Consider the following 56118-nt stretch of genomic DNA (forward strand, 5'->3'; position numbering starts at 1 on the left):
GTGGTGAAACAGCCAGTCGTAGAACGCCGCCTGCGGTTCTTCGAGCAGCCGCAGCGCGTGAAGACCCGCCATGCGCGCCGCTTCGACCGTGAGGGCGCGCGCGCCTTCATCGAAGGACGCGGGAACGGTAAGCACGATGTCCTGTGCTTCGAGCGGCGCGTCGGGGAACTGCTGGTTCCACGCGGCGCGCACGTGGGCGAGATAGCTCGCGCTCGCGGCGACGGGCGACACTTTCGCGACGTCGTCGCCCGCGCCCCACGGCAGGATGGGCGCGACGCGATCCACCGATGCGTGCGAAAGCCAGCTCTTCGCGCTCGACACGAGCCGCCCGGGCACCTGCGCGCCGAGATGGCGAGCGAGGCGGCCGACGACCGCTGGCGGCTCGGTCCCGGAAGCCGGCGACCACGGCAACTGCACGTCGCCGGGTGCAAGCTCGCCCGGCGCCGGGTGATACCGCAGCGACGGCAGAAGCGGCTGCGCGGCCACTTCGCCGGGACCGACGAGTTGCTCGACCGCAAACACGCGAATGTCGTTCGAACCGGCCTCGGCATAGGCGACGACGGTATTGCTCGTCCCCAGATCGATGCCGACGCGATACCGCGCGCCCGACGGTGCCGACGGCTTTTTCTTGCGCGCGGACACTTACAGGCCCGCGCCGTGGTCCGCGTTCGCGCTGCCGCGCACGTCGAACTCGACTTTCCAGCGTTCCGCCGAGCCGCGCGGGACCGCTTCGAGTTCGAGCGTGCCCGCTTCCGTCACGCGCGCGTGCAGCTTGACCGGCACCACTTCGCCCGGGGTGCGTCCCTCGGAAGGCAGCGATGCCTCGATTTCTTCCAGTTCCTGCAACTCGTCCGGTTGCCAGTAGTCGAGCAGCGTGCCGACCTGATCCTGCCTGCGCACCGACGAGCCGAAAAAGCGGAAATGCACCGGCTCGCCGACGACCAGCCCGAACTCCTGCGCGGGCAACGCCGCCTCGGTGCCTTCCTCCATGCCGAACGGCGCGACGCAGAGCGCCGATACGGGCGGCTCGAGCCCGGGCACGGCCGGCATCGCCGATTCGACCGCCACGTAGTACGCCCGCGCCGTGCCGCCGCGAATCCGCACACCCTTGCCGCGCCGCACGTAGCCGTAATACGCCGCGCCTCGTGCCACCGCGAGATCGAGATCCGCGCCCTCCAGCAGGCGGGCGGGCGGCGCATTTTCGACGGAAAGCCAGGCGTTGAGCGTCGTCATCACGCGTTCGACCAGCAAATGCGACTTGAACACGCCGCCGTTGAACAGCACGGCGGTCGGGTGCAACAGCGTCGCGCCGGGCGGCACGTCGTGCTGAATGCCTTCCACTTCGGCGAGCGCGTTCACCTGGCGGCCAAGGAACGCGGCGAGATGACGCGTGACGGCCGCGTCCTGCGCGTACGGCAGGCCGAGTTGCGTGAGACCGACGCGAGCGCGCGCAACAGGACGGGCGGACGCATCGACTTGCGGGAAGAAGCCTTCGAGCAGAATCTGCGTGAGTTCGGCGCGCGTGAGTTCGGTGCGCAGCGACCCGCCGATCAGCTTCGAACCGCGGCTCGGCACGACGAGCGGCACCGCATCGGTAGTCGGATCGGAGAGCAGCGTCTCCTTCGCCGAGCGGCACGCGTAGGTCAGCGCGCGCAACTGCCACGGATCGGGCTGCGTGCCCTGACTTGCGAGCTTGCGCGCGACGACATGCGCGAGCGCCAGATCCATGTTGTCGCCGCCGAGCAGAATGTGCTCGCCGACCGCCACGCGATGCAGTTCCAGATTGCCTTCGCGCTCGACCACGGCGATCAGCGACAAGTCCGTCGTGCCGCCGCCGACATCGACGACGAGAATGACGTCGCCCACCTTGACCTGCTTGCGCCAGCCGCCGCCCGACTTTTGAATCCAGCTATAGAGCGCGGCCTGCGGTTCTTCGAGAAGCGTCATGCGCGCGTAGCCCGCTGCGGCCGCCGCTTCGGCGGTGAGTTCGCGCGCGGCGGGATCGAAGGAGGCAGGAATCGTCACGGTGACGTCCTGCTGATCGAACGGCGCGTCCGGATGCGCGTGGTTCCAGGCTTCGCGCAAATGCGTCAGATAGCGCACCGAGCTTTCCAGCGGCGACACGCGCTCGACTTCCTCGGGCGCGTCGGCCGGGAGAATCGCGGCGCGCCGGTCGACGCCCGGATGACACAGCCAGCTTTTCGCGCTCGACACGAGCCGGATGGGCGTGCCCGCGCCACGGCTGCGCGCCAGTTCGCCGACGATAAACGGCCGCTCCTGCGTCCACGGCAGCGTCAAATCGCCGGGCGCGAGTTCGTTCGGATGCGGCAAGTAGAGAAACGACGGCAGCAGGTCGCGCTCTTCGGCGGCGCCCGGCGCGGTCAGTTGCGCGATGGACAGCACGCCCTGCGCGGTCTTTTCGCCATCGCTCGAAGACAGGTCCACGTACGACAGCGCGCAATGCGTGGTGCCGAGATCGACGCCGATCGAATAGCGCGGCGTGTTTTGTTCGTTGAAGTCGCTCATAGCTCCACCTCGGCCGGCGCGACGATGCTCGCATCATGCGTCTGTGCGAGCTTCGGCAGGCGCGTTTCCTCGACCTTCCATCCACGATGGCTGATGCTGCCGTTGAACGGCGGCTTGCCGACGACGTTGCCGGTGAGCCGCACGGCGCTCGCGTCGAAGCCGTCTTGCAGCGTGATGCGGCTGCCTTCGGCTTCGGTGCGGACCGGCTTGATGGTGAAGTGCTCGCGCAGCACGGCGCGGCAGCCGTCGTGCACGAGGCGCGCGGCCGCGCCGATGTCGGCGTCGCTGTAATTGACGATGTCCTCTTCGACGAAATCGATGAAGCGCGCGTCGCGTTGCAACAGACCGAGCAACTGCAGTGCGGCGACCGGGCTCGCTTCCTTGAGCGGCGACGGTGCCGGTGTTGCCGGCGCAACGGGAGCGGCGGCGGGCGCCGGCGTTTTAATGGGCGCTTCCGGCGCTTCGGGTGCTTCGCGCAGACGCTGCACGCGGCCGGCGAATGCGCCGTTGCCGAGAATGCCGAAGAAGGCGCCGAAGGCTATCGACAGCCTGCCGAAGAAAGATGGATTCATGTCGGTCATGGGTGATGCTCCTGTTGGCCGCGTCCGAAGGACGACCTCATCCTCGGGCGGCGCGGGTGGCCGAGTTCGGTGGCTGACCGGCCGCAAAGCGCCGGTTGCCGGGAATGCTGCGTCGGCGCGATGGCATCGCGCGCCGGTGAGACGAGCGCAAGAAACGCCGGGGCGTTCGTGCCTCATCCCGTTATTGTCCATGAAGTTGCGGATCACGCGGGAAAACATCCTCGCGGGCGGGTTCGGGCTGGCCGCTCGACGGGGCGCGTCGCGCGTGGCGGCGGCGCTCATTCTCGGGATTTGCGGGGGTAAGTCAAGGCGGGGCGGGTGGATGCGTTGGCTCGGCGGGAAAGGCTGGAGGCTCGAGCTCTCATGGCCGGGCGTCGAGCGGAGGCCAAGTGCGGGTTTGGGTGCGAGTGCGGGTTGGAGTCTGAGCGCGAGTCCACGGGCAAGCTCAAGTCCTAATCCGAGCCCCGAGCCCCGAGCGGCGAGCCGCGAGCCGCGAGCCGCGAGCCGCGAGCCGCGATCGCTAGCGCGCAGCCCCGCCTCGCAAGCTGCCACGCGCAGACCGCAACCCGCGAGCCGTAAGCCAAAACCCAAAGGCACAAGGCACAAGGCACAAGGCACAAGGCACAAGGCACAACGCGCAAGGCGCAGGGCACAAGGCATTCGCCGGCGGACGTGACATCACGCAAGCAGCGCGTATGACACCATCTCAACGGCGATGCCAGCACGGCACCGGCGAGTCGTTATCCAGCGGAATTAGGCCGGCCCGAGCCGAACCTCGCACGGACGCACATCGCCCCTAACGCGGCTCCGCTTCCCGATTCTGGCCGAATCCGCCATCGACGGCGTGCTGGGCGCCACCTCGGGCTTTCACATCGAACGCGGCTACATACGCCACCGCATCGCTGCCATCCCACACGCGGCCGTCGCAGAGGGTCGCGGCTTGCCGTTCCGCAGGGATCGGCACGCCCGAAGCGTCAGCCGCCTCGCGATACAGGGCCGTCTGGTTGACGGCGGCGGCAACGGCGGCGTCGTCGCTCTCGGCGGTGAGCATGCCCCATCGACGGTACTGCGTGATGAACCAAAGGCCATCGGATGAGCGCGGGTAGTTGACCGCGCCGTCATCGAAAAAGCGCACTGGCGCGGTGCCGTCATGCATGCCGAGGCGGGCTTCGATCAGTTCGCGCGGCACGCCCAGCAAGTCCGACGAAGCGAGCGCTTGCGCGATCTCCGCGCGATGCTCACGCGTATCGACCCAGGCGCATGCATCGAGCATCGTGCGCACCAGCGCCCGCGCCGTATTCGGATACAGCGCGACGAAATCGCGCCGGCAGGCGAGCACCTTCTCCGGATGGTCCGGCCAGATCTCACTCGTATGGACGACCGTGCGCCCAGCGCCGCGCGCTTCGGCCACCGCATGCCACGGCTCGCCCGCGCAGAAGCCGTCGAGCGTTCCTTCGGCCAGCGCCTCGGCCATGCGCGGCGGCGGAATGACGACGCTGCGCACGTCGCGCAACGGATGCACGCCGTTCGCCGCGAGCCAGTAGTACAGCCACATGGCATGCGTGCCGGTCGGGAACGTCTGCGCGATGACGGGCATTCTCCCGAGCGATGCCAGCGCGTCCTTCACGCGCGCGCCCTGACGGATGGCGTCCGCGATCGGATTGGACAGCGTGATCGCCTGCCCGTTGCGATTGAGCACCATCAGCACGGCCATGTCCGCCTGCGGCCCGCCAATGCCGAGTTGCACGCCGTACACGAGCCCGTAGAGCGCGTGCGCGGCGTCGATCTCGCCCGACAGCAGCTTGTCGCGCACCGCCGCCCACGACGGCTGGCGGCACAGTTCGATTTCGATGCCGTGCCGCTGTCCCATCTCGCGCAGGGCGGCGGCAGCGAGCGGGGCGGCGTCGCTGAGTGCGACGAAGCCGAGCCGCAGATGCGTGCGTTCGGGCGCGGGCGTGGCGGATGAAGCGGATTCGAGCGAATTCATGACGTGATAGGGAGTACTGGCTAACCGAGCAGATCGGCCACGGAAACAAGCTGACGCGCGATTTCAGCGACTTTCATGCCCTGATCCATCGCGCGTTTGCGCAGCGTGGCGTAAGCGTCGTTCTCCGACATGCCGCGCCGTTCCATCAGCAGACGCTTCGCGCGGTCGATCACTTTGCGTTCCGCGAGTTCGTTTTCGACTTGTTCGAGCCGCAGCCGCAATCGCGCCTCGTGAGCGAAGCGCGCGAGCGCGACATCGATGATCGGCGCGAGCCGTTCCGGCGCGAGCCCCTCGACCGAATACGCCGTCACGCCCGCACCGACGGCCGCGCGGATGAACTGCTGGTCGGCGTCGTTGCTGAACATGAGCACCGGGCGCGGCGCGGCCTGATTCATCACGGCGAGCTGTTCCAGCGTGTCGCGCGACGGCGACTCCGTGTCGATGATGACGACATCGGGCTTCTGACTCTCGACGGCCGCATGCAGCTTGGCCGGCGCGGCCACTTCGGCGAGCATCTCATAGCCCATGCGCGCGAGCTGATCGCGAAGATCGCCGATGGGCTTGTCGGTGTCGGTGACGAGGAGAACGCGCAGCATCTGTCGGGCGTAAAGCGGTGTATCGAAGGATCGGTGTTTGAACTCTAACGCACGGCGCCGAAAGCGAAAACCTGGCCGAATGGCATAGGCCGCATGACAAAGGTATTCAGGCCGCGTGGGCGAGACCGCGCTCGCGCCGCGCCGCGAACTCCACCGCCTCGCCGATGGCTCCGCCCACGAAAATGACGGCGGGGCTGCCGAGCCCGGCTTCAGCGGCATCCTCGGCCAGACGTTCGAGCGTTGTGACGAGCCGTCTCTCATCGGCCGAGCCTGCGTGCTGCACGACCGCCGCCGGGGTGCCGGCGGGCAGCGCGTCGAGCAGTGACGCCGCGATGCTCGCAATGCGGCTCATGCCCATGTAGATGGCCAGCGTCATGCCGGTCGCGGCGAGCGCGCGCCAGTCAGGTTCGCTGTGGTCCTTCATGTGCGCGGTGACGAAGGTCACGCCCTGGCAATGGTCGCGATGCGTGAGCGAGATGCCGAGGCTCGCTGCCGCCGCGAAGCCGGACGACACGCCGTTCACGATCTCCACCGCGATGCTCGCACCGCGCAATGCCGCGAGTTCTTCGCCCGCGCGGCCGAATAGCAGCGCATCGCCGCCCTTCACGCGAACCACGTGCAGGCCCATCTTCGCGTAACGCTGCATGAGGCGCTCGATGAATGCTTGCGGCGTTGATTTGCAGCCGCCGCGCTTTCCCACGTGAATCACGCGAGCGCGTGGCGCGAGCGTGGCGATGTCCTGATTCGCGAGATCGTCGAGCAGCAAGATATCCGCTGCAGCCAGCACCTTCGCGGCGCGGATCGTCAGCAGATCGAGATCGCCGGGGCCTGCGCTCAGCAGCGTCACTTTGCCTGGGGTCTTCGCGGTGGTGTTGCTCATGTTCGGTCCTGTATCGCATGGTGCTGGGAATCGGCGCGGCGAACGCAAAAAGCGTCCGCTCGTGTCGGGCACGAGGACGCCATTGTCCGTAGTTCGCAGTCGCTATCTTCGATGCCGCCGCCAGCGCCGTTGCCGTGGCGCTCGATGAAATGCAATAAGCGGGCCATTGCGGTGGCATCAGCCTTTTCGATGCCGTTCGCGGCGAACGAGCACAACCACTGTGCGCAGCCGCACTGCCACAGCGCGCGCACGCGTCGATTCAGTGAAGCGGGCAACGTGCGCTAACCGGTTGGTACAAACACACGTCGGCGCGAGCTTCGCACGCGATGGGTGCTGCGTCGCACCATCGCTGTGCCGGCCTGCATCGAAACGCGACGCGCAATGAATCGCCACGCGCAGTGTGCGGACCGCGCGAAGCCTTATGCAGCAAGCGATAGCGGGCGATACAGCGCGCATGGCATAGCCCTTGCCTTTAGTCTCGCATCGGATCAACGGCGATCCGTCCTGAACACAGCGCCTGGCGGATGAAAACGCGGGCACGGACAACGGCGTCCCCTGCATCCGGCCATCGGCCGAATGCGCGGGACGCCTTTCTTTTTTGCGGAAAGACGATGGATAAAGCCACCCGAATCGATCTCTTCAGCTTGCGTACCGCGCCGATGCGCGCGTTCCATCTCACGTGGATGGCGTTCTTCGTGTGCTTCTTCGCGTGGTTCGCGTGCGCGCCGCTCATGCCGCTCATCAAGCGCGAATACGGGCTTAACGCGGACCAGATCGCCAACATCAACATCGCGGCGGTGGCCGTGACGATTCTCGTACGGCTCGTCGTCGGTCCCATGTGCGATCGCTTCGGGCCGCGCAAGGTCTATAGTGCGCTGTTGCTCGCAGGCGCGGTGCCGGTGATCGGTGCGGCGCTTTCGACTGGCTATGACAGCTTCCTGTGGTGCCGTCTCGCGATCGGCGCAATCGGCGCGAGCTTCGTCATCACGCAGTACCACACGTCGGTGATGTTCGCGCCGAACGTGGTCGGCACGGCCAACGCGACGACCGCAGGCTGGGGCAACGCGGGCGCGGGCGCGGCGCAAGCCATCGTGCCCTTGCTCGTTGCGGCCGCGATTGCATTGGGCGCGGGCGAGGCATCGGCATGGCGCATCGCGCTGATCGTGCCGGGCGTCGTCATGCCTGTGATGGCCTTCTTCTACTGGCGCTATACGCAGGACTGTCCGCAAGGCGATTTCGCGCAACTGCGACGCGCGGGCATTGCCATCGACGGCGGCAAGAAGGGCGGCTGGCAGAGCTTTCTCACCGCTTGCGCGAACTATCGAGTGTGGATGCTCTTCGTGACATACGGCGCGTGCTTCGGCGTCGAAGTGTTCATTCACAACATCGCGGCTGTCTATTACGTCGATCATTTCGGTCTGTCGCTCGGTCAAGCGGGTCTGGCGGCGGGCAGCTTCGGCTTGCTCGCACTGTTCGCACGCGCACTCGGCGGCTGGCTCTCCGATAAAGCGGCCGCGCGACGCGGCCTCGATATCCGCGCGACGCTGCTCTTCGTGCTGATCGCGGGCGAAGGCGTCGGGCTTTATGCCTTCGCACACGCCAATAGCATCGCGCTCGCTGTCATCGCGATGATCGCGTTCGGTCTCTTCACGCACATGGCGTGCGGCGCGACCTATGCGCTCGTGCCGTTCATCGACCGCAAGGCGCTCGGCGGCGTGGCCGGCGTGATCGGCGCGGGCGGCAATGCGGGCGCGGTAGCGGCTGGCTTCCTGATGAAAGGCGTGGGCAACGTGCAGCAAACGCTCTCGCTCTTGGGCGTGCTCGTCGCGGGCTCGGCGCTGTGCGCCATTGCCGTTCGCTTCTCTCCTGAACACAAGGCACGCGAAGCCGCGCTGCGTGAAAGCGCGCTCGCAGTCCATAACGGCGTTGCAAACTGAGGAAGGTCCTGTCATGAAGATCGTTGTCATCGGCCACGGCATGGTCGGCCACAAATTCCTCGAATGTCTCGCTGAAAGCGGCAATGAAGCACTGCACGTTACGGTGTTGTGCGAGGAGCCACGCGCGGCCTATGACCGCGTGCATCTGTCGGAGTTTTTCTCGGGCAAGTCGGCGGATGAACTATCGCTCGTCCAAGAAGGGTTCTTCGAACGTTCGGGCTACGCGCTGAAGCTGAACGCGAGAGCCGTTGCGATCGACCGCGCCGCGCGCACCGTCACGACATCGACGGGTGAAACGCTCGCCTACGACAAGCTCGTGATGGCCACAGGCTCCTATCCGTTCGTCCCGCCGGTAGATGGTAAGGACCGCGAAGGATGCTTCGTCTATCGCACGATAGAAGACCTGCAAGCCATGCAGGTGTTCGGTGCGCGCGCGAAGACGGGCACGGTCGTCGGCGGCGGATTGCTCGGACTCGAAGCTGCGAAGGCGCTGCGTGACATGGGACTCGAAACCCACGTCGTCGAATTCGCGCCGCGCCTGATGGCCGTGCAAGTGGACGAGGGCGGCGGCCGCGTGCTGCGAAGCAAGATCGAGGCGCTCGGTGTGACGGTGCATACGAACCGCAATACGGTCGCTATCGTGGATGGCGAGAACGCGGTGAATCGCATGAATTTCGCGGACGGCGAGCATCTCGACACTGACATGATCGTGTTCTCCGCGGGCATTCGTCCGCGCGACGATATCGCGCGCGCGGCGGGACTGGACGTGGGTCCGCGCGGCGGCATCGTTATCGACGACGCCTGCCGCACGAGCGACGAGCATATTTATGCGATCGGCGAATGCGCGCTGTGGAAGGGCCAACTGTTCGGTCTCGTTGCGCCGGGTTACGACATGGCGCGTGCCGTCGCGAAGCAGTTGCTGGGCGAGCAGGCGTCATTCACCGGCGCGGACATGAGCACCAAGCTGAAGTTGATGGGCGTGGATGTCGCAAGTATCGGCGATGCGCACGGCAAAACGCCCGGCAGCCGTTCCTACCAGTTCAGCGACGAGCGCAAGCAGATCTACAAGAAGCTCGTCGTGTCCGATTGCGGCAAGTACCTGCTGGGCGGCGTGATGGTCGGCGATGCAGCCGAATACGGCACGCTTCTGCAACTCATGCTGAACAAAATGGAACTGCCCGAAGCGCCGGAGTTCCTCATTCTTCCGCAAGCAGATGGCAAGGCCAGACCCGCACTCGGCGTCGAAGCGTTGCCGGACGCTGCGCAAATCTGCTCGTGCAACAACGTGAGCAAGGCCGAAATCTGCGCAGCGGTTTGCGCGGGCGCGACGAGCATCGGCGCATTGAAGAGCGCATGCAAGGCGGGCGCGTCGTGCGGCGGCTGCGTGCCGCTCGTCACGCAAGTGATGAAGTCGGAGATGAAGCGTCAGGGCCTTGCGGTGAACAATCACATTTGCGAGCACTTTGCTTATTCCCGGCAGGAGCTGTATCACATCGCTCGTGTGGAAGGGCACCGCACCTTCGCGTCTCTGCTCTCGAAGCACGGCAAAGGGCTCGGCTGCGATATCTGCAAGCCCGTGGTGGCCAGCATTCTCGCTTCGTGCTGGAACGAATTTGTGCTGAAGAAAGAGCACGCGAGCTTGCAGGACTCGAACGATTACTACCTCGCCAACATTCAGCGCGACGGCACGTATTCCGTCGTGCCGCGCATGGCGGGCGGCGAAGTCACGCCCGATGGTCTTATCGCAGTCGGCCAGATTGCGAAGAAATACGGTCTCTACACGAAGATCACGGGCGGCCAGCGTGTCGATATGTTCGGCGCGCGCGTCGAGCAGTTGCCGCTCATCTGGGAAGAGTTGATCGCAGCCGGTTTTGAATCTGGTCATGCCTATGGCAAAGCGCTGCGCACGGTGAAGTCGTGCGTCGGTTCGACATGGTGCCGCTATGGTGTCGGCGATTCGGTCGGCCTCGCGGTGCAACTCGAAAATCGCTACAAGGGTTTGCGCACGCCGCACAAGATCAAGTTCGGCGTATCGGGCTGCACGCGCGAATGTGCCGAAGCGCAGGGCAAGGATGTCGGCGTGATCGCGACGGAAAAGGGCTGGAATCTCTACGTCTGCGGCAACGGCGGCATGAAGCCGCGTCACGCCGAACTGCTCGCTTCCGATCTCGATCAGGCGACGCTCGTGCGTTATATCGACCGCTTCCTGATGTTCTACGTGCGCACTGCGGACCGCTTGCAGCGCACGAGCGTATGGCGCGACAACCTCGAAGGCGGCCTCGATTATCTGATCGACGTCGTCGTCAACGACAAGCTCGATATCGCGCATGAACTGGAAGCCGAGATGCAGCTCGTCGTGGACACGTATGAAGACGAGTGGAAGAAGGCCGTCACCGATCCCGAGACCCGCAAGCGCTTCCGTCATTTCGTGAACAGCGACAAGCGCGACGAGACCGTGACCTTCGTCGAGGAGCGCGGGCAGATCCGGCCGGCGACGCCTGATGAACGTAAGGTCAAGCGCATCGATATTCCCGTGATTGTCGAAACCGTCTGAAGCAGGAGCACAACATGAACGACCGTATCGAACCGGACTGGACCCTTGTTTGCGAACTGAACGATATCGTGCCCGACACGGGCGTCTGCGCGCTCGTCAACGGCGCACAGGTCGCCATCTTTCACGTTGCGGCGGAATCGGACACGGTGTACGCAATCGACAACTTCGATCCGCACTCGCAGGCCGCCGTGCTCTCGCGCGGCATCGTGGGGAGCCTCGGCGAACGCATCGTCGTGGCGTCGCCGATCTATAAGCAGCACTTCGATTTGCGCACCGGCGAATGTCTCGAAGCGCCGGAGCGTTCGGTCAACGCGTACCGCGCAAGGGTGGCGGGCGGCAAGGTTTGGATCGCAGCATGAAGACCGAGTATGCGGTTGCAGCTGCGGCAGGCGCGGGGCGCGTTGAAAAGCAGCGGCTCGTCGTCATCGGTAACGGCATGGCTGGTATGCGTACCGTCGAAGAGTTGCTGAAGATCGCCCCCGAGCTCTACGACATTACCGTGTTCGGCGCCGAACCCCACGGCAACTACAACCGCATCCTGCTCTCGCCAGTGCTGGCTGGCGAAAAGAGCATGGACGACATTGTCATCAACACGCGCGAGTGGTACGACGCGAACGGCATCACGCTGTATGCGGGCGATGCGGTCATCCAGATCGATCGTGCGCGGCGTATCGTGCGCTCTGAAAATGGGCGCGAGGCGCCGTATGACCGCTTGCTGATCGCGACCGGCTCGAAGCCTTTCGTGATTCCCGTTCCCGGATGCAATCTGCCCGGCGTCATTGCGTTCCGAGATATTCAGGATGTCGAAACGATGCTCGACGCTGCACGCGATCATCGTCATGCGGTGATCATCGGTGGTGGATTGCTGGGTCTGGAAGCGGCTAACGGCTTGCAACGGCAAGGCATGTCAGTGACGGTCGTGCATGCGAGCGGCAGCCTGATGGATCGGCAACTGGACGCAAGCGCGTCCGCCTTGCTCAAGCGTTCTCTCGAAGCAAAGGGCCTGCGTTTTGCGATGGCGGCGCAAACGACCGAGATCGTCGGGGACGAACGCGTGCGAGCCGTGCGCTTTGCAGACGGCACGCAGATCGACGCGGACCTCGTCGTGATGACAGCAGGCGTGCGGCCGAATATCGCGCTGGCGCAAGCTTCGGGTCTGCACTGCGAACGCGCGATCGTCGTGGACGATACGCTGCAGACGTTCGATCCGCGCGTCTATGCTGTGGGCGAATGTGTGCAGCATCGCTCGGCCACGTTCGGCCTTGTCGCGCCCATCTGGGATCAGGCACGCGTGGCCGGCGCGCATCTCGCGGGCGCGGGACATCGGCGTTATGTGCAGCGCGCGACCGCGACGAAGCTGAAGGTCACGGGCGTCGATCTGTATTCCGCAGGCGATCTCATCGGCGGCGAAGGCAGCGAAGACCTCGTGTTACGTGATCCTCGCCGTGGCGTCTATAAGCGGCTTGTGTTGCAGGCGGGCCGCATAATCGGCACGGTGTTGTATGGCGATGTGAAGGACGGCGGCTGGTACTTCGATCTGATCCAGAACCGCACAGATGTCTCGCATCTTCGCGACCGCTTATTGTTCGGAAAGACGCTTTGCGAAGGGACCGCATGAGTCGCATCGATATGAATGCCATCATTCCCATCACGCCAGAGAAGCCCGTTGGTGTGCGCACGACATGCCCTTATTGCGGCGTCGGGTGCGGCGTTGTAGCCACACCGCGCACGCCTGTCGACGTTGCCATTTCCGGCGACGAAACGCATCCGTCCAACTTCGGCCGTCTGTGCGTGAAGGGCTCCGCACTCGGAGATACGGTCGGCTTGGACGGGCGCCTGCTCAATCCGAAACTGCGAGACAAGGCGACCGGCAAGCTCAACGATGTGTCGTGGGCCGACGCAATCGGCACTGTCGCGAGCGGCTTTTCCCGCATCATCGCCGAGCACGGGCCAGATGCGGTGGCGTTTTATGTGTCCGGCCAGTTGCTGACCGAGGACTACTACGTCGCCAACAAGCTCATGAAGGGCTATGTCGGCAGCGCGAACATCGACACGAATTCGCGGCTCTGCATGTCGTCGTCCGTGGCGGGGCATAAGCGCGCATTCGGCGAAGACCTCGTGCCGATGAACTACGAAGACCTGGAGCTCGCGGACCTGATCGTGCTCGTCGGATCGAACACCGCATGGTGTCATCCGATCCTTTTCCAGCGCATCATGAAGGTGAAGGAAGCGCGGCCGGACGTGAAGATCGTCGTGATCGATCCGCGTTACACCGCTACGTGTGAGATGGCGGACTTGCATCTGCCGCTGAAGCCCGGCAGCGACGTGCGGCTCTTCAACGGCCTGTTCGCCTTTCTCGCGGAGCATGGTGCAACGGATTCCGCGTTCGTCGATGCGCATACCGAAGGCTACGACGCTGCGCTGTCGGCAGCCGGGCCTGCGGACGTCGCGCAAGCGGCGAAGGACTGCAAGGTCGACGCGCACGACCTTGCGAACTTCTATCGCCTGTTCGCACGCACCGAACGCGTGGTCACGGTGTATTCGCAAGGCGTCAATCAGTCGAGTGCTGGGACCGACAAGGTCAACAGCATCATCAACTGTCATCTGGCGACGGGCCGCATCGGCAAGCCGGGAATGGGGCCGTTCTCCTTCACAGGGCAGCCCAATGCAATGGGCGGCCGCGAAGTGGGCGGCCTGGCCAATACGCTCGCCGCGCATCTGGAACTGGATAACGCGACGCACCGTGACGTGGTGCAGACGTTTTGGTCATCGCCACGTGTCGCATCACGCGGTGGCCTGAAGGCCGTCGAACTGTTCGATGCCATCGAAGCGGGGCGTGTCAAGGCCGTATGGATCATGGGTACGAACCCAGTCGTCAGTCTGCCGGACGGAGACCGTGCGAAGCGGGCGCTCGAACAGTGCGAGCTGGTCGTCGTATCCGACATCATCGAGAAGACGGACACCAATGCTTTCGCGCATGTGCTGTTGCCCGCGCTTGGATGGGGCGAAAAAGACGGCACGGTGACGAATTCGGAGCGGCGCATCTCGCGTCAGCGGGCGTTCCTGCGCGCGCCCGGGCAGGCACGCGCCGACTGGCGCATCATCTGCGACGTCGCGCGGCGCATGGGTTTCGATGGCTTCGAGTATGACGGCGCGCACGAGATATTCGACGAACATGCGCGCTTGTCGTCGTATCGGAACAATGAAGACGGCGCGTATCGCGCATTCGATATCGGCGCGCTGAGCGGCCTGTCACGCGAGCAATATGATGAACTACAGCCCGTGCAATGGCCGCTCCGTGCGAACGATCACGCGAGCAGTAAGCGGCTCTTCGACACAGGGCGCTTCAATCATGCAGATGGCCGTGCGCGCTTCGTCGCGACGTCGCCGCGCGCCCCCGTCAATGCTCCGGATATCAACTACCCGCTCGTGCTCAACACCGGGCGCGTGCGCGACCAGTGGCACACGATGACGCGCACGGGCCGTTCCGCGAAGCTCGCGGGGCATATCAGCGAGTCGTTCATCGATATGCATCCGCAAGATGCGCTCGCATGCGGCGTGCGAGAAGGCGAGTTGGCGCGTGTGACGAGCCGCTGGGGTTCGATGGTCGCTCGCGTACAGCACGGTGGCGGCATGCCGCGCGGCAGCGTCTTCGTGCCGATTCACTGGAACGATCAGGTGGCATCGGATGCACGCGTGGGCGCGGTCGTGAATCCGGTTGTCGATCCAGTGTCGGGCGAGCCCGAGTTCAAGCACACGCCGGTCACAATCGAGAAATTTCATGTGACGTGGCACGGCTTCTCGCTTTCCCGCAATGCGCTTTCGCTCGGTAATGTCACGCACTGGACACGCATTCACGGCGATCGCTTCGTGCGCTATGAACTGGCGGGACGCAATCGCTTCGATGCGTCGCATGACGATCATCACGACTGGGCGCGAGCACTCTTCGATATCGACGATCCGCACGCGGACTGGATCGAGTACGAGGACAAGAGCGCGGGCGTGTATCGCGCGGCGCATGTGGTGAACGACCGCATCGAGAGTTGCGTATTCATTTCCGAGCGCCCCGATTTGCCCGCGCGCGCATGGCTCGCGAGTCTCTTCGATAAGGACCGTTTGAGCGATGAGGATCGTGCGAGCCTGTTGCTCGGTCAAGCCATCGGCAAGGGCGAGGACACGGGGCCAACGGTCTGCTCGTGCTTCGGCGTGGGTCGCAACACCATCTGCAACGCGATTCGCGACAAGGGTCTGAAAACAGCGGCGCAGGTCACGGCATGCGTGAAGGCGGGCGGCAATTGCGGCTCATGCGTGCCGGAGTTGAAGAGGCTCATTGTCGAGACAGAAATGGCACGGTTGAGCGTTAGCTGACCGCTCGCGTTCTTCTAACCTGCGGGGCGTACGCCGATTTTCTCTTCATGCGGTCGTGCCACTTGCGCGTTCCCGGATGTAAGAACATCCTGCGCCGGCCGATGCTCGCTGCCGAAGCGCGCAACGGAGAACGCAAATGTGTTGATGCCGTTCGCGCTCGTTGCCGACACCGTGCCGCGATGCATCTCCGCCACCGCTTTCACAATGGCGAGGCCGAGCCCGTGATTCTCGCGGCTATTCGTGCGCGAGCTTTCCGCGCGATAGAAACGGTCGAACAGGTGCTCCATGATTTGCGGCGCAATCGGCTCACCAGGATTCGCAACGGCGATGCGCACGCGTCCATGCTCCCGCGTGATCGCAACAGAAATGGTCGCGCCCGGCGCGCAGTGCTGGATCGCATTCATCACGAGATTGGACAACGCGCGTCCGAATAGCGACGTGTTGACGAAGGCGCGCGCATCGCCAGTCGATACCGCGCGCACCTGTGCTTCTTCCAGAGGGATCTCGAGAAAGTCCAGCGTGCGGTGCACTTCCGCAGCAAGCGACACTTCCACAAGACCTGTCGCGCGTTCGCCCTGATCGGCGCGCGCGAGAAAAAGCATGTCGTTGATGATCGCACGCACACGTTCGAATTCTTCGAGATTCGACTGCAACGTATGGCGCAATTCTTCGATGGGGCGGTCTCGCGTCAATGCGACTTCCGTTTGACCGATGAGAATGGTGACGGGCGTGCGCAACTCATGCGCGACATCCGCGTTAAACGCTTCGAGCCGCCCATACGCATGGTCCAGCCGTTCGAGCGCACCATTGAACGACTTCGCGAGGTCTTCGAGTTCGAGCGGCAGCGACCGTGTGTTGAGACGTTGCGAACGATTGTTGGGGCTCACGCTCTGCGCATCGCGTGTGAGCCGCGTGAGCGGAGCAAGGCCCAGCCGCGCGACAGAATAGCTGAGCAATAACACGGCGACGGTCGCAAGCGCCGTCAGCGCGGCGAGCGCCACGCCGAACACGCGCATGGTGCGTACGTTCGGTGAGCAATCCACCGCGACGAAGAGTTGCAGCGGCGGACGGTCGGCGTTCGGCGGAATCGTGAGCGTGGTCATCAGCATGTCGTAAGCGCGTCCTTCCGGCTTGAAGCGGACATAGCCGCCCAGCACGCGCTTGGTGACCCGGCCCGCAGGCGGCGTGCCGTAGCTGAAGCGCGGATCGTTGCTCGTGACCGCGAAGAGCGTCGAGCCGTCGCGCGGCGTGATATCCGCGAGCTTCTCCTTGGCGATCTTCCACTTGTCCGCATTCGATACATGTGTGACGATGAGCCGTGCAATCTCCGCGCGGTTATCGAGCGAATCGCGCAAGTGCTGTTCGAGCTGAACGCGAAGCACGAGAAAGAGCCCCGAGCCCACGAGCGAAAACACGAACAACGCAACGAGCGCGAACATGACGGCAAGGCGCCGTGCAATGGAACGTTGCGAGCCACGAAGGCCCTGCGCCTGCGGAATCTCTTGCGATGCTGCCCACGGAACGTTCATGATGGCCTCGCGTCTTCCCTCGTGTCGGGTGCATCGCGCGGCTCGCGCACTTCGAGCACGTAGCCCATGCCGCGCACCGTATGCAGCAGCTTGGTGCGAAACGGTCCATCGAGTTTTGCGCGCAAGCGTTTGATCGCGGTTTCGACCACGTTCGTATGGCTTTCGAAATCCACTTCCCATACGAGTTCGGTAATCGCCGTTTTCGACAGGATATCGCCGTGACGTCGCGCAAGCACGCTCAGTAGCTGGAATTCCTTCGCAGTGAGGTCGAGGCGCACGCCGTCGCGCGTCGCCCGGCGCCCGATCAGATCGACGTAGAGATCGCCTACCGAAATCAGCGTGGATTCCTGGGCGCGCGTACGCCGTGCCAGCGCGTGCAGCCGTTCGACGAGTTCCAAGAAGGAGAACGGTTTCGTGAGGTAGTCGTCCGCGCCTTCGCGCAGGCCGCGCACGCGGTCGTTGATGTGATCGCGCGCGGTCAGCATGATGACCGGTGTGGACTTCTGCATGCGCAGCGCCTTGAGCACGGCGAAGCCATCGCGGCGCGGCAGCATCACGTCGAGCACGATCACGTCGTAGTCGTATTCGATGGCGAGGTGCGTGCCTTCTTCGCCGTCCATCGCGATATCGACGACCCAGCCTTGCTCGGTCAGGCCCGAGCGCAGGTAATCGACGACCTTGTGTTCGTCTTCCACTATCAGGACTTTCATGCCCGCACCTGTGTGTTCATCGTGTGCTTACCGTATCGAGACTCCGTCACTATACGAGGCCTGCTGCATTCATTTCGCATGAGCGTCCGCGACATCCTGTACCTGCGCTGGCTGATTCACGTCCCATCCGCCGCCCAGTGCCTTCACGAGCGCGACCGATACCGTATGCTGCTGGCCGCGAATCTGCACGTCCTGCCGCTCGCTCGTGAGCAACTGCTGCTGCGCCGTGATGACGTCGAGATACGCGACGAGGCCGCCGGAATAGCGGTCATTTGCAAGCGAGAGCAGACGTTGCGCATCCATGACGGCGGCATGCGACTGCTTCGCTGCACCGTCGAGCACCGACAGCCCGACGATGCCGTCCTGCACTTGCTGGAACGCGTTGAGCACGGTCTGCCGGTAGTTGGCTTCGGTTGCGCGATAACCTTCGCTCGCGAATGCGACCGCCGCAGACCGACGCCCGCCATCGAACACGACCTGGCTTGCCATGGTACCGATGGTCCACAAGAGACTGGGCGCCGAGAAAAGGCTCGTAAGCGCCGTGCTCTCCCAGCCGATGTTTCCGTTGAGCGTGAGGCTTGGAAAGAATGCGGCTTTTGCGACGCCGATTTGCGCATTGGCGGCGGCCATCGCGCGCTCCGCAGAAGCTACATCGGGGCGGCGTTGCAGCACGTCGCTCGGAAGACCTAGCGGAATCGGCGGAATGGGGCGTTCATCGACTCTCGCGGCAATCGAAAATTGCGGCGCGGGCGTGCCGACGAGCGCGGCAATCGCATGTTCGTATTGCGCACGCTGATTGAGGAGCAGTTGCGCCTGCACGCGGGTGGAATCGAGTTGCGATTGCTGTTGCAGCACATCGAGGCCGGACACTGCGCCCAGGCTGTGCTGCGTGTTGACGTAGTCGAGCGCTTTCTCTTGCAACTGCACCGAGCGATTCAGCACGTCGATTTCTGCATCGAGTTCACGCAGCGAAAAATAATCGCTGGCGAGGTCGGTGGTTAGCACGAGGCGCGCGTTCGCCAGATCGTCGCGTGTCTGATCTTCCGATGCTTGCGCGCTTTCCACTTCGCGTCGAATGCGGCCGAACAGATCGAGATCGTAATTGACCGCGGGCCCGAGCTTGAGATCGTTCTGCACGGTCGACATGCTCGGCGTGGTGTAGTTGTTCACCGGTCGATTGCGCGACGTTCGCGTGCGCGCCGCTTGTGCATTGAGGTCGATTTCGGGCAGCGCCAGCGATGACGTTTGCGCGAGCGTCGCACGTGCCTGCTCGTAATGCGCACTTGCAGCGGCCAGCGTCTGGTTTTGGGCGAGGGCTTGCGATTCGAGTCCGTCGAGCACGTCGTCGTCGAAACCGTGCCACCAGTCGAGCGCGAGCGGCGCGTGCGAAGGCTCGCCCACATGCCAGTACGAGTCGGTCTTCCACGTGGGCGGCGTTTCTGCAACGGGCCGCTGATAATCGGGGCCTACCGTGCACGCCGCGAGCATTGACAACAACGCGACGGATGAGGCGATGCGTCTCATGATGCGGCCTTCTTGTCGCTTGCCTGCTGCTGCGGTTGCTGCTGTTGGTCGTGCTGCTTTCCTTCCTGCGGCGCGATGACGACGTGATCGCCATCCGCCACGGAATCGCTCGGGTTGACGATTATCTTGTCGCTTTCTTCGATGCCGCTCTCGATCTCCAGCGTTTGACCGAGGTCCTGCGCGATCACGATTTTATGCAGATGCACGTGACCGCTCGCATCGACGACGGCCAGGCGCGGGCCTTCCGCGCGAAACAACAGCGCATTGCCGGGGACGATCAAACGCGCATGAGCAACGGATGGCACGGCGACCTGCACATAGGCACCCGGACGCAGGCGTCCATCGGCGTTCGGCAGCGTCACTTCGATCTGCAGCGAACGCGTGGGCACGTCGATAGCGCCGGAGATATGCGTGATCTTGCCGTGAAACTGTTGCCCCGGGAGTTCCGCCTGCGTGACGACGACCTGTTGTCCCACCGATACGTTCTGCGCATACGCCTGCGGCAGTTGCACATAGACACGTAACGGATCGGACTGCGCGAGCGCGAACAGCGCGCGGCTTGCGCCGCTGCCCGCATCGATCAGATCGCCCACATCGACATTCCGCTGCGTGACCACGCCTGCGAAGGGCGCCACGATACGCTTGAATGATTCGAGCTGGCGCAGGCGCTTCACGTTCGCATCGGCGGCGGCGAGATTGGCGACGTCCTGGTTGTACGTGCTCTGGCGTTCATCCAGTTCCTGCTGTGAAACGGCATCGCGCTGACGCAGCTGCTGCCAGCGTTGCAGCGATGATTTCGCAAGGCCGAGGCTCGATGCGGTCTGGTCGCGTTGCGCGACGGCTTGCGCGAGTTCCTGATCGATCTCGGGCGTGTCGAGATCGGCGAGCAATTGTCCCTGCTTCACGCGCGCGCCGATATCGACATACCAGTGCAGCAGATAACCGGTCGCACGCGCATAGATCGGCGATTCGACGAAGCCGCGCAACGTGCCCGGCAGCGTGGTTTCGCCGCTGCCGTCCGTCTGCGTCGGCGTAACGACGTTGACGTATTGCTGCGCGCTCTGCTGCGTGCGCGTGGCGACGGACTTGTTATGCACGAGGTCGCTTACGACCGTGCGCACCGCGCCTATCGCAAGGAGCGCGAGCACGATGACGATCGCGATCTTCGCGCGCTTCCATTCGAGGTTGCGCGGCGGCAGCGCCGGGCCTTCGTTTGGATCGCGTGCGGGAATGGCCAGCGATGCGTGGTTCTTTTCAGTCATGTTCGGCTTCGTGCGTGATGCGGTTCAATGTTGATCGTCATGCTGCGCTTCGTTTTTTCGCCGTGCGCGGCGTGCAAGCCGCGAATGGATGCCGGCAAACACGAGCGGCACGAAAAAGAGCGTCGATACGGTTGCGAAGATCAGGCCGCCGATGACCGCGCGGCCGAGCGGCGCATTCTGCTCCGCGCCTTCGCCGAGCCCGAGCGCCATCGGAATCATGCCGATGATCATCGCAAAGGCCGTCATCAACACAGGACGGATGCGGCTCGCGCCGGCTTCGAGCGCGGCGGTGAGCGGCGGCGCGCCGGCCGTGAGACGCTGTCGTGCGAACGACACCATCAGGATACTGTTGGCGGTGGCGACGCCCATCGTCATGATCGCGCCCGTGAGCGCGGGTACGGAGAGATGCGTGCCCGTGAGGAAGAGCATCCAGATGATGCCCGCAAGCGCTGCAGGCAGTGCGCTCACGATGATGAGCGGATCCACCCACGACTGGAAATTCACGACGATCAGCAGATAGACGAGCACGATGGCCATCGCCACGCCGACACCCAGTCCGAAGAACGACGTGCGCATGGTCTCCACTTGTCCGCGCACAGCGATTTGACTCCCGCGTGGCAGCGTGCCGCGCGCCTGATCGACGAGTTGATTCACGCGCCGCGCGACGCTGCCGAGATCGCGTCCTTCGACGCTCACGAAGATATCGATGACAGGGCGTATGTTGTAGTGCGAGACGACCGCGAACTGGCTTTGCGGCGAAAGGCGCACGAGATTGCCCAGCAGTTGCGTCGGCCCCGTGTTCGATGCCGATACCGGTGTGCGCATCAGTTCATCGATGGACGACACCTGATACTGCGGCGTCTGCACAGCCATGTTGTATTCGACGCCATTGCGTGGATTGAACCAGAAGCCCGGCGATGTTTGCGAACTGCCCGACAGCGACACCAGCACGTTCTGCGCGACGTTGCTCGCGGAAAGATTGAGCTGCTGCAAGCGCGTGCGGTCCATCTGCAAATTGAGTACAGGCTGGTCGAGCTTCTGCTGAATATGCGTATCCACGTTGCCGGGGATCATGCGTATCTGCTTCATCAGGTTGCTCGCTGCCTGAAAATTGCCTGTCTGGTCTTGGCCCTGAATCTGCACGTCGATGGCGGCGGGAAGACCGAAGTTCAGAATCTGCGTGACGATATCTGCCGGCTGAAAGAAGAACTCGACGCCCGGAAACAGGCGCGGCAACATGGAGCGCAACTCGTCGATGTACTTTTGCGTCGGCGCATGATCGGGGTTGAGCGCCACCTGTATCTCGCCGTCGAGCGTGCCGATGGTGCCCGCGTTGCTATACGACAGGTTGATGCCGCTATACGGAAGACCGAGGTTATCGAGGATGGTGGCGAGTTCGTCCTGCGGCACGACTTTGCGCACGACTTTCTCCACTTCATCCGCAAGGCGCGCGGTTTCCTCGATACGCGTGCCGGTCGGTGCGCGCATATGCATTCGGATATCGCCCGCATCGACGCTCGGGAAGAAGTCTTCGCCGAGCACGAACACGAGTCCTGCCGACAGCAGACAGAAGCCCAGAAAGAGCGATCCGAACAGACGCCGCCGCACGAGCAGGCTGCTCAGAATGACGATGTATGCCGCACGCATCCGCTCGAACCCATGATCGAAACGGCGGTGGAGTCGCACGAAGAGATTGGGCCGGGCCTTGGCGTCCGGTGCGTGCGCGTGGCCCATAAGCAGCATGGCGAGCGTCGGCACCAGTGTGCGCGACAGCACATACGACGCGAGCATCGCGAAGACCACGGCTTCCGCGAGCGGCACGAACAGATAGCGCGCGACGCCCGTGAGAAAGAACATCGGCACGAACACGATGCAGATACATAGCGTGGAAACGAGCGCAGGCACGGCGATTTCGCCCGCGCCTTCGAGAATCGCTTCGTGCAGGTCGGTGCCCATGTGTAGATGACGTTCGATGTTCTCGATGGTCACGGTCGCGTCGTCGACCAGAATGCCGACGGCAAGCGCGAGGCCGCCGAGCGTCATGATGTTGATGGTCTGGCCGAGCGCGTGCAGTGCGAGCAGCGACGAGAGAATCGACAAGGGAATCGAGATCGCGATGATGCACGTGCTGCGCCAGTTGCCGAGGAAAAGCAGGATCATCGCGGCGGTGAGCGCAGCGGCGATCAACGCTTCGCGCACCACGCCCTCCACGGCAGCCTTCACGAAGACGGACTGGTCGAATAGCGCGTTGATCTTGAGATCTTGCGGCAAGGCGGCGCGCGCTTGCGGCAAGAGGCTGTGCAAAGTGTTGACGATGGAAAGCGTCGACGCATTGCCGTTCTTCAGCACGGAGATGAGCACGCCGCGTCGTCCGTCCTGCCGCACGATGTTCGTCTGCGGCGAAGAGCCGTCGCGCACGTGTGCCACTTCACGCAGGTAGGTGGTCGCGCCGTTCAGCGTGCGCACGGGGATATCGTTCAGGCCTGCGACGGTGGTCGGCGAGCCGTTCATGTTGATCGTGTATTCCCTCGGGCCGATCTTCGCCGTGCCGGTCGGCAGAATCAGGTTCTGTGCGTTCACGGCGGCCACCACGTCCGTCGGTGTGAGGCCCTTCGCAAGCAGCGCGCGCGTGTTCAAATCAACGGAAATGAGGCGCGTCCTGCCGCCATACGGATACGGCACGGCGGCGCCCGGAATCGTCACGAGCTGCGGACGCAGGAAGTTGAGCGCCGTGTCGTTCAGTTCCTGCTCGGACTGCTTCGGGCTCGAGAGCCCCAGTTGAATCACCGGAATGCTCGACGCCGAATAGCTGATCACGAGCGGTGGCGTGGCACCCGGTGGCATTTGCTTCAACTGCGCCTGCTCGACAGCCACTGTCTGCGCGATCGCCGTCTGGATGTTGGCGGTCGGTTGCAGGAAGAGCTTGATGATTGCAATGCCGGGAAGCGACTGCGACTCGATGTGCTCGATGTTATTGACCGTCGTGGTCAGACTGCGCTCGTTGACGGACGTGATGCGATTGGCGATGTCCTGCGACGACAAGCCCGTATACGTCCAGATGATGCTGACCACCGGAATGTCGATCTCGGGCAGCACGTCCACCGGCGTCGTCAAGAGGGCGAAGGGCGTGGCCAGCACGATCAGGATGGCCATGACGATGAACGTATAAGGGCGCTTCAGCGCAACGTTGACGATCCACATTGAGTCGTTGGGAGAGTGCGAGGAAAGGGCGCTGCGGTCGTGCTCTCAGCGCGCGTAGCGTTCCATGAAGCGTGGCGGGCGCGTTGCGTTCAGTGCCGCTATGGTAGTGGCCGCCCACCAACGACAATATGACGCGAAAATGGCGGTTGTGTCAGGTTCGCTGTCGAGGAGCGAACGTTCGTGTTTTAGTCTGAAGAAAGGGCGAACGCACGAAGCGATCGCCCTGGACGACCTCAGTCCTTAGGCGACTGTTGTGCTGAAGCCGAGCGGTACACGCTGGCCCCCGTATAGATGCCTTCGCGTTGATCGAGGAAACTGCCGGGATAGCGTTGATCGTCGACGCCGGGATAGTAGCCGGAGCGTTCGGCTCGTATCAGGTCGTCGAGAACCTGCTGACGGGTCAAGCTGTTTGGCTGCGCGGCGGCGGCGAGCGGCGCGAGCGCGAATACGACCAGGGCAATGTGCGTGACTGGCTTCATGGCGAACTCCTCATGCGAATGATGGACGGACGCAATTCCATTGCGCGTCCACGGCAGAGCGGCCGTGGACGGTCCATTGTAAGCACGGTCGTCCGCGAGGAATTCACCTGTTTGCGGGGGTTTTATCGAACGCCGCGAATGAACCCGCAGTTATTGCGGCGACGGCCTGTTGGACGTCGTATGGCCGGACGCCGACGTGCCGTCTGCCGATGCGCCGTATGCCGTGCCCGAATGCACGCGTGCTTCGGCTGCCTGGATGTCGTTGGGATAGAACGCATCGCGGGCGGACGGCTGATAACCGGCCTGCTCGACTTGCTGAAGATCCTGCTTGACCTGCTCGCGCGTGAGGCCTTCCTGAGCCAGCGCAGCGAGGGGGGTTGTGATGAGTGCGGCGGCGACAATGCGCATGACGAGTTTCATGGCGAACTCCTGGTACGGGTGAAACGGCGATCGCGGCATGCGGTCGGTGACGGTGACGAAAGCCGGCATGGCGTCTCTCGCCAGGACTGAATTGTATTTGTCGTACCGTGACGAGATGCTGGCGAGGACATGGCGTTTTCGTCAGCGGCGCGCGCGTGTCGGCTGCCTGAAAGACGGCGCAGCCAGTGATAGACTCGCCTGCGCGCGACGCCCGCCTGGCGGGAAAAGTCGCGACGCCTCGCTTCTTCATTGAAACCGGAAACGCTCAATTGCCGTTCAAGCTGCCGACCACCGCCACCGCTCCGTTCTGTCCATCCGAAGTCAAAGGCTCCGTCATTGTTGCGCCGGGTACGCCGCTCTGGAAAAAGCTGCTGCAATTCGCGGGGCCGGGGCTGCTCATCTCCATCGGCTACATGGACCCCGGCAACTGGGCGACGGATATCGAAGCCGGCTCGCGCTACGGCTATAGCCTGCTGTTCGTCGTTGTGCTGTCGAGCATCGCGGCGATGGTGCTGCAATGCCTCTCGATGCGCCTCGGCATCGTCACGGGCCGCGATCTCGCGCAGTTATCGCGTGAACGTTACGCAAAGCCCGTCGCCAATGCGCAGTGGATGCTCGCGGAGTTGTCGATCATCGCGTGCGATCTTGCCGAAGTGCTCGGCGGCGCGCTGGCGTTTCATCTGCTCTTCGGCTGCTCGCTGATGTGGGGCGTGATCCTCACGGCATTCGACACGCTCATCGTGCTCGGCCTGAAGGGCAAGAATTTCCGCGATCTGGAAGCGATCATGCTCGGGCTTATCGCGACGATCGGCGTGGGTTATATCGTGGAACTGGCGCTCGTCAAGCCGCACTGGCCGTCCGTCGCCGCGGGACTCGTGCCCTCGTTCAGCGTGCTGTCCGAGCGCGAACCGCTCTATCTCGCCATCGGCATTCTCGGCGCGACCGTGATGCCGCATAACCTTTATCTGCATTCGTCCATCGTGCAGACGCGAGTGGTCAGTCGCGAGCCGAAAGATATCGCATCGTCTATCAGGCTTTCGCGGCTCGATACGATAGCGTCTTTGATCCTTGCGCTTCTGATCAACGCGGCGATCCTTATTCTTGCCGCTTCCGCGTTTCATGCCACGGGGCACACGCAAGTCACTGAAATCGAAGACGCGTACAAGCTGCTTGCGCCCATCGTCGGCAGCGGACTCGCCGCGATTCTCTTCGCCGTGACGCTCTTCGCCTCGGGGCAAAGCTCGACGTTCACGGGAACCATCGCGGGGCAGGTCATCATGGAAGGCTTTCTGCGCCTGAAGATTCCGTGCTATCAGCGGCGCTTCATTACGCGGGCGCTTGCACTCGTGCCTGCACTGATCGGCGTCTATATGCTCGGCAACGGCGCGGTCGGCAAGCTGCTCGTCGCAAGTCAGGTCGTCTTGAGCCTGCAATTGCCGTTCGCGCTGTATCCGCTGATTCGCATGACAAGCGACCGCGCACTCATGGGCAGCTTCGCGAACGCTTCGCACACGAAGGTCATCGCGTGGCTGCTCTTCGTGGTGATCAGTGCCGCGAACATCTGGCTCGTCGTGCAAACCGCGACGGAGTGGTTCGCGTAAGCGCGAGGCTTACGCGAACACCTTACTTGACGACGGCAACCGGCGTATTCGATTTCGCCGCGACAGCAGCGGGAATCGCGGTATCGGCGGGCAAGGCCTGATCGACCGTCGTGCGTCCGCCATCGCGGAAGAACGCGAGTTCCGCAGCTTTGTTCAGCACGAGAATGCTGATACGCCGGTTCGTCGGCTCGTCGATGACATCCTTGTTGAGCGGCAGTGCGTCGGCGAGGCCCCGCACTTGCAGCACCTTTCCTTCGTTCATGCCGCCTGCGACCAGCGCGCGCCGCGCCGCGTTCGCACGCTCGCTCGACAACTCCCAGTTCGAATAGCCTTTCTGATTGCCGGAGTAGGGCACGGCATCCGTATGGCCCGCAATCGACACGCGATTGTCGACGTCGTTCAGCGATGCACCGATGTTCGACAGAATCGTCGTCACATAGCTTTCGAGCTTCGAGCTGCCCGATGCGAACATCGGGCGCTTCAGCGAATCGACGATCTCGATGCGCAAGCCCTCGCTCGTGATCGCAATGCGGATCTGGTCCTTGAACGCCCGCAATGCTGGCGTATTTTCGATCAGCGCCGTGAGCTTCTGCTTAAGTTGTTGCAGGCGCTGCATGTCGTCGACGGCGACGGCCGCGCGCGCGACGGAAGGCGGCACGGGCTGCGTCTGGCTCTTGTTGGCTTCGCCGGGGCGCGAGCTGGACAAATCCTTGCCGCCGCCGTTGATGACGCTCGTGTGCGCGGACGCGCCGCCTTCGTTGCCGAAGAGCGCGGAAAGCGGCGTGTTGAAGTATTGCTCGATGCCTTCCTTGTCGTACTTCGACGTGGAGCCGAGCAGCCACATCAACAGGAAGAAGGCCATCATCGCGGTCACGAAGTCGGCATAGGCGATCTTCCATGCGCCGCCGTGATGGCCGCCGTGGCCGCCGCCCTTCTTCTTGCGACGCACGACGACAGTGGGCGCGAGCACGGATTGCAACGGGTCGCGCGACGGTCTTTCAGCCATGAACGATGCTCCTTATTGTGCGGACGCGGATCAGGCCGACTTCGGCGACTTGGTGGCGCGCACGGCGTCGTCCAGTTCCTTGAAGCTCGGACGGTCCGCGGTGAAGAGCACCTTGCGGCCGAACTCGACGGCGACGGTCGGCGCGTAGCCGTTCATCGAAGCGAGCAGCACGGACTTCACGCACTGGAACGGCTTGGCTTCGGCGGCGCCCTTCGCGTTGAGCAGGTCCGCGACCGGGCCGATGAAGCCATACGCGAGCAGAATGCCGAGGAACGTGCCGACCAGCGCACCGGCGATCATCTCGCCGAGCACGGCGGGCGCGGCGCCGACCGAGCCCATCGTATGCACCACGCCCATCACCGCGGCGACGATGCCGAACGCGGGCAAGCCATCGGCCATCTTCTGAATGGCGTTCGCCGCAACCGCGCTTTCCGAGTGGTGCGTCTCCAGCTCTTCGTCCATCAGATCCTGCAATTCCAGCGCGTTCACGTTGCCCGCCGACATCATGCGCAGATAGTCCACGATGAAGTCGAGCAGGTGATGATCCGCCATCACGTGTTCGTACTTCTGGAAGACGGGGCTCGACTCGGGCGCGTCGACGTCGGCTTCGAGCGCCATCATCCCTTCCTTGCGGGCCTTTTGGAGCAGTTCGTAGAGCAGCGCGATCAGCGAGAGGTATTTCTCTTTGGTGTACCCGCCGCCTTTGAAGATCTTCGGCAGTGCCTGCAAGGTCTTCTTGAGCGTGGACGTCGGATTCGATACGACGAACGCACCGATGGCGGCGCCGAAGATACACAGCAATTCAAAAGGCTGAACGAGGGCCGCCAAGTGACCGCCGACCCCCATGAAGCTCCCGATGACGGAGCCGATGACGACCACCCATCCGATAACGACAAACATGATTTCTCCGCAAATGTCCGGGCGTTGCGAGCCGTGCGCGCTCGTCAATGAAACACGCACGGCTCGCAATGCATTGTCTGCATGATGCTGGGCTTTTTAACGGCGCGGTACACGCGGACATTAGGGTGGGGCACGCAAACATTTCAACGAGACGCGTCGCGAGGTAAAAGTTACGCGCCCGCTTTACGCCCGAGGTAATGGATTGCTGCTGTGCGCTTCGTCTACCATCGGCGCATGGACACGACATTGACGGAAGCGGCGCAGCGCGCGCCGACGCTTACGCCGGCCACGGTCGGCACGTTACTGCGCGAATGGCGTCAACGCAGGCGCATGAGCCAGCTCGATCTCGCGTGTATAGCGGACGTTTCGACGCGCCACTTGAGCTTTATCGAATCGGGGCGATCGGTGCCGAGCCGCGACATGCTGATCCGTCTTGCCGAGCAACTGGACGTGCCTTTGCGCGAGCGCAACGCGCTCTTCCTCGCAGCCGGCTATGCGCCGATGTATCGCGAGCGCGCGCTCGCCGACCCGCGACTCGAAGCCGCGCGGCGTGCCGTCGAGTTCGTGCTGAAAGGCCACGAGCCATATCCCGCGCTTGCCGTGGATCGCCACTGGACGATGATTGCAGCCAACGCTGCGCTGCAACCGCTCGTCGCATCGGCGGATGCGTCGTTGCTTGCGCCGCCGGTCAACGTGCTGCGCCTCTCGATGCATCCCCAAGGGCTCGCAAGCGTCATCGACAACTGGCACGAGTGGCGCGCGCATTTGCTCGCGCGGCTGCGTCGCCAGATCGAGGTGTCCGGCGACGTCACGCTCGCTGCATTGCTCGAAGAACTGGAAGCGTATCCTGCGCCGCCGCACGCAAGAGACGCCGAGCGCGGCGAAACCGATCTCGTGCTCGTGCCGCTGCGCCTGCGCACGGAACACGGTGTGTTGACGCTATTCAGCACGACCACGGTGTTCGGCACGCCCGTCGACATCACGCTGTCCGAACTGGCGATCGAAGCGTTTTTCCCCGCCGACGACGCCACCGCGCGCATACTGCATCAGGCGCACGGCGAGCGTCGCTGAACGTGCGGCGCGGAACCTGCCGCCGCTGCGCGAATCAATATTGAAAGGGAGAGCGACGCACGCGGCCTCGCGTGTCGGGTCGGTGCGATCGCGTCGGCTTTTTTCAACCAACGCAGAAGGCAGCCATGATTCAAACATTCGAACAATTGATCGGCGGCGAGCGCATGCAGTTTTGCGCCAGCATCGCGGAAGGCGGCGGGCCGCAGCGCGTCATCATCAGCCGGGCAGATTCGGCGGAATCGCTCGTGATCGTGCAGGCCGACGGCATCATCGGCACCATCCGCGCGGAAGTGGAAGCGCCCGATACGTTCGTCGCGGACGCGGTGCGCAAGGCGCAACAGGAAGCGTTGATCGAACGGGCGCTCGAAACCGGCGTCGTGCAAACCACGAGTCTGTAGCCTCATTCATATAACGATGCCCGCGCGGCTCGAAAGGCTGCGCGGGCATTGGCGTCATGCGGGCGCCGAACCGGCTGCTACATGCGCGGCTCGCCGTTCTTCGGGTCGGCCGGAACCAGCGGCATCGCGGAATCCGGGCCGTCCGGCATGTCGGGATCGTCCGGATTCGGCGCGGCGTCCGGGTCGAGCAGCTTGTCCGGGTCCGGTTCGACGGTTTCTTGCGGGGCCTGTGGCATGTTGGACATGATGCGCGTTCTCCTTGAAGTGACTTCGGTCCGTTCGCAACCTGTGTTCCCGGCGCGTTGAGCGATCACGCTATTTCGCTGCGCCTCGCGGCCGCTGCGCTGCTTCAGCGCTGTCCGCCGCCGCGCCGCTTTTCACGCCGCGCGCAATGATTGCCGCGCACGTCAGCACGCCCAGGGAAATCGCCGCCGACCAGCGCACGGCATCGACAATCTGCGCCGACGCCGCCACGCTTTCACCGTGGCCCGCCAACGCGCCGAATGCCGCCACGCCTATCGCGCCGGCCGCCTGCCGCGCGGTATTCAGCACCGCCGACGCTGTGCCCGCGCGCCGCTGACCGACGGTCCCCAGCAGCGCGGTCGTCATCGCGGGAACGGCTACGCCCATGCCGGACGGAATCAGCAGGAACGGCAGCAGCAGCGCGGCTGTCGGCGTGTGTGCATCGACGAAGACGAGCGCCCCGAAACCCGCCGCGTCGATGAGCGCGCCCGCGATCATCGGGCCGCGCGAACCGAAGCGTGCGACAACCGGACCGCTCGCCAGGTTCGACATCAGAAAGCCGCCCGTGAGTGGCAAAAACGCGAGTCCTGTCTGCAAGGGCGTGCGGCCGAGCACGCGCTGCAAGTAAAGGCTCAGCACGAACACGATTCCATAGTAGGTGAAGTTCACGCCGATGCCGAACAGCACCGCCGCGCTGAACGTGCGCTCGCCGAAAAGCGACAGCGGCAGCATCGGCGCGCGGCTTCGCCGTTCGACTGCGACGAAGGCGCCCGCCGCCGCGAGCGCGACCACGAACGCGCCGCAGGCCAGCGGATGCAGCACGCCGAGCGGCCGCGCTTCGATGACCGCGCCGACCAGTGCCGTGAGCGCCAAAATGGCGAGCACCTGGCCGCTCAAGTCGATGCCGCCGCCGCGCCCGTGCGACGGCGCCTTGTCCACCCACGCGAGCGTCGCCGCCATGCCGGCCGCGCAGATCGGCAGATTCACCCAGAAGATGCTGCGCCAGCCGAGGGCTTCGATCAGCAGTCCGCCGACGATCGGGCCCGCTGCAATCGACACCGCGCCCGCCGCTGTCCACAAGCCGACGGCGCGCGCCCGCACGCGCGGATCGTGGCCGCACGCGGCGTTGAGCAACGCGAGCGAATTCGGCAGCATCGCCGCCGCGCCGACGCCCTGAAGCGCGCGTGCCGCGATCAGTTGCGCCGCGTCGCGCGAAAAGGCGCACGCGAGCGAAGCGAGCGCGAACAGCGCGAGACCGATGATGAACAGTCGCCGCGCGCCGAGCCGGTCGCCGAGCGATCCGGCGGAGAGCATCAACGCGGCGAACGCGAGCGCGTAGGCGTCCACGGTCCATTGCAGACTCGCGACGCTCGCACCGAGATCATGTCCGATGCTCGCCAGCGCCACGTTGACGATGGACACGTCGAGCTGCGACACGACGAAGCCGACGCTCGTCGCTGCAACGACGCATAACTGACTGGAAGAGAGGTTCGAGTTCATGCCGCTCATCGTAGGCGCGTGGCGCGCGAGATGTTTCGGCATCGCATGAAATGAAAATGGCGCACGGCGAGAGCGTGCGCCATTGCTCGTCAGAGCCGGACGGTTGCGGCTTTTAGCGCGCGTCCTTGATGAAAAGCGCAGTGACCGCGCCGACGACGCACAGCGCGCCGACGTACAGCGCGGGCGCAGTCGGGCTCGATTTCATCATCAGCGAGACGACGATCGGCGTCAGTCCGCCGAACACCGCATACGCGACGTTGTACGAGAACGAGATGCCGGAGAAGCGCACGGCCGGCGGAAACGACTTGACCATCACGAACGGAATCGCGCCGATCACGCCGACGGTCAGGCCCGTGAACGCGTACCACGGCAGCAGCATCGAGGCATCGGCCGCGACTTGCTGGAAGAGCGTGTAGTACGAACCCGCCAGCAGGAACGCGCCGACGAAGAGCGTCTTGCCCGCGCCGATGCGGCCTGCAATCGCGCCCGCCAGCACGCAGCCGACCGTCAGGCACAGCGTCGCTGCGCAGTTCGCGATCAGCACCGTCGCCGGTGCAATGTGAAACTGCTTCTGCAGCAACGTCGGCGTCATCAGAATCACGACGACGATCGCCGCCGAAAGCATCCACGTCAGCAGCATGGAGACGATGACCGCGCGGCCGTGGTCGCGCAGCACTGCCTTGAGCGGCAATTCTGCCGCGAGCGACTTGCGCTTCTGGAGTTCGGCGAACACCGGCGTTTCGTGCAGCCAGCGGCGCAGATAGACCGAGCAGAGTCCGAACAGGCCGCCCAGCAAGAACGGCAGACGCCACGCAAAGCCGGCGACATCCACGGGCGAGAAGCTCTTGTTGATGGCTGTCGCGATCAGCGAGCCGAGGAGAATGCCCGCCGTAAGGCCGGCCGTGAGCGTGCCGCACGCATAACCGATGTGACGGCGCGGCACGTGTTCCGAGACGAACACCCATGCGCCCGGCACCTCGCCGCCGACCGCCGCGCCTTGCATCACGCGAAAGACGAGCAGCAGGACGGGCGCCATCAGGCCGATGGACGCGTACGTCGGCAAGAGGCCCATCAGGAGCGTCGGCACTGACATCAGCAGCACGGAGAGCGTGAACATGCGCTTGCGTCCGAGCAAATCGCCGAAATGCGCCATCACGATGCCCCCGAGCGGCCGCGCCAGATAGCCGGCGGCGAAGATGCCGAAAGTCTGCAATTGCCGCAGCCAGTCAGGAATGGACGCCGGGAAAAACAGCTGGCCGATGACCGGCGCGAAGAACACGAAGATGATGAAGTCGTAGAACTCGAGCGCGCCGCCGAGCGCGGCGAGCGCGAGCGTCTTGTAGTCGCCGCGCGTGAGCGCGCGGCCGGCGGCGTGCGACGCGCCGTCGAAAGGTGTTGCCTGCATCGAATGAGAACCCGTAATGAGAAAAGCCACGCGTGCGATCGAGCGACGCATGGGACGAGGCGATGCCCTGCGGGATGTCGGACGCGCCGGGTGAGCGCGAAACGGGAACGACCGGGGCGCGGCGTGAAGCCGGCCCGCCACCGCGCTGCGCATGACGGCGGACAGCCGCGCCGCAGCTTGCTATCGCGCCGTCTCGGTAAGGCGGCGGAAGCGGGGACTTTCGGCTCGATGTATGCCGAAGGCGGCATGTTACAGGATGTAAGTTGCCGCTACACAAAAATTGACAGTCGGATGTGGCGCGCCCGCGCCACTTGCAGCCAAACGGCGGTTACATGCGTTGACATTTCGGACGAGTCCGATGGGAAAGGTCCGGTCCCCTCACCAGAATGCGTGCCTGTATTTGCCGTCTCTTTTTGTAACGAGAAGACGCCCGGAATGATGCCGTGACAAGCGGCATCGGCCCATGTTCTTGGACTCATCAGGCTTGCCACTATGCGCGTCGCCGTTTTGCAAACCGACCCCAGTTACCGAAATCTCATCGCCGAAGTCATCAAACGACTCGGCCACACCGTCGTCACCTTCGGCGACGGTCTGCTGCTCTCTAAGGCGCTGTCCCGCTCGACGGTCGATCTTCTGATCCTCGACTGGAATTCGACCGGCCTTTGCGGCCTCGACCTCGTGAAGTCCGTGCGCTCCAGCTTCGGCGAGCGCGTTCCCGTGATGTTCGCCACGGCCGACGGAGCCGAGCATAACGTCGTCTGCGCACTGACCGCGGGCGCCGACGACTTCGTGATCTATCCCATCCGTCCGGGCGAATTCGGCGCGCGTGTCGAAGCCCTGCTGCGCCGGGCGTATCCGACCACGTCGAGCGCGTGTCTGGAAGTCGGGCCGTATCGCTTCGATTCGCGCCATCGGCCGGAAAGCCCCGTCCAGCAAGGGCTGTTTGATACTTGTTCAACAGGTGTTCAAAACCGGTGGCCTTTGGCGGATCTTGTGGAACGGGTTCTGTGGCTGTAGCCGGCCAGAAGGTGCCCTTCGATTGCTGGGTCGTCGAGACATTCGGCCGACAGCTCCACTTCGCCAACGGTCATTCCAACGCTGAGCGCCAGCGTAGTTTCATTGGCCGTTGCAAACGTTGCTTCATCAGTGTGGATGCGTCCGAGCATCAAAGCAAACGGTTTGACCGTCTTCGCAGATTGTTTTTTACTGAGAGATCAGGTTCGTATGAACTGTCGGCAGATTTCTGCAGTACCTTTTGAGACGCTGGGACGGGAGCGCACGATAGTCCGTTGGCTCGGACAGTCGATGCTAACCTAACGTCTTCTCTTTGCATCTATAATCAGACGTCGCTGTAAACTCAACAAAAGCCCATCGTCGCATGTCGCGCACTAACACCTCAAACATAATTCAAATCAGTACGCGAGAAGCGCTCCTGAAGCGGCGATTGCGACGACATCTCGCTGCCCTCGGCTTCAGTCGAACGGCTGATGGTCAACTTACTTCTCCAGGATCAACGAAAGACATCATTCGCCAGGTGCATGCGTCCCAGCGAAAAGAGATTCTGGAGGGGCAGGTTGATTTCATATCGAAGAAGCTACCTAAGCTCTTGCACTATTTTGCGTCTGGCATAGACATCGCGCCAAGGCGGGTTAGTCCAAGAATAGAACGGATAGCCAGTGATACCTGGCAGTCTGATCTCTTCCGTCTCGCGTCACTGACATGGTCGGTTCCCGTATCAAGTGGTTTCGGGCGTCGGCTGCGCTATCTGGTTTGGGACGACAATAATGGGAAGTTGATGGGGATCTTCGCTGTAGGGGACCCCGTTTTTAATCTGTCCGCCAGAGACAACCATATCGGCTGGACAGGAGCAGACCGCGCAGACCGGCTGGTGAACATCATGGATGCGTACGTCCTTGGTGCCGTGCCCCCATACAATCTGTTGCTTGGAGGGAAACTTGTTGCGTGCCTTGTTAGAAGCAGAGAGTTATACGATGAATTTTCTGTTAATTACGGCGCGACGCGCGGGATAATTTCGAAGGAGCGAAAACAGGCGAAGTTGCTGGCTGTGACGACATCGTCGTCGATGGGCCGGTCGTCCGTTTACAACAGGCTGAAGTTGGAAGGCACTCAATATTTTGAAAGTCTTGGTTACAGCAGCGGATGGGGACACTTCCATGTGCCAGATGGCCTCTTCAGTGATCTGCGCGATTATCTAAGGGACAATGGCCATCCATACGCCGACACTCATAGATACGGAGATGGTCCGAATTGGCGGATTCGGACCATCCGCGCAGCAATGGCGTTGTTGGGATTCAAGGGTGATGTGCTAAAGCACGGAATCAGGAGAGAAGTTTTCATCTCTCTCTACGCGGAAAACGCCCTTACAATCCTAAGAACAGGTAAAGGAAGGCCGAAGTTGGAAGCACTGCGCCCCGTCGCTGAAATAGGAGCGTTGGGCGTGGACCGTTGGCTTATTCGTCGCGCGGAAACCCGACCAGAATACGCTGGCTGGTCTGCATACATGCTTTCTAACCTAATCAGCGCGTCGACGAAGGCGAAAAGCGTTAGCAACGCAAATATAAGATAGTTACCAGCATACCCTTGAAGGATTCCCAGCATGGACGTCTGCGGTGCTTTTGGAACGTTTTATGACGAGTTCGGATGCCAGCTTGAAGTTGCAGGGCCCACCTTGGTATTGCTTTTGAATCCGCTTGGAGCCACGCATGTTGAAAACCGAAGTTAGCGATTACCTCTCGGCCAGTCGTCTCGCCGACGGCATTTATGTCGTGGGGACTTTGCAATCTGGAGTGACGGTTTACAGTCAACAGGTCCGTGCGCTAAACCTCGTCTACAGCTTGCTGGAATCGCAAATCCTATCGCCGAGTGTAACTAGAGTGGCCGTGATAGGCGGAGGCATCGCCGGCCTTACGTTAGCTGCCGCGGTGGCTGTAATGGGAAAGCACGCTCATGTATCAGTACTTGAACAACATGCTGATCTATGCCCGTTACAGCAAGGCTCGGATACACGGTGGCTGCATCCCCACATTTATGATTGGCCAGCTTTTGGTAGTCGACAACCTAGCGCTATGCTTCCGTTTCTGCAATGGCGGGAAGGACGTGCGTCGGATGTGGCTTCCGAAATACTGAAAAGATTTGCTGAGGTCTGCGATTCCGGCCTTGGTGCGAACAAGGCTGGGGACCGGATAGCTGTGTATTTAGATGTTAAAGAGATGAAGATCGTGCAGCAGACAAGGGAGATATCGTGGGTCGGTTCCGCAACTGCTGCCGCTGATGGGTTTTTCAAAAAGACAGAGGGTATTGGTCGTGCTAGCCAGTTCGACCTGATCCTGCTCGCGGTTGGCTTCGGCCGAGAGCGTGCAGCGACGGTTGGAATACCAAGACTCTATTGGCAGAACGACGATCTCAGTCAGCCCAGATTATCTGAGGAATCGCGTACGTTTTTGATATCAGGATCCGGAGACGGGGCGCTAGTCGACCTCTTCAGGCTCACTATCGAACGATTTCGACAGGACAGAATTGTCTATGAGTTATTTGGAGCCAACCTGGAAATGTTCGAAGCGTTGCTTCGTAGCAGTTTGCAATCTCGAACAGGGTCATGGTGGAGATTGTTCGAAGAACTTGAACTATCTGGCGAATCTTTTATTAACGATGCGATACTGGCCCTTCGGCACCGGATACGAAAGGATACGCGTGTGATTCTTCACGTTGCAGGCTCACGCGGCCAAGTTAGGAGCCTCGAGGGAGCGATCGAGCAGAAAAGCGCAATCTTGAACAAATTATTGACGTTTTTGCTTCACCGCTGCGGGGCGTTCATTCCCAGCTTCCGCAGCATGCCTGAGACGATTGAACGTTTCAGGCCGGACCAAAGAGATATCATATGTCGGCATGGTACTGACCCGAAGGCGACGATCAGAGACCTATTTTTCAATTCATTACTTAGCGTCGAACTCCGAGCAGTTGGAGCACGAACCCAAGATGCGAAACCGCTGTGGCCACGCGGCTACTTTCCGATCATTCCAGGAGCGACATTGTGAGCCAAGCCGACGAGACCGCAGTACCCGATAAGGAGAGGGTGCCTGAAGCCACGCAGCTACTGACTCTCCCATTTGTTTCCGCGGTAGCAGGCGTGCTTGATGAGCGTGCCGGGGACAACGGGTTCCGAGTTGTATTGCATCGCACTATGTGTAGAGATGGCGTTACGTACCTCCAGCAAATTACGAATTACGTTTCCTCCGACCCCTCGCGAAGTAAAGGCTCAGGTCGAGTGTTCCCGGTAGATAAAGGAATTATTGGTGCAGCCTTCATAAATCGGAAGCTTCATCGTACGGCTGCCTTCACTGATTTAAAGTCTTTAGAAGAGGCCCTTGCTGCCGATCTTCTGGAATTGAATCGATCGAGCGATTTCGACAACGTGGCGCGTTCTTATTTTGCGATGCCATTTCTTGGTCGAACGGATGGAGAGCAATTCAAGCAGGAGGCCGAAGATAATGACCTCTTCCCGCTCGCAATATTATATGCGGAATGCTTCCATGACAACATTTTCTCCGACGACAGGCTTACGGCTGTTCTCAATGCAATGTGTCGCCGATTTGCTTCGACACTTGATAAGCTAGCCGCGGTCCAACTGGAAAGAGTTCGCAATTTTCCATTTCCAATTAACGATAGTGTTGAAATGAGAGCGGAGGATGAACCTTATAGGAGGTTGAATGGTCACCCGGATGAAAATATACTGCCGCCTGTTTTCAAGACACTGCGATCGTTCAATTTTGAGTTTGTCGTCTGAACTGCAATCGATTACGGGCTGTTGACAAAGAGCCGGGAGCAACGCGCTATGACTCATGCGACTAGTCTCTGATGTGAGCGTGGTGCGTGGTGCCGATACTGCCGATTCGAAATGTCACCGACCGCAGACTGACCTTCGGCTTCGGCCGACCACCTGTCAGCGACGATATCCGGGCGAGTGACCGGCGTACGCTGGAACTCGACGCTCGGGCCGCGATCTGCTGACCGGCCGAGACGGGTCGCTTTCACTCATTCGAACATCGGTGACTGCTGCCTACGGCCACCGCATTCGGCGATACGCGGCCAGAAAGGACCGGTCGACAGTGCTGGATCCGCCGACAAAGCCGCCATTCGGGCGGCAGCCAGGCCGAAGGAAGAACCCTGAAAAGTGTCAGTCACCTAATTCGTGGTTAAGCACGGCAACGCTTTCGCCGTTATAGCAGTTGACGCCTTCGATCATTTAGGAACCTACACAGGCCGAGCGATGCAAACTTGGTGGACGCAGCGCAAGCTAGAACTACAAGTTCTTTTACGGGAATTCATCGGATCAAGACCGCGAGTATGCGCAATACTTACCACATTCGTTGCTGTGCCAGCGGCGCTCGCATTCGTTATCGCGATGCCACATTGGCAGATTTCCCACAGTGCAGCGAATCTCCCTGGCAAAACAACTGACGTAGGCGTGGAAGAAGTCCACTGGGCGCGGCCGGGCTTCAAGGGTGACATTTGGATGAGTCCCGTGGCTGTTTTTACCATCGAGGGACAGCGAGTTGAGCGAACCGTCTCGTTCTCAGTGCATCCTGGAGACAGACTCACCGTCGACTATGCTACCGACTCGGGCGGTCGCGTACTGATCAAACAGGTTCGGCCTTCCTTCGATTGAAAACATTCTCCCGTCAGCGAACGCAGGAACGGGTGGGCCGAACCTCGAGCCGGCATAGCCGGAGATGGTAACGTGGCGTCTCATCCTCAACGACCGCTTGAGGAGAAATCGACCGTCCGCTCAGGGTCGGGCCGAGTCATTCCGGCGGAAGCCCACGAAGAACCAAACGTCAAGCGACGTTAATGCGCACCTTTACCGGTTCTAGCCCTCTAGAATCGGCGTAGAGGGCGGCCGTTTGATCCGACTTGTGACCGAGTAGGGCCTTAGTATCGACGCCGCCTTGCTCGAAATAAAGTCTCTTGGACAAGCTACGCAGTTCGTGGAAGGTCGGCGCCGCCTCGTCGGTGATCCCGGCGAGTTTGCGCGCCTCCCTGAACTTGTCGGAGATCGTCTTCGTCTTGACTTTTGAACCCTTCGGCGCCGCGTTGTTGCTTCTCGTGTGATGTATGAGGTACTTGCTGACGACGCCCGTTGCTCGGCACCGCGCGACGACATCGGCGAGCGACACCCCGAGAACGTTCAAGCGCAGTTCCAGTGGAATTGCGATGCGCGCGCCGGTCTTGCCGCGCTCAAGCACCGCATACCCGTCTGCGTTGAATGACCGCTCCCACTTGGCGATCGTCGAGAGATCCTGACCAGACACGATCGCGAGCAGCATCGCGTTCTGGAGCCACGGCGCCACCTCCGGGGCTTTCTCGAACGTCGCGTTGAAGTCTTCCAACGTCATCCGCCGGCGACGAACGGTGAGCTTCGCGCGCTCGGTATCTTCAGCCGGATTCTCTTTCATCCATCCGAGCGCCTTGCCGCGGCGGCAGATCATCTTCAGGCGCGTGCGCACCTGCACAGCCCAGTTCGACTTTCCTTCGTCGATGATCTTTTCTAGCATGGTCGCGATGTGCTTCGTTGTCAGGTCCATGCACGGAATCGCTCCCAGTTCCTTCTCGATCACCCTGTCGCGATACTTGTACGCGTCGAGCGTCGACTTCTTCCGGCCGCCGTCCGGCATCTTCTTGATCAGATCGGCTACGGTCTCGCGCGGTTGAACGAGGCGGTCGGCAAGCGAGCGCGTCAGCTTGCTGTTCTCAACGATCACATTTGCTTCGTGCGCTTCGTGGATCGCCTGAGCGAGCGGAATTCGGCCAAGCACATGCGTCTTTCCGTCGCGCGGATCGCGCCACACAAAATAGCCCGGGCGCGGCTCGTGCATGTTGTCCGGCCAGTTGGCGCGGCGGCGGATACGGGGGCGAGCTGCCATTTCCTCTTACCTCGGGATGCGTGAGGCCAACGACGGCCGAACTTGTCTGTCTTGGAACGTCGCGTTTTCTTCGACGTAGTATGCGCGGCCGACCTTCACGGGCGGCGGGTAGATCTTTCCGTCGCGGATCCAGAGGCGCGCGGTGCGGATGGCCGGCGCGGGCTCAAACTGCCGCTTGATCCATTCATCGAGTCGTACTTTCATTTGATTCCCCGACTTCGCGCGTCACGCGAAGATTCCATAAGTTCCAAGTTAAGCAGAAATAGGACCAATGTTTGCTGATGCGGGCTAACGCAAAAACCCTTGCTAACGACCATGGACGCGTCTCTGCCCTCAATGCCGCCCTTGCTTTTCGTCACGGAAATGAACCGGCTTCTTCCAACCAAGCAGGGATACAGGCCCGACCTGCGTGTGTTTGTCACCCAGCAGGACGGCGCCGATGGCAGCGCATCCAGATGGGACTGGGAGCCTAAGACTCCCGAAACAGAGGCCGCTGTCGCTCAGGCCCTTGAGGACGTTCGCCACCTCCACGGCTCGTAACGACACTAAAGTTAAGTGGACGGCCGCCGATAACGCTGGCATGAACAAGATCCAAGCCGAAGACCTCCTTTCCACCGCCGACCAAGACGCCGAAGACATCGTCGAGGCGAAGTTCGGCCACTTCAACGAATACAACAGGGTGCACACCGAAGCGCACCAGATCGTGTTTCAGGCGCTCGTCGCCGAGCGGTCGCCCGGCGTGCCGTTAATCGACCTGCTCGCCATCATTGAGCCGCCATTTTCTGTACTCACGAAGGCGCGCTTGCACTAGCTCGCTTTCTCCTGCGCGGCGATTGCGGCGTCGATGGATTCGAGCGGGAATGCGCCCGGATCAATCTGGTTCCGATACACGTAACGCCACCGAGCCGCGTCCCGCGCATCGCTCGACGGCGCAGCCTGACGCATAGCAATCACTTCGCGTTCAGCATCCTCCGCAGCCTTCGCAATGCCGTGCGCGGCTTGATAGTGCCCGCCATCCCGGTGGATAACCGCCAAAAGGTTGCCAAGTGCTTTTCGGTAATCGCGCGCTCTTGTGCATCGCTCGACGGCGCAGCAGGCGATGCTGCGAGATACAGCGCAACATTCGACTGGAAGCTCCGACTAGCGAAGGCAGTAACGGCGATTCCATCGGCCAGCAGCTTTCGTTGTTCGTCCGAAATCCACGCGACCGGCCCTGCGCTCCGCGCAGCAGGCGATGCTTGCCCCGAACTTGCGAGATAGACGATGCGCGATGGAATGTCGGATCGGATCGACGCTGCTTCGAACGCATCCTTATCTACGTCCTCCCAAGTTCCAGCGGCATAGACCTGATAGATCGGCTCTGCACTCAGGTCGAGAGCGGAGGATGCGAGATAGACCGATGCGCTATCTTTCCATCCGTCAAATTCCTCTACCTGCGCGCGCTCGTACAAGTCTTTCATTTGTTCTGGTGTCATGTTCTCTCGCAATAACAGTCTGTCCAATCATCACGCTGCACCGCTCTCCTGTTACATGCGCCATCGCCTCGACGAAGGAGACTGATGCGCGATGGATAAGCGGTGTCGTCGCGGTCTGCGCTTTGCCGAGCGCGGCCAGGGAATCGAGCAGCGCGCGGTAGGCGGGAAGGTGGCGGATCATGAAAGCGTGCGGCCGACGGACTCCATGCCGCAATGAAGTAGGGCGCGCGGCTTCATTTGATCTGGTGCCTGCGGATGCCGGTGATGCCGTTGGGCAGTTGCGTCTGCTTCGCTTCCTCATCATCGGGCTGCATGAAGTCAGAGCCGGTCGCGCCGGATGCCTTGATGGAGTGGACTTCGACCTTCGCGCTATCGACGAGGACGCGCGCGACGTCGGCGACTGCGCGGGCTCGCTCGACTTCCATCGGGTTGTCGCGGTTGCGCAGATCGGCGAGTGTGTCGAGCAGATGCTGCCGGACGGTGCTGATGTTGTTGCTCATGACTGTTTCTCCTTCGCCTCGCGGGCGATGCGATTAACCTGGCGCGTGATGGCGCCCTTGAGTTGAACGAGCTTTGCGAGCTCCGGATCTCGGTTTCGGGGATGATTCCGATGCGCGAGTTCGGCGCGGCTAACCAGTTCGAGCGCATCGAGCGTGATTCGCGCGGCGTCTGCCGTGCGCCGACCGGGCAGGAAGCAGACGACGTGACCCGGTGGGATAGGGCCGTTGGCGGCTTCCCACACCAACCGGTGGACGCCGACCCAGCGCCGCGCGGGAACGGGGTGGTCGTCCGTCACCTTCCGCTCGAGGTAGCCATCTTTGCTGAGGCGCTCGGAGCCGATCGGCACGTAGTTGTGCTGCGCCGCTCCGCTCATTGATCCCTTTTGGAACTGCGTGCGGCGCGAGTTCGGATGCGTGCCGCAGATGCCTTTCGTTCCTTTGTTCCAAGACGTCTGGCCTTTCTGGAATCGCGTTGCGATCATGCGGGGATCCTGCTTGCCACGTCGGACGCGGCCGCTGCGGTCGGATTCTAGGAAAGCGACCGACTTGCCAAGGCCAAGCGCCCGAGCTTTCTGGTACACCTGGCTGATGGGACGCGCGAGCGCGCGTGCAATGTCAGCCGTGTTCCCGTCGGGATACTCGCGCTTCACCTGGTCGACTTCCTGTTCCGTCCAAAAGCGGCGTGCCATTTCATCCCTCGTTATTCATTGCGGCGCTGAAGAATCTCGCTCGTGCTACGATCAAACCAAGGTCTGATGGAGTAGCGCTGTGCATAGCGAGACTTTCGAGTACCGAGGCTTCAAGATAACCCTCCGCCTGTTCGCTAAGGGCGAGGGCAGGTGGACTTGGGCTTACCGCGTAGGAAGCGGCGGTTACTACGCGATGTTCTTCAACGCTTACGCCAGTCAGGACGACGTCTGGAACGAGGCCCGGCACGCGGCGATGGACTACGTCGATTCCGTTTCCTTCCGATATTGGTAACGGCGGAGCCGTCGCTGATGCATAGGCGAGCGAAAGGCGCAACGTCATGCTTTCTCTCCGGTTATTCATTGCGGCGCTGGTATGAGCGCCGCGATGGTCAGTTCCCTGCAATGCGAGTTGACTCGGGCTGCGTCTGTTCGCGCGCCGTCAGAGCCTTCGGCTTACGCTTGCATTCGAACCCGGCGTCGCGCATCGCCTGGTAGATTTCCTCGCTGATTTGGCAGCGGATGCCGATCGCTGCGGCGCGCAGGGCGGCTGCGTGTTCGGCATCGACGGTGGACTGGCGTGTCATCTCAGCTGCCGCGACCTCGAGAACGCAAGACCGTTGATCCTTCGACGAGCCAAAGGCGCCGCTGAAACCCGCCACCGCGAATCCACCTTGAGTCGTCTGACCACAGTTGAATTGCGAGAAGCTCGACGCATACGCGCCAAGAACCGGTGCGGAGACATTTCGAACGGTTTGGCTCGTATGCTCTGGCGACTGACTAAACTCGATCGAACCTTGCGCCGTCGAAGTTGCCGCCGACTGTTGCGATGCGGTTGCCGTCGTCGTCTGTGCGGCCGCATGACCTGCTCCGAGTAGTGCTACGATTGCGATGGCCGTGAAACTTGCTTTCATGGTGGCTCCTTCCTCGTGTGGAGTCAGGCCGTGGGTGTTCCTAGCACTCACGGCCTCTTCGTTTCTGGGCTTAGTACGCGTACGAACCGCTGAGGCCGCTGTAACCGCCGGCCGAGTAGTCCACGCCTGCGCCCCCCTTCGTCGCACCGTAGCCATCGCCGGACGTGTAGCCGTTGCTCGTCGACGTCGTGTTGCTGCCGCCGACCGCACCCGAGAAGGAACCGCCCGCGCCGATCGCGGCGCCGCCGTTGTATGCGTACGAGCCGACTGCACCGACGCCCGCCGCCGTACCGCCAGCGGCGTAGCCCGATGCCGCGCTATTGGACGTCTGCGTGCTGTAGCCTTGACCGTTCGAACCCGACGAAGCCATGGAGCCGCCCGACAGCGTCACCGAGCTGCTGAAGCCCGCGCCGACGCTGAACGAGTCAGCCGCTTGAGCGTGGCCGATGAATGCTGCTGCGATCGCTACTGCCAGAAGTGCCTTCTTCATTTTTGTTTCCTCGTGATTGCACGTGGCCGACGTGCGGCGGTTTGTGATTCCTTCAGTGAGCAGCCGGCCACTGGATGCGCTTCTTGCGCTCTGCCAGCTCCGCAATTCGACGGTCGACACGCTCGTCAGCGCCACGGTTGAAAGCGACGACCGCGATGACGACGGCCAGCCAGATAAGCAGTACTACGTGATAGCTAGACATGTGGTGAGCCTTTTCGGGATCGTTTAGCGGGAAGCGCGCTTATGCAGTTCGGGCTGGTAGTGCCCGTTGTATTGCGGATGCAGCAGATACTTCGTTCCGAGGTTGCGGATCGATATAAGAAGTTTCGATTCGCGAACGGCAGCGTTTCGCTCAACCGGCGAAAGACCCGTCGGCATGTGGCGCAAATCTGTGTTTTTGGCCGGCGTTTGCATCACAGCATCCCCTTGAAGACTGCACAGATAACCGTCGTCGTCATTCCAACCAGCGACAGCACGGTGATGGCCATGTTCAGCGCCTTCGCGGCGCTGATCGTAGAGTCGTCGATCACGCTGTTCATTTAATCTGTCCTCATCCACCGGCCCGAGCGTCCGCGACGCCGGGTGCGATGATGTTTAATGCGTATTCACGCAGGAGATGTTCGATAAGCGCACCGGCGCCACCGTGTGCGAGGCGCGTCAACTCGAGTAGATCGCTTGCCAGCCAGCTCATTTGCTATCTCCTGTCCACTTGCCGGACAGGAAGCCCTGAGTACAAGACACTGGATTTATCCCAATGCCCTGATCTCAGGGCTCCCGGTTCTCTCCGGTACGCTGCAAGAACCGCACAGGAGTAACTATACGCGAACGCATAGTTGATGCAAGCTATTTATTCGCAAATGAATAGATGAATACGCAGGGTTGCTAGGAAGGCGGACGCAAAAAAGCCCGCTCGCGGCGGGCTTGAGAGGTTAGTTAGTTTGCGTTAAGCGGCTTCGAGCGCCCAATTTCTGACAGAAACGGCCAGCGCTCTTGGCGTCGTCTCGATTTCGAGGCCCAGGCCGCGTTGGCGAAGGTTCACATAAAGTAGGTCTAGCTCTTCGTCAATCTTGTTCTGCAAGGCTACGTCGTACGTGCCGTTCTCTGGCGGGCGCCAAACAAACAATTTCCCGCGTTCGCTCTCGTCCACAACAGAACTAGCAGCGATGAGGCTCATACAAGGATGATCTGTATTTGCTTGGCGGTATATCTCGTCTTTGAACCAGACCGAACCGAACGCTCCAAATTTGCCAGGGCCGCGCAGCGGGATGTTGATGCTTATCTCCTTGTCGTCTCTTCCTCGCGCCGTCATCGGCTTCTTTTGTTCGATAGCTTTAGCGACATTCGGATCGAGACTCCAAAGGCTACGCAACGTAGCTGCAGCTGCTTCCTTATAGTTGTACCTTTCAGTCTTCTCGATCGTTACTGTATCAACAGGGTCGAACTTCCCTATGGTCACGACTGATTCGAACAGTTGGTCGCAGACTGCTTCCGCAGATTCACCCTGGGCGAACTGCCACTCCCCGATGGTTACGTGAGGACTTGGGCTATCGATCACACTCTTCGTGAAACGCTCGGCTACCAGCGCAAGAAGAAAGCCAAGGTTCTCGCGGGCTTTGGTTCCCATTAGGCACTCCACGGGCCGCATCGATGCCGTGAGTCTAAATACCGGTTTCCGTGCCCGCGTTGCTCGGAACACAACACCAATATTTAGGAATTCGCCCGTGTGCATGTTCAGATGAAATCTGACGGGCGCCCACTTTCCCTCCACCCACCGGTCGGGCATCTCGGCACTTCCAAAGAGGAGGGAAAATTCCGGGGAGCTCATGCGAGCCCATTATACCGAGCGCGGATGATGTCACAAATGCGTTCGGCACGACTCGTCAAAAAACAGCCAAACGCTAGGCGATCATCTTCAATCGGAATGAGGCACTTCCACCAATAGTGGAGCTCGGACTGCACCGTCTTGAGAACGGCTTCGTGCCGGAGTCCATGATGCTGCATCATACTTACGAACGTAGCAGGTGGCCTTGAGTCGAAAAGCTCCTCAAGCAAGCGGTTCCAGAAATCTCTGGCCGGTTCAAGGTCGCGCCTGATCCAATCCCGCGCGCCGCGGCTCACGGCAAGGCGTCCGTGATCGAACAGCGCATATTTTTCCCGGCTAAGTCGATAGACGTTCCCGAGATGGCGGTCCGTGTGAGCAATCGTTTCATCGAACGTCACCGCGGCCGGGCATTCGGCCCAATTTCGCAGTTCCGCCCTGAGTAACTGACTGTCCTGGTCTGGATCTAGAGCCAAAGCGCCCTCTTCATGACCGAGTTCTCGAGTTCCAAATGCCGGGTAGTGAGTCAAACCTTTCTTGATCGCATCCTTCATCCAACCGGCAGGTTTCGGAACACTCGCTAGAGGAACCGGTATAACGAAAGCGCTGTTCGGGGTCGGGAGCGTCAGAGCCTTGGCAAATACGAACGCTGTAATTTCGTTAACGAGCCCTCGCGAGTTGCCGCCATCATAGGGGTACAGCTTCAGATAGCCCGTCATACCGCCGTGTTCCGGATGATGTATCCGCGCGATGTGAACGTGTTCGACGTTTCTTGACTTCGAATTCGGCATTCCGAGAGGCGCGATGTAAGACGCACGGTCGAGAAGCGAAACAATGTGGCCCATGCTCTGTCAGCGAATCAACTTTTCTTTTTCAAGTCCGGATAGTCGTCCGCGCCAACCGAGGGAGGCGCGAGGGAGCGCACGAGGTCTGCCAGTCTTTCGAGAACTAGACTGGGCGTTCCATGCTGGTCCGCATCAAGGACGGCGTCGATCAAAGCCTGAGCGGACGGGCTCGGCCTCTTCTTCTGGCTATCGGTAGATTTTGACGGAACTTGAGACTCGCTAGCGTCGCCCGCGTACTTTGGTCCGCGGCCGGTGAGCAACCACTCGGTATTCACACCGAACTCACCAGCCAGCTTTGCTGCCGTCTTCGTTTCCGGGACGCCAACGCCCTTGAGGATTCGACTAATCGTTGGCTGCGGAACGTCAACCTTACGGCTGAGCGCGCTCTGATTCCGCCCCGCGGAATACTCCGGATGGGCCTTCATCAATTCATCGAGGCGGTCACCGACTGTCTTTTTCATGCTCCGGACTATGCATCCACGAATAACGTGACGCAAATTTGTATCCATTCCCGTATTGACAAGTATGCATTCGCGTATAGAATCTTCCATATGAACACGTCAACCCCTACCCAGTTGCTTCGAGAGATAAAAGCTTCGACCGGGCTCAGCGAAGTGGCGCTTGCCGGTCGACTGAATGTCTCGCAGCCGACCGTGAACCGAATCTTGAATGGAAACTCGGAATGCAAATCGGGCACTTTGCTGGAGATCCAAAAATGGCACAGCGCGCTTACGGGCGCTAAGGGTGGGTGCAGCGAGCGCTGCGTGGATAGGTAGAGTCATGTTGGTAACACTCGTGAAGAAGTGAGCCAACTTTAATGAACCAACAGTTCCGACGCATTCGAATCGTTCGGAATCGGGGAGAAAGCTGATGAATACGCAGGATTCGACGACGGCGGAAGCGCCGTCGATCATCGTTGAACGGATGATCCAGGTTCGACTCGACAAGCGCCGCAAGCATGAAGTCGCGGAAAACGTCGGATGGGGGGTCGAGATGTTCGAGAAGGTTTGCAGTGGTTCCACCGGAGTGACGATCGACAGGATCGGTCCGCTTCTGAAGGAGTTTGGACTTGTAGTTTTCACGGAAGAGTATGCCGACTACCTGGCCCGAGGGAACGTCATTGGCTCGAACTGCCGCTGCGCACGAATGAATATGGGGGAGTGCGGGAGGAAGTAGGGGCGCGGGGATGTAAGTCGTAACACGAGCAGCTTGCGTGGCAGGCCTCTTCTGTTCCGATTTAGTACTACTGACGCGTGTCAGCAGGAGATCCCATGCAAAACAGTTTTCCGGTCCTTGTTCCGGGCGATCCGACGGCGGTGTTGACGCCGGCCGAACAAAAACAGATTCGCGATACGTTATGCAACATTGTCTTGCGTGGGCTGCGCTACCCGACTGAACTTTCCGACACGCGTTCGATGTTGTCGCGCGAGTTCGCAGAAATCAAGGCCGACTCGTCGAAGGCGGCGAAGGGGAAGGCATCGTGAGCAACATGCTTCCCCAGGTGGACGCGAGCGCCATGCTCGATTACCACGAAACGATGCTCGACCGCGTTTCCGCCGCGTGCGGGCTGACGGCCGCCGAGCGCGCGCGTCTCATCGGCGCCAAGCAGTGCATTGGCTGCGGCGCATACCAAGACATCCACGGTGTTCTGCCGTGCGGTCATGACCACGACCTGTGAGGTCATCCATGAACGATCTGACGATGCTCGGCGCGCCGACGATGTCGAGCCGTGAAATTGCCGAGTTGGTCGAGTCGCGCCACGACAAGGTTAAACAGTCGATCGAGCGGCTTGCCGCGCGCGGCGTGATCGCTCTTCCCCCGTTGGGGGAATACCTCGACAGCCTCGGTCGGCGCGCGGCAGAGTACCGAGTCGTGAAGCGCGATAGCTATGTGATTGTCGCGCAGCTCTCGCCCGAATTCACAGCGCGGCTCGTCGATCGTTGGCAAGAGCTCGAATCGCGCGCGACGCAACCAGCTGTCAATCTCGACGATCCGGCATTCCTGCGCGGCGCGCTGCTTCAGTACACCGAGCGTGTCATCGCGCTCGAACAGAAGGTTGCGGAACAGGCGCCGGCCGTCGAATTCGCGCATGCGATCCGCGACACGAACGACGCGATCTCAATTGGGCAGATGTCGGCTGTTCTCGGCATCGGCCGGAATCGCTTCTTCGCACGTCTCCGCGCCGACCACATCCTGATGGCGGACAACCTGCCGTACCAGACCTATAAGGATCGCGGCTATTTTCGCGTGATCGAGAGCGTCTGGATCGACGACGCCAAGGAGCCGCATCCGACGTTCAAGACGCTTGTGACGGGCCGCGGTCAGGTGTTCCTGCAGCGCAAGTACGGCGCCGAGGCAGCCTGAAATGGCTTTGGCTGACGTCATCCACATTCCCGAACAGCGCGCCGTCCAGGTCGAGGACGGGTTCACACGCATCGCTCACGGCATCCTCGAGGCGCTCGCGCTCGCAGACCTTGGGAAGCGCCACTACAAGGTACTGATGGTCCTGCTGCGCCAGACGTACGGCTATAACAAGAAGGCCGACGAGATCAGCTTGACCCAGTTCCGCGATAAGACAGGAGTCCTTCCGCCGAACGTTTCGACGGCGATCGACGAACTGGTCGAGATGCGCGTCGTCATCCGCACGCCGGGTAAGCATGCATTCTGCCTCGCTGTGAACAAGTCGTATGGGCAGTGGGCCGGCAAGGCGAAAGTCGATGTGTCCAAGCTTTGGGGTTATCGAAACGATAATAGTGCTGTTATCGAAACGATAAGTGAGGGTTATCAAAACGATAACGATGGTGTTATCGAATCGATAACCACAATAGACAACGCCAAAAGAAAAGACCAAAAGACAACTCCAAAAGAAACCCTTTCGCGCTCGCTTCGCGAACGCTTTGAGATTTTTTGGACGGCATACCCGCGTAAGCGATCGAAGAAAGCAGCAGAGAAGGCATTTGCCAAGGTCAACCCGGACGAGCAGCTCTTCAACGACCTGATGAAAGGTCTGGAGCGGGCCAAGACTTCGGAGCAGTGGCAAAACCCGCAGTACCAACCGCACGCAGGCACATGGCTGAACGACGGTGGTTGGATGGACGAATTCCAGACCGCGTACGACAACGCTGAACTTGCCGTGATCCGAGCCTTCAACCAGGCGCTCGGGGAGCGAGTCGGCACCGTGGACGAGGCGGCTTTCGTGGAGGCGCGCGCCGGCGCAATCCGCGCGTTCCTCGGAAAGCTGGCGGCCGATCCTCAAGCGTGGACGCGCTATTTCCCCGCCGTGCGCGACAAGGTCGAACTGCCGCCGCATGCCGGCTTCGATTACCTCATCAGCCCGAAAGGCTACGGCGACGTGCGCGGACGCATGGCGATCAAGCGCACTCCGGACGGAACGCGCGTGCATGCAGGCGACTGGGACAAGTCTGCGAGCGGCATCAAGGCCAAGGCGGAGGAAATGGGCATCGCATTCGACGAAGAAGAGCCGGTGCCGGCGATCGCCGCGCGCGTGCGCGCCGCAATTGCGAAGCAGGAGGAACAGTGAAGCGCTCCGCAGCCCTGCATTACCCGGAAGGAACGACCCGCGTCGGTACGGCGCGCGTGCGAGAGGACCGCACCGTAGGTCCCGACTTCGCAAGCCGCGAGTTGATGCGCCGCACGGGTCAGCAGCCGAACAGCGAGTTCGACGACATAGCTTCTGGATACGACCCGTTCGGCGAGGTGCCGAAGGTTCCGGCCGTTAAGAAGAAGCCTGCGAAGTACCGCAACGCGAAATGCGAAATCGGCGGCATCAAGTTCGACAGCAAACGCGAGATGAAGCGCTGGCACGAGCTGGTGCAGATGCAGGCTCGCGGCGAGATCGCCGAACTGGAACTGCAGGTGCCGTTCGTCCTGGCCGAGCCGGTGGTGATCGCAGGCCGTAAGCGCCCGGCGCTGAGGTACGTGGCGGATTTCGTGTACGAGAAGGGCGGAGAGACGGTCATCGAAGACGTGAAAGGCCGGGTAACCGAGGGATACCGCATCAAGCGCCATCTGATGGCCGCGCGGGGATTGACGATTGTGGAGATCAAATAATGCGATGCACCGAGAACTACGCGCGCCAGGACCTAAGCGGACGCGCTCAGACTAAGCGGACGCACAAGGTCATGCCGCTGAGCCAGCGTCTTGTCCTCGAATCGTTGCGCCGCAGGCGCGAGGCATCCGTCGGCGCGGTCGCGGATGAACTCGACAAGTCGCGCGACGTGACGAAGCATGTATTCACGACGCTCATGAAACAGGGCTACGTCGTGCAGACGCGAAAGATGGTCGTAACGGTGGGGCGCGGGCGCGAACCGGCGATGTACAAGTGGACCGGCAAGGCATTCCCGCCTTCGAGCGAGATCGCGCCGCGCGCAGACAGCGCCGATTACGGCCTGCCTCCTCATATCGCAGCACTGGTCGATGGCATGAAAGCGATGTGTCTCGTCGGGAGGGCTGCAGCATGAAGCTCTATATCGCCGGGCCGATGTCGGGCTATCCCGAACTGAATTTCCCTGCCTTCGACGCTGAAGCGGCGCGTCTACGCGCGTTCGGCTACGAGATCGTCAACCCGGCAGAGATCGACGTCGGGCCGAATCCCGACTGGCTGACAGCCATGCGTGCGGGCATCAAGCAACTCGTCGACTGTGACGGCATCGCTCTCTTGCCCGGGTGGCAAGCATCGGCTGGCGCAAACATCGAGCACAGCCTTGCGCGCGGGCTCGGGCTGCGCGTGTATCAGGCGTGCCACCTTGTCGGCCTGGCCGGCGACATGCCAGTAATTTCACAAGACGCCGTCGTCGAGATGGTCGGCCAAGCGGAGGCTGCGTGAAGCGATCGGCTCTGCTCGCACGCAAGACCCCAATGAAGCGCTCGTCGTGGCCGCTGGCCGATCGCGCGACGTCGCTGCGCCGCTCGGCGCTGAATGCGCGCGTGAAGAAGCCGACCGTCGCCGAAGGCTCGAAATATCTCGCGGCGTGCCGCGACGAGCCGTGCTTTCTGCGCGTGTTCGGCGTCTGTATCGAGCAGGCAACCGTTGTGCCGTGTCACTCAAACCAGGCGAAGCACGGCAAGGGCATGGGCAAGAAGGCTGATCACGAATACATGGTGCCCGGTTGCATGGCGTGCCACCAATGGATCGATCAAGGAAAGGCTCCGCGCGCGGAGAAGTTTGGAACGTGGGATCGCGCATACGAGGCTTGGCAGCCCGTGCGCGCCGCAAAGATGGGCTTGAAGGAGGGTTCATGAGGTTGTTGGTCAGGTTGAGCAAGCCATCGATGTATCACCGAGGTAAGTGGCGTCCCGATTACGCCACGTTCGAGTGCTTGGCACTCCGGCTGCACGGGCCAATGGTGTCGGGCAAGGGATTCGGCGCATTCATTCACGCAGACGTGGATCTGCCGCCGCAATACGCCAGATACGCGAGCGAGCAAAGGCGCAATCCGGACGGCACGTATCGCGTAGAGGTGATCGTGAATCACAACGCAAAAACACTGGCGCCGTTCCTCGCGAGCGGCCTTATAGAAATGGATGTGAGGGAAACAACATGATTCTGCCCGCCGATTTCGATCCGTACTTCGCCGTGACGGGCGTGAAGCGCCGCGACTGGACCAAGCCTGTGGAGCAGAAATGAGCGCACACGCATACATCAGCTTGTTGATTTGCGCCGGAAACTGACCCACTTTTTGCATCTAAAACTGACCCACCCCTGATGTGCAGAAACGTCATTTCGGTGCGTCGATTTCCTCCTCTTTTTGTCGTTTGGGTGAGCTTTTTCGGGTTGCAGCCCGCGATGCGGGCTGCCCCGCCGTGCTGTTTTTGAAGCGCCAGGAGTCGTTGCCTGTTTCGACTATGTGGCAGTGGTGTGTGAGGCGGTCGAGCAGCGCAGTCGTCATCTTCGCGTCGCCGAATACGTTCGACCATTCGGAGAAGCTTAGGTTAGTCGTAACTAGGATGCTCGTGCGCTCGTAGAGCTTCGAGAACAGATGAAACAGCAGTGCGCCCCCGGTTTGCGTGAATGGCAGATAGCCGAGTTCGTCCAGCACAATTGCGTCGACATACATCAGCCGATTCGCGAGTTGTCCCGGTTTGCCTGCGGCCTTCTCAGCTTCAAGTTGGTTCACGAGTTCGACGGTGGTAAAGAATCGAACCCGCTTGCCGTGGTGCTGTATCGCTTCGATTCCGATTGACGTCGCAAGGTGCGTCTTCCCCGTGCCGGGTCCGCCGATGAACACGATGTTTTGCGCCGATTCGCAGAATCGTACGGTGTGGAGTTCGCGAACGAGGCTCTCATCGACGCTCGCTTGCTCGAAGTCGAAGCCCGCGAGGTCGCGGTGAGCAGGGAAACGCGCAGCGGCCATCTGATAGTTGATTGACCGCACCTGGCGCTCGGCTGTTTCTGCCTTCAGCAACATCTGCATGAACTTCTCCGGCTCGAACTCGTTGTGACGCGCCTGCGCGAGCAGTTCGGGCCACGCTTGCGCCATACCGTGGAGCTTCAACGACTTCAGTAATGCGGCGGTTTCATTCGACATGACCATCCTCCTCGTTGCGAACGCGAAGCCGCTCGTATCGGTGAACATCCGCAACCGGTTCGACCTTGAGCGTGATTGCCGTTCTCACCACATCGCCTGGTCGAGCCGACGGGCTTTTTAGCCGCGCAAGGATGTTGAGGACATGGTCACCGCTCGGACGCCCAGATTCGAGCGCTAGCTCAACCGCCACTAACACAGCCTCCAGCCCATGGATGGGAGTCGCCGCGAGGACCTGCACCATCACGCGGTCGCCGCCGGTCTGCTTCAACAGGTGTCTCTGCAGTCGAAGCATCGGTTCGGGCATCGTCAAGAACGGCGCACCGTTTCTCAACGAGCCGGGCTTGCGCTCCACCAACGCGATGTAGTGGCGCCAGTCGTAGAAGGTTTGATAGCGGTCGAAGCTGCGCGGATGGCGGGCAATCTCGATGCCGTCGGCGACCAGGCTGATATAAGTCGGATAGCAGCGCAGGCTGACGATTTGATGTGCGTACTCGGTCGGCACGCTGTAACGGTTTCGGTCGAGGTGTACCAAACTTGTGGGCGACACGCGCACCGGCTTCTCGATGTAGCCATCGAACGGCTTCGGCATTTGCATCAGCCGTGGACGTTCGTCTGCCAAAGCCTCTTCGACGCTTAGTTCAGGCCACTGTGGATGTTTTAATTCCTTCCACGCCTGTCGGCATCGCTCGGCCAACCATATGTTCAGAACTTCAAGCGACTCCCACCGAATCGCGATTGCATCGTGCCAAATCTGTCGGCGCCGGTCTTGAACGTTCTTCTCGACGATGCCTTTCTCCCAGCCGGCGGCTCGGTTGCAGAATTCCGGCTCAAACAGGTAATGACCGCACATCGCGTGAAACCGCGCATTGATAGCGCGCTCCTTGCCAGGTCCGACCTTGTCGACAGCAGTCTTCATGTTGTCGTATATGCCGCGACGAGGGACGCCACCGAGAGCAACAAACGCTCGTGCATGGGCGTCGAACAACATCTCGTGACTTTGGGTCGGGTAGGCAACGAGCCAGAAGGCGCGACTCGCGGCGAGCTTCAGATGCGCGACCTCCACTCGTCGCCTGAGGCCACCGATGAAGACGTACTCGCAGCTCCAGTCGAACTGGAACGCTTCGCCGTATTCGAACGCGAGCGGCACGAAGGCGCCACGCTGCGCTCCGGCATCGCGTTCCTTCTTCCAGTTGCGAACGAACGCTGATACGCGGTCGTAACTGCCGTCGTAGCCGGAGGCGCGCAAATCCTCATACATCTGAGTCGCCGAACGTCTCTCTCGTCTTGGACGTTTGGTGTCGGCGAGCAGCCACAACCGCAGTTGCTCGGACCAAGGGTCGACAACGCTGTTATTGACGCGTTTCGGATACTTCGGCTCACCGGTCGACGGCTCGCGCAGCCAGCGTCGAATGGTGTTTCTTGAGAGCCCCGTCTGTCTCGCAATGTCCCGCAGCGGGACGCCGTCGCGGAAATGCATCCGCCGAATCTTGGCCAACATGCTCACGGTTATCACTCCGTTCTCCCGCTTGGCGTCCAAGCGGGAAGTTGAACATGTGGGTCAACTTTCGATGCAAATTTCTAGCGGAAGTGGGTCAGTTTTGCGCGCCTATCAACAGGCGGCCGACCCTGGCGTGAAGCGGTACCGCCCGAAGTTCATCGTGTCCGAGCAGCCTTCGTCGGATCGGACGTATCTCGAACGGCGCGTCGATTGGCAGATCGCGCGCGCCTATGGCATGTCGCGCCAGGTGCGTGTGCTGGTGGATAGTTGGACCGATCCGAGCGGCTCGCCGTGGTACTTGAACTATCAAGTGCCGGTCACCATGCCGCTGCTCAAAATTCCGGAGAAGACGCTCCTGCTCGTCACCCAGATCAGTTTCATCCTAGACGAAAGCGGAACGCATACCGAGCTCCTGCTCGCGCCGCGTCAGGCGTATCTGCCTGAGCCGCTCGTTTTACAACGCATTGATCCGGACATCGCGCCGGCCTGAGGATCTAATGTTCGACGCACTGAACGCTCTCTCGCGGAGAATTCGTCTGTTCGTGAGTCGGGCGGTGATTTCGTTCGTCGATGACACGCGAACGGTCCAGTACCTGCAGGCAAAGATCAATGCGCTTGAGACGGTCGGCGACATTCCCCGCTACGTTGAGTACGGGCTGTCATCGAACCCGCCGCTCGGCTCCGAGGCGCTGATCGTATTTGGAAATGGCGAGCGCACGAACGGCATCGTCATCGCCACTTCCAACGCCAAATACCGCGTCACCGCGTTGGCGAGCGGCGAGGTTGTTGTGCACGACAACACCGGGCAGAAGGTCTACCTGTCGCAGTCGGGCATGGTGCTCGACGGTGGCGGAAAGCCGGTGACCATCACGAACACGCCGGAGATCGATGCCGACACGCCATTGCTGAAGTGCAAGGGCGACATCATCGACAACTACGAGACCAACACGCGCACCGTGGCCGGCATGCGCGCTGTAGCCAACGTGCACACGCATCCGATCACGAACGTGCAGACGGGCAGCAGCACGATCAATACGCAGCCGCCGACACAGCCGGAGTAATAGATGCCTGACATCAGCATCGCCTGGGATGCCGCGAACAGCCGAGGAGATTGGCAGCAGCTCGGCCCCGACCTGCTCACCGGGAATGATCTTCAAACCGCCGTCTTGCTGAGCCTTTTTACCGACCGCGCGGCGAACTACGACGACGTCATACCTGACGGCAGCGGAGATCCGCGCGGCTGGTGGGGCGACTTGGGCGAGGACAAGCCGATCGGCTCGCGGCTGTGGTTGCTCGACAGATCGAAGCAGACGCAGGAAGTCCTCAACAACGCGCGCGATTACATCATCGAGGCGCTGCAGTGGCTCGTCGATGACGGCGTCGTCGCCGGGATTGACGTGCAAACGGAATGGACCCGCGCGACGTTTCTCGGCGCGCAGATCACGCTTTATCAACCGGCCGGCCCCGGCGTCACACTGACGTTCGCATGGGCGTGGCAACAGATGACCTGACGATGCCATTCCAACGGAAGACGCTATCCACCTTGATCAACGAGGTGGCGGCCGACATCAATTCGGCCTTGCAGGGCGCAGACGCGACGCTTCGCTTTACGGTGCTGAAGGTGATCGGCAAGGTGCAGGCGGGGTTGTCCAATCTGCACATGGGCTATTTGGACTGGATCGCAAAGCAGTCCGTCCCGTTCACAGCTGAAGCCGAATATCTCG

At 61.7% G+C, this 56118-nt stretch carries 60 protein-coding genes (1 of these 60 only partly in view); 25 read left to right on the top strand and 35 right to left on the bottom strand.

Annotated features, from left to right (window positions below):
• The 6 genes from P9239_RS00005 to cobA all read right to left on the bottom strand — a co-directional run.
• A partial coding sequence (locus tag P9239_RS00005) for an Hsp70 family protein (protein ID WP_309748470.1) occupies positions 1 to 642 on the bottom strand: 642 nt, incomplete at its 3' end.
• Positions 643 to 2526 (bottom strand): Hsp70 family protein, encoded by a 1884-nt coding sequence (locus tag P9239_RS00010; RefSeq protein WP_309748471.1) that lies wholly within the window; start codon positions 2524 to 2526, stop codon positions 643 to 645.
• Positions 2523 to 3107 carry a DUF2760 domain-containing protein gene (locus tag P9239_RS00015; RefSeq protein ID WP_309749569.1) on the bottom strand — a complete coding sequence of 195 codons (585 nt, stop codon included), beginning with the start codon at positions 3105 to 3107 and terminating at the stop codon, positions 2523 to 2525. The genes P9239_RS00010 and P9239_RS00015 overlap by 4 nt, the downstream gene beginning before the upstream one ends.
• 796 nt (positions 3108 to 3903) lie before the next feature.
• The gene (locus P9239_RS00020) at positions 3904 to 5094 is read right to left on the bottom strand and encodes a CmpA/NrtA family ABC transporter substrate-binding protein (protein WP_309748472.1); all 1191 of its coding nucleotides are present in this window, start codon (positions 5092 to 5094) and stop codon (positions 3904 to 3906) included.
• A gap of 20 nt (positions 5095 to 5114) precedes the next feature.
• The gene (locus P9239_RS00025; protein ID WP_309748473.1) at positions 5115 to 5690 is read right to left on the bottom strand and encodes an ANTAR domain-containing protein; all 576 of its coding nucleotides are present in this window, start codon (positions 5688 to 5690) and stop codon (positions 5115 to 5117) included.
• Between the two features lie 106 nt (positions 5691 to 5796).
• The gene (gene cobA / locus P9239_RS00030) at positions 5797 to 6570 is read right to left on the bottom strand and encodes a uroporphyrinogen-III C-methyltransferase (protein WP_309748474.1); all 774 of its coding nucleotides are present in this window, start codon (positions 6568 to 6570) and stop codon (positions 5797 to 5799) included.
• Between the two features lie 611 nt (positions 6571 to 7181).
• Between cobA and P9239_RS00035 the strand changes: the two genes are divergently transcribed.
• Genes P9239_RS00035 through P9239_RS00055 form a run of 5 tightly spaced genes read left to right on the top strand, consistent with a single transcriptional unit; the run spans position 7182 to position 15429 of the window.
• Complete coding sequence (locus tag P9239_RS00035) at positions 7182 to 8507, top strand: MFS transporter (RefSeq protein WP_309748475.1); 1326 nt, start codon at positions 7182 to 7184, stop codon at positions 8505 to 8507.
• Between the two features lie 13 nt (positions 8508 to 8520).
• Positions 8521 to 11061 (top strand): nitrite reductase large subunit NirB, encoded by a 2541-nt coding sequence (nirB, locus tag P9239_RS00040; protein ID WP_309748476.1) that lies wholly within the window; start codon positions 8521 to 8523, stop codon positions 11059 to 11061.
• Positions 11062 to 11075: 14 nt separating this feature from the next.
• Complete coding sequence (gene nirD, locus P9239_RS00045) at positions 11076 to 11420, top strand: nitrite reductase small subunit NirD (protein WP_309748477.1); 345 nt, start codon at positions 11076 to 11078, stop codon at positions 11418 to 11420.
• Complete coding sequence (locus P9239_RS00050) at positions 11417 to 12679, top strand: FAD-dependent oxidoreductase (RefSeq protein WP_309748478.1); 1263 nt, start codon at positions 11417 to 11419, stop codon at positions 12677 to 12679. Before nirD ends, P9239_RS00050 begins: the two co-directional genes overlap by 4 nt.
• Positions 12676 to 15429, top strand: coding sequence for a molybdopterin-dependent oxidoreductase (locus P9239_RS00055; RefSeq protein ID WP_404980132.1), 2754 nt, complete (start codon positions 12676 to 12678; stop codon positions 15427 to 15429). Before P9239_RS00050 ends, P9239_RS00055 begins: the two co-directional genes overlap by 4 nt.
• Positions 15430 to 15443: 14 nt before the next feature.
• Here the strand turns inward: P9239_RS00055 and P9239_RS00060 are convergent, their stop codons facing one another.
• The 7 genes from P9239_RS00060 to P9239_RS00090 all read right to left on the bottom strand — a co-directional run bounded on the left by P9239_RS00060 (position 15444) and on the right by P9239_RS00090 (position 24554).
• Complete coding sequence (locus P9239_RS00060; protein ID WP_309748479.1) at positions 15444 to 16958, bottom strand: heavy metal sensor histidine kinase; 1515 nt, start codon at positions 16956 to 16958, stop codon at positions 15444 to 15446.
• Complete coding sequence (locus tag P9239_RS00065; protein ID WP_309748480.1) at positions 16955 to 17668, bottom strand: heavy metal response regulator transcription factor; 714 nt, start codon at positions 17666 to 17668, stop codon at positions 16955 to 16957. The genes P9239_RS00060 and P9239_RS00065 overlap by 4 nt, the downstream gene beginning before the upstream one ends.
• Before the next feature lie 69 nt (positions 17669 to 17737).
• Positions 17738 to 19192, bottom strand: coding sequence for an efflux transporter outer membrane subunit (locus P9239_RS00070; protein ID WP_309748481.1), 1455 nt, complete (start codon positions 19190 to 19192; stop codon positions 17738 to 17740).
• Entirely contained in the window at positions 19189 to 20454 is a 1266-nt protein-coding gene (locus P9239_RS00075; RefSeq protein WP_309748482.1) for an efflux RND transporter periplasmic adaptor subunit, read from the bottom strand. Before P9239_RS00075 ends, P9239_RS00070 begins: the two co-directional genes overlap by 4 nt.
• Positions 20455 to 20478: 24 nt before the next feature.
• A complete protein-coding gene (locus tag P9239_RS00080; protein WP_309748483.1) occupies positions 20479 to 23655 on the bottom strand; it encodes an efflux RND transporter permease subunit in 3177 nt (1058 codons plus the stop codon).
• 233 nt (positions 23656 to 23888) lie between these two features.
• The gene (locus P9239_RS00085) at positions 23889 to 24134 is read right to left on the bottom strand and encodes a DUF4148 domain-containing protein (RefSeq protein ID WP_309748484.1); all 246 of its coding nucleotides are present in this window, start codon (positions 24132 to 24134) and stop codon (positions 23889 to 23891) included.
• A gap of 150 nt (positions 24135 to 24284) precedes the next feature.
• Positions 24285 to 24554, bottom strand: a complete 270-nt coding sequence (locus P9239_RS00090; protein ID WP_309748485.1) for a DUF4148 domain-containing protein — start codon at positions 24552 to 24554, stop codon at positions 24285 to 24287.
• A gap of 269 nt (positions 24555 to 24823) precedes the next feature.
• Here P9239_RS00090 and P9239_RS00095 point away from each other — a divergent pair, with 269 nt between their 5' ends.
• A complete protein-coding gene (locus P9239_RS00095) occupies positions 24824 to 26155 on the top strand; it encodes an Nramp family divalent metal transporter (protein ID WP_309748486.1) in 1332 nt (443 codons plus the stop codon).
• Between the two features lie 22 nt (positions 26156 to 26177).
• Here the strand turns inward: P9239_RS00095 and motB are convergent, their stop codons facing one another.
• Positions 26178 to 27161, bottom strand: a complete 984-nt coding sequence (gene motB / locus P9239_RS00100; protein WP_309748487.1) for a flagellar motor protein MotB — start codon at positions 27159 to 27161, stop codon at positions 26178 to 26180.
• 30 nt (positions 27162 to 27191) lie between these two features.
• A complete protein-coding gene (gene motA, locus P9239_RS00105; protein WP_309748488.1) occupies positions 27192 to 28061 on the bottom strand; it encodes a flagellar motor stator protein MotA in 870 nt (289 codons plus the stop codon).
• A 234-nt stretch (positions 28062 to 28295) separates the two neighbouring features.
• On the opposite strand from motA, the gene P9239_RS00110 reads away from it, so the two are divergent.
• Together P9239_RS00110 and P9239_RS00115 are read left to right on the top strand one after the other, a co-directional pair.
• Entirely contained in the window at positions 28296 to 29132 is an 837-nt protein-coding gene (locus P9239_RS00110; protein WP_309748489.1) for a helix-turn-helix transcriptional regulator, read from the top strand.
• Positions 29133 to 29257: 125 nt separating this feature from the next.
• Complete coding sequence (locus P9239_RS00115; protein ID WP_309748490.1) at positions 29258 to 29530, top strand: hypothetical protein; 273 nt, start codon at positions 29258 to 29260, stop codon at positions 29528 to 29530.
• Positions 29531 to 29607: 77 nt separating this feature from the next.
• Here P9239_RS00115 and P9239_RS00120 read toward each other — a convergent pair whose 3' ends face one another.
• The 3 genes from P9239_RS00120 to P9239_RS00130 all read right to left on the bottom strand — a co-directional run bounded on the left by P9239_RS00120 (position 29608) and on the right by P9239_RS00130 (position 32678).
• The gene (locus P9239_RS00120; protein ID WP_309748491.1) at positions 29608 to 29775 is read right to left on the bottom strand and encodes a hypothetical protein; all 168 of its coding nucleotides are present in this window, start codon (positions 29773 to 29775) and stop codon (positions 29608 to 29610) included.
• Positions 29776 to 29845: 70 nt separating this feature from the next.
• Positions 29846 to 31282: an MFS transporter gene (locus P9239_RS00125; protein ID WP_309748492.1), complete on the bottom strand. Its 1437-nt coding sequence runs from the start codon at positions 31280 to 31282 to the stop codon at positions 29846 to 29848.
• Positions 31283 to 31385: 103 nt separating this feature from the next.
• Entirely contained in the window at positions 31386 to 32678 is a 1293-nt protein-coding gene (locus tag P9239_RS00130) for an MFS transporter (protein ID WP_309749571.1), read from the bottom strand.
• 492 nt (positions 32679 to 33170) lie between these two features.
• Here P9239_RS00130 and P9239_RS00135 point away from each other — a divergent pair, with 492 nt between their 5' ends.
• The 4 genes from P9239_RS00135 (at position 33171) to P9239_RS00150 (ending at position 37482) form a co-directional block, all read left to right on the top strand.
• The gene (locus P9239_RS00135) at positions 33171 to 33695 is read left to right on the top strand and encodes a response regulator transcription factor (protein WP_309748493.1); all 525 of its coding nucleotides are present in this window, start codon (positions 33171 to 33173) and stop codon (positions 33693 to 33695) included.
• 361 nt (positions 33696 to 34056) lie between these two features.
• A complete protein-coding gene (locus tag P9239_RS00140; protein ID WP_309748494.1) occupies positions 34057 to 35265 on the top strand; it encodes a Druantia anti-phage system protein DruA in 1209 nt (402 codons plus the stop codon).
• Between the two features lie 136 nt (positions 35266 to 35401).
• A complete protein-coding gene (locus P9239_RS00145; RefSeq protein ID WP_309748495.1) occupies positions 35402 to 36733 on the top strand; it encodes an FAD-dependent oxidoreductase in 1332 nt (443 codons plus the stop codon).
• Positions 36730 to 37482 (top strand): hypothetical protein, encoded by a 753-nt coding sequence (locus P9239_RS00150; protein WP_309748496.1) that lies wholly within the window; start codon positions 36730 to 36732, stop codon positions 37480 to 37482. The genes P9239_RS00145 and P9239_RS00150 overlap by 4 nt, the downstream gene beginning before the upstream one ends.
• Positions 37483 to 38533: 1051 nt before the next feature.
• Here P9239_RS00150 and P9239_RS00155 read toward each other — a convergent pair.
• Entirely contained in the window at positions 38534 to 39619 is a 1086-nt protein-coding gene (locus tag P9239_RS00155; protein WP_309748497.1) for a tyrosine-type recombinase/integrase, read from the bottom strand.
• A gap of 6 nt (positions 39620 to 39625) precedes the next feature.
• Positions 39626 to 39823 carry an excisionase gene (locus P9239_RS00160; RefSeq protein WP_309748498.1) on the bottom strand — a complete coding sequence of 66 codons (198 nt, stop codon included), beginning with the start codon at positions 39821 to 39823 and terminating at the stop codon, positions 39626 to 39628.
• 376 nt (positions 39824 to 40199) lie between these two features.
• On the opposite strand from P9239_RS00160, the gene P9239_RS00165 reads away from it, so the two are divergent.
• The gene (locus P9239_RS00165) at positions 40200 to 40430 is read left to right on the top strand and encodes a hypothetical protein (RefSeq protein ID WP_309748499.1); all 231 of its coding nucleotides are present in this window, start codon (positions 40200 to 40202) and stop codon (positions 40428 to 40430) included.
• A 139-nt stretch (positions 40431 to 40569) separates the two neighbouring features.
• Here P9239_RS00165 and P9239_RS00170 read toward each other — a convergent pair whose 3' ends face one another.
• The 12 genes from P9239_RS00170 to P9239_RS00225 all read right to left on the bottom strand — a co-directional run bounded on the left by P9239_RS00170 (position 40570) and on the right by P9239_RS00225 (position 46809).
• Positions 40570 to 41094, bottom strand: coding sequence for a hypothetical protein (locus tag P9239_RS00170; protein WP_309748500.1), 525 nt, complete (start codon positions 41092 to 41094; stop codon positions 40570 to 40572).
• A gap of 233 nt (positions 41095 to 41327) precedes the next feature.
• Positions 41328 to 41594 (bottom strand): hypothetical protein, encoded by a 267-nt coding sequence (locus tag P9239_RS00175; RefSeq protein ID WP_309748501.1) that lies wholly within the window; start codon positions 41592 to 41594, stop codon positions 41328 to 41330.
• Positions 41591 to 42283, bottom strand: a complete 693-nt coding sequence (locus P9239_RS00180) for an HNH endonuclease signature motif containing protein (RefSeq protein WP_309748502.1) — start codon at positions 42281 to 42283, stop codon at positions 41591 to 41593. The genes P9239_RS00175 and P9239_RS00180 overlap by 4 nt, the downstream gene beginning before the upstream one ends.
• Positions 42284 to 42672: 389 nt before the next feature.
• Positions 42673 to 43194 carry a hypothetical protein gene (locus P9239_RS00185; RefSeq protein WP_309748503.1) on the bottom strand — a complete coding sequence of 174 codons (522 nt, stop codon included), beginning with the start codon at positions 43192 to 43194 and terminating at the stop codon, positions 42673 to 42675.
• 70 nt (positions 43195 to 43264) lie between these two features.
• The gene (locus P9239_RS00190; protein WP_309748504.1) at positions 43265 to 43684 is read right to left on the bottom strand and encodes a hypothetical protein; all 420 of its coding nucleotides are present in this window, start codon (positions 43682 to 43684) and stop codon (positions 43265 to 43267) included.
• 52 nt (positions 43685 to 43736) lie between these two features.
• Positions 43737 to 43886, bottom strand: a complete 150-nt coding sequence (locus P9239_RS00195) for a hypothetical protein (protein ID WP_309748505.1) — start codon at positions 43884 to 43886, stop codon at positions 43737 to 43739.
• A gap of 23 nt (positions 43887 to 43909) precedes the next feature.
• Positions 43910 to 44098, bottom strand: a complete 189-nt coding sequence (locus P9239_RS00200; RefSeq protein ID WP_309748506.1) for a hypothetical protein — start codon at positions 44096 to 44098, stop codon at positions 43910 to 43912.
• Positions 44098 to 44223, bottom strand: coding sequence for a hypothetical protein (locus tag P9239_RS00205; protein ID WP_309748507.1), 126 nt, complete (start codon positions 44221 to 44223; stop codon positions 44098 to 44100). The genes P9239_RS00200 and P9239_RS00205 overlap by 1 nt, the downstream gene beginning before the upstream one ends.
• An 11-nt stretch (positions 44224 to 44234) precedes the next feature.
• A complete protein-coding gene (locus P9239_RS00210) occupies positions 44235 to 44375 on the bottom strand; it encodes a hypothetical protein (protein WP_309748508.1) in 141 nt (46 codons plus the stop codon).
• Positions 44376 to 44627: 252 nt separating this feature from the next.
• Positions 44628 to 45308 carry a hypothetical protein gene (locus P9239_RS00215; protein WP_309748509.1) on the bottom strand — a complete coding sequence of 227 codons (681 nt, stop codon included), beginning with the start codon at positions 45306 to 45308 and terminating at the stop codon, positions 44628 to 44630.
• 197 nt (positions 45309 to 45505) lie between these two features.
• Positions 45506 to 46222 carry a hypothetical protein gene (locus tag P9239_RS00220; protein WP_309748510.1) on the bottom strand — a complete coding sequence of 239 codons (717 nt, stop codon included), beginning with the start codon at positions 46220 to 46222 and terminating at the stop codon, positions 45506 to 45508.
• 140 nt (positions 46223 to 46362) lie between these two features.
• A complete protein-coding gene (locus P9239_RS00225) occupies positions 46363 to 46809 on the bottom strand; it encodes a helix-turn-helix transcriptional regulator (protein WP_309748511.1) in 447 nt (148 codons plus the stop codon).
• A 409-nt stretch (positions 46810 to 47218) separates the two neighbouring features.
• On the opposite strand from P9239_RS00225, the gene P9239_RS00230 reads away from it, so the two are divergent.
• Positions 47219 to 47524, top strand: a complete 306-nt coding sequence (locus P9239_RS00230; RefSeq protein ID WP_309748512.1) for a hypothetical protein — start codon at positions 47219 to 47221, stop codon at positions 47522 to 47524.
• Positions 47525 to 47732: 208 nt separating this feature from the next.
• Here P9239_RS00230 and P9239_RS00235 read toward each other — a convergent pair whose 3' ends face one another.
• On the bottom strand, positions 47733 to 48032 hold the full coding sequence (locus tag P9239_RS00235) for a hypothetical protein (protein WP_309748513.1): 300 nt from the start codon (positions 48030 to 48032) through the stop codon (positions 47733 to 47735).
• Positions 48033 to 48049: 17 nt separating this feature from the next.
• Here P9239_RS00235 and P9239_RS00240 point away from each other — a divergent pair, with 17 nt between their 5' ends.
• The 7 genes from P9239_RS00240 (at position 48050) to P9239_RS00270 (ending at position 51912) form a co-directional block, all read left to right on the top strand.
• A complete protein-coding gene (locus P9239_RS00240) occupies positions 48050 to 48712 on the top strand; it encodes a phage antirepressor KilAC domain-containing protein (protein ID WP_309748514.1) in 663 nt (220 codons plus the stop codon).
• Between the two features lies 1 nt (position 48713).
• The gene (locus P9239_RS00245) at positions 48714 to 49889 is read left to right on the top strand and encodes a replication protein (RefSeq protein ID WP_309748515.1); all 1176 of its coding nucleotides are present in this window, start codon (positions 48714 to 48716) and stop codon (positions 49887 to 49889) included.
• Entirely contained in the window at positions 49886 to 50419 is a 534-nt protein-coding gene (locus P9239_RS00250) for a DUF1064 domain-containing protein (protein WP_309748516.1), read from the top strand. Before P9239_RS00245 ends, P9239_RS00250 begins: the two co-directional genes overlap by 4 nt.
• Before the next feature lie 71 nt (positions 50420 to 50490).
• Positions 50491 to 50829, top strand: a complete 339-nt coding sequence (locus P9239_RS00255) for a hypothetical protein (protein WP_309748517.1) — start codon at positions 50491 to 50493, stop codon at positions 50827 to 50829.
• A complete protein-coding gene (locus P9239_RS00260; protein WP_309748518.1) occupies positions 50826 to 51194 on the top strand; it encodes a DUF4406 domain-containing protein in 369 nt (122 codons plus the stop codon). The genes P9239_RS00255 and P9239_RS00260 overlap by 4 nt, the downstream gene beginning before the upstream one ends.
• A complete protein-coding gene (locus P9239_RS00265; protein ID WP_309748519.1) occupies positions 51191 to 51610 on the top strand; it encodes a hypothetical protein in 420 nt (139 codons plus the stop codon). The genes P9239_RS00260 and P9239_RS00265 overlap by 4 nt, the downstream gene beginning before the upstream one ends.
• A complete protein-coding gene (locus tag P9239_RS00270) occupies positions 51607 to 51912 on the top strand; it encodes a hypothetical protein (RefSeq protein WP_309748520.1) in 306 nt (101 codons plus the stop codon). The genes P9239_RS00265 and P9239_RS00270 overlap by 4 nt, the downstream gene beginning before the upstream one ends.
• A gap of 174 nt (positions 51913 to 52086) precedes the next feature.
• Here P9239_RS00270 and istB read toward each other — a convergent pair whose 3' ends face one another.
• Both istB and istA read right to left on the bottom strand, forming a co-directional pair.
• Positions 52087 to 52902, bottom strand: a complete 816-nt coding sequence (gene istB, locus P9239_RS00275) for an IS21-like element helper ATPase IstB (protein WP_404980189.1) — start codon at positions 52900 to 52902, stop codon at positions 52087 to 52089.
• Entirely contained in the window at positions 52886 to 54400 is a 1515-nt protein-coding gene (gene istA / locus P9239_RS00280; protein ID WP_309748522.1) for an IS21 family transposase, read from the bottom strand. Before istA ends, istB begins: the two co-directional genes overlap by 17 nt.
• Between istA and P9239_RS00285 the strand changes: the two genes are divergently transcribed.
• The 4 genes in view from P9239_RS00285 to P9239_RS00300 are tightly spaced (at most 7 nt apart) and all read left to right on the top strand, a layout consistent with a single transcriptional unit that may run on beyond the window.
• Positions 54393 to 54884 (top strand): phage baseplate assembly protein, encoded by a 492-nt coding sequence (locus P9239_RS00285; RefSeq protein ID WP_309748523.1) that lies wholly within the window; start codon positions 54393 to 54395, stop codon positions 54882 to 54884. The two genes, istA and P9239_RS00285, sit on opposite strands and share 8 nt — an antisense overlap.
• A gap of 7 nt (positions 54885 to 54891) precedes the next feature.
• The gene (locus tag P9239_RS00290; protein WP_309748524.1) at positions 54892 to 55455 is read left to right on the top strand and encodes a phage baseplate assembly protein V; all 564 of its coding nucleotides are present in this window, start codon (positions 54892 to 54894) and stop codon (positions 55453 to 55455) included.
• A gap of 3 nt (positions 55456 to 55458) precedes the next feature.
• On the top strand, positions 55459 to 55905 hold the full coding sequence (locus P9239_RS00295; protein ID WP_309748525.1) for a phage GP46 family protein: 447 nt from the start codon (positions 55459 to 55461) through the stop codon (positions 55903 to 55905).
• 2 nt (positions 55906 to 55907) lie between these two features.
• Positions 55908 to 56118: the 5' end (the start) of a baseplate J/gp47 family protein gene (locus tag P9239_RS00300; protein WP_309748526.1), read on the top strand. It continues 953 nt past the right edge of the window; only the first 211 of its 1164 coding nucleotides appear in the window; its start codon is at positions 55908 to 55910; the stop codon falls past the right edge of the window.

This window comes from Caballeronia sp. LZ062, assembly GCF_031450785.1.
Taxonomy (GTDB): domain Bacteria; phylum Pseudomonadota; class Gammaproteobacteria; order Burkholderiales; family Burkholderiaceae; genus Caballeronia.

Bases quoted from the DNA above. Each gene is read 5' to 3' on its own strand.
- P9239_RS00010 (WP_309748471.1), bottom strand. From the start codon at position 2,526: ATGAGCGACTTCAACGAACAAAACACGCCGCGCTATTCGATCGGCGTC.
- P9239_RS00015 (WP_309749569.1), bottom strand. From the start codon at position 3,107: ATGACCGACATGAATCCATCTTTCTTCGGCAGGCTGTCGATAGCCTTC.
- P9239_RS00020 (WP_309748472.1), bottom strand. From the start codon at position 5,094: ATGAATTCGCTCGAATCCGCTTCATCCGCCACGCCCGCGCCCGAACGC.
- P9239_RS00025 (WP_309748473.1), bottom strand. From the start codon at position 5,690: ATGCTGCGCGTTCTCCTCGTCACCGACACCGACAAGCCCATCGGCGAT.
- cobA (WP_309748474.1), bottom strand. From the start codon at position 6,570: ATGAGCAACACCACCGCGAAGACCCCAGGCAAAGTGACGCTGCTGAGC.
- P9239_RS00035 (WP_309748475.1), top strand. From the start codon at position 7,182: ATGGATAAAGCCACCCGAATCGATCTCTTCAGCTTGCGTACCGCGCCG.
- nirB (WP_309748476.1), top strand. From the start codon at position 8,521: ATGAAGATCGTTGTCATCGGCCACGGCATGGTCGGCCACAAATTCCTC.
- nirD (WP_309748477.1), top strand. From the start codon at position 11,076: ATGAACGACCGTATCGAACCGGACTGGACCCTTGTTTGCGAACTGAAC.
- P9239_RS00050 (WP_309748478.1), top strand. From the start codon at position 11,417: ATGAAGACCGAGTATGCGGTTGCAGCTGCGGCAGGCGCGGGGCGCGTT.
- P9239_RS00055 (WP_404980132.1), top strand. From the start codon at position 12,676: ATGAGTCGCATCGATATGAATGCCATCATTCCCATCACGCCAGAGAAG.
- P9239_RS00060 (WP_309748479.1), bottom strand. From the start codon at position 16,958: ATGAACGTTCCGTGGGCAGCATCGCAAGAGATTCCGCAGGCGCAGGGC.
- P9239_RS00065 (WP_309748480.1), bottom strand. From the start codon at position 17,668: ATGAAAGTCCTGATAGTGGAAGACGAACACAAGGTCGTCGATTACCTG.
- P9239_RS00070 (WP_309748481.1), bottom strand. From the start codon at position 19,192: ATGAGACGCATCGCCTCATCCGTCGCGTTGTTGTCAATGCTCGCGGCG.
- P9239_RS00075 (WP_309748482.1), bottom strand. From the start codon at position 20,454: ATGACTGAAAAGAACCACGCATCGCTGGCCATTCCCGCACGCGATCCA.
- P9239_RS00080 (WP_309748483.1), bottom strand. From the start codon at position 23,655: ATGTGGATCGTCAACGTTGCGCTGAAGCGCCCTTATACGTTCATCGTC.
- P9239_RS00085 (WP_309748484.1), bottom strand. From the start codon at position 24,134: ATGAAGCCAGTCACGCACATTGCCCTGGTCGTATTCGCGCTCGCGCCG.
- P9239_RS00090 (WP_309748485.1), bottom strand. From the start codon at position 24,554: ATGAAACTCGTCATGCGCATTGTCGCCGCCGCACTCATCACAACCCCC.
- motB (WP_309748487.1), bottom strand. From the start codon at position 27,161: ATGGCTGAAAGACCGTCGCGCGACCCGTTGCAATCCGTGCTCGCGCCC.
- motA (WP_309748488.1), bottom strand. From the start codon at position 28,061: ATGTTTGTCGTTATCGGATGGGTGGTCGTCATCGGCTCCGTCATCGGG.
- P9239_RS00110 (WP_309748489.1), top strand. From the start codon at position 28,296: ATGGACACGACATTGACGGAAGCGGCGCAGCGCGCGCCGACGCTTACG.
- P9239_RS00115 (WP_309748490.1), top strand. From the start codon at position 29,258: ATGATTCAAACATTCGAACAATTGATCGGCGGCGAGCGCATGCAGTTT.
- P9239_RS00120 (WP_309748491.1), bottom strand. From the start codon at position 29,775: ATGTCCAACATGCCACAGGCCCCGCAAGAAACCGTCGAACCGGACCCG.
- P9239_RS00125 (WP_309748492.1), bottom strand. From the start codon at position 31,282: ATGAGCGGCATGAACTCGAACCTCTCTTCCAGTCAGTTATGCGTCGTT.
- P9239_RS00130 (WP_309749571.1), bottom strand. From the start codon at position 32,678: ATGCAGGCAACACCTTTCGACGGCGCGTCGCACGCCGCCGGCCGCGCG.
- P9239_RS00135 (WP_309748493.1), top strand. From the start codon at position 33,171: ATGCGCGTCGCCGTTTTGCAAACCGACCCCAGTTACCGAAATCTCATC.
- P9239_RS00140 (WP_309748494.1), top strand. From the start codon at position 34,057: ATGTCGCGCACTAACACCTCAAACATAATTCAAATCAGTACGCGAGAA.
- P9239_RS00145 (WP_309748495.1), top strand. From the start codon at position 35,402: ATGTTGAAAACCGAAGTTAGCGATTACCTCTCGGCCAGTCGTCTCGCC.
- P9239_RS00155 (WP_309748497.1), bottom strand. From the start codon at position 39,619: ATGGCAGCTCGCCCCCGTATCCGCCGCCGCGCCAACTGGCCGGACAAC.
- P9239_RS00160 (WP_309748498.1), bottom strand. From the start codon at position 39,823: ATGAAAGTACGACTCGATGAATGGATCAAGCGGCAGTTTGAGCCCGCG.
- P9239_RS00165 (WP_309748499.1), top strand. From the start codon at position 40,200: ATGAACAAGATCCAAGCCGAAGACCTCCTTTCCACCGCCGACCAAGAC.
- P9239_RS00170 (WP_309748500.1), bottom strand. From the start codon at position 41,094: ATGACACCAGAACAAATGAAAGACTTGTACGAGCGCGCGCAGGTAGAG.
- P9239_RS00175 (WP_309748501.1), bottom strand. From the start codon at position 41,594: ATGAGCAACAACATCAGCACCGTCCGGCAGCATCTGCTCGACACACTC.
- P9239_RS00180 (WP_309748502.1), bottom strand. From the start codon at position 42,283: ATGGCACGCCGCTTTTGGACGGAACAGGAAGTCGACCAGGTGAAGCGC.
- P9239_RS00185 (WP_309748503.1), bottom strand. From the start codon at position 43,194: ATGAAAGCAAGTTTCACGGCCATCGCAATCGTAGCACTACTCGGAGCA.
- P9239_RS00190 (WP_309748504.1), bottom strand. From the start codon at position 43,684: ATGAAGAAGGCACTTCTGGCAGTAGCGATCGCAGCAGCATTCATCGGC.
- P9239_RS00195 (WP_309748505.1), bottom strand. From the start codon at position 43,886: ATGTCTAGCTATCACGTAGTACTGCTTATCTGGCTGGCCGTCGTCATC.
- P9239_RS00200 (WP_309748506.1), bottom strand. From the start codon at position 44,098: ATGCAAACGCCGGCCAAAAACACAGATTTGCGCCACATGCCGACGGGT.
- P9239_RS00205 (WP_309748507.1), bottom strand. From the start codon at position 44,223: ATGAACAGCGTGATCGACGACTCTACGATCAGCGCCGCGAAGGCGCTG.
- P9239_RS00210 (WP_309748508.1), bottom strand. From the start codon at position 44,375: ATGAGCTGGCTGGCAAGCGATCTACTCGAGTTGACGCGCCTCGCACAC.
- P9239_RS00215 (WP_309748509.1), bottom strand. From the start codon at position 45,308: ATGGGAACCAAAGCCCGCGAGAACCTTGGCTTTCTTCTTGCGCTGGTA.
- P9239_RS00220 (WP_309748510.1), bottom strand. From the start codon at position 46,222: ATGACGGGCTATCTGAAGCTGTACCCCTATGATGGCGGCAACTCGCGA.
- P9239_RS00225 (WP_309748511.1), bottom strand. From the start codon at position 46,809: ATGAAAAAGACAGTCGGTGACCGCCTCGATGAATTGATGAAGGCCCAT.
- P9239_RS00230 (WP_309748512.1), top strand. From the start codon at position 47,219: ATGAATACGCAGGATTCGACGACGGCGGAAGCGCCGTCGATCATCGTT.
- P9239_RS00235 (WP_309748513.1), bottom strand. From the start codon at position 48,032: ATGACCTCACAGGTCGTGGTCATGACCGCACGGCAGAACACCGTGGAT.
- P9239_RS00240 (WP_309748514.1), top strand. From the start codon at position 48,050: ATGCTCGGCGCGCCGACGATGTCGAGCCGTGAAATTGCCGAGTTGGTC.
- P9239_RS00245 (WP_309748515.1), top strand. From the start codon at position 48,714: ATGGCTTTGGCTGACGTCATCCACATTCCCGAACAGCGCGCCGTCCAG.
- P9239_RS00255 (WP_309748517.1), top strand. From the start codon at position 50,491: ATGCCGCTGAGCCAGCGTCTTGTCCTCGAATCGTTGCGCCGCAGGCGC.
- P9239_RS00260 (WP_309748518.1), top strand. From the start codon at position 50,826: ATGAAGCTCTATATCGCCGGGCCGATGTCGGGCTATCCCGAACTGAAT.
- P9239_RS00270 (WP_309748520.1), top strand. From the start codon at position 51,607: ATGAGGTTGTTGGTCAGGTTGAGCAAGCCATCGATGTATCACCGAGGT.
- istB (WP_404980189.1), bottom strand. From the start codon at position 52,902: ATGGTCATGTCGAATGAAACCGCCGCATTACTGAAGTCGTTGAAGCTC.
- P9239_RS00285 (WP_309748523.1), top strand. From the start codon at position 54,393: ATGCTCACGGTTATCACTCCGTTCTCCCGCTTGGCGTCCAAGCGGGAA.
- P9239_RS00290 (WP_309748524.1), top strand. From the start codon at position 54,892: ATGTTCGACGCACTGAACGCTCTCTCGCGGAGAATTCGTCTGTTCGTG.
- P9239_RS00295 (WP_309748525.1), top strand. From the start codon at position 55,459: ATGCCTGACATCAGCATCGCCTGGGATGCCGCGAACAGCCGAGGAGAT.